This is a genomic window from Rhodanobacter sp. GW835-FHT13D09, assembly GCF_058793995.1.
The window spans coordinates 113,935-171,322 of sequence record NZ_JBXAGL010000006.1; the positions used below are offsets into that span (position 1 = coordinate 113,935).

General features: G+C 69.9%; 48 protein-coding genes (2 of these 48 running past the window's edge). 19 read left to right on the plus strand and 29 right to left on the minus strand.

What is annotated here, in order from left to right; genetic code table 11:
* The 4 genes from tsaC to AC1Q5A_RS10185 form a co-directional block, all read left to right on the plus strand.
* On the plus strand, positions 1-97 hold the 3' portion of the coding sequence (gene tsaC / locus AC1Q5A_RS10170) for an L-threonylcarbamoyladenylate synthase type 1 TsaC (protein WP_492700596.1). It extends 476 nt beyond the left edge of the window; 97 of the gene's 573 nt are visible here — the last part of the coding sequence; the start codon falls outside the window, past its left edge; its stop codon occupies positions 95-97.
* A 137-nt stretch (positions 98-234) separates the two neighbouring features.
* Positions 235-1,608: an AMP-binding protein gene (locus tag AC1Q5A_RS10175; protein ID WP_492700597.1), complete on the plus strand. Its 1,374-nt coding sequence runs from the start codon at positions 235-237 to the stop codon at positions 1,606-1,608.
* Between the two features lie 89 nt (positions 1,609-1,697).
* Entirely contained in the window at positions 1,698-2,981 is a 1,284-nt protein-coding gene (purD, locus tag AC1Q5A_RS10180) for a phosphoribosylamine--glycine ligase (protein ID WP_492700598.1), read from the plus strand.
* A gap of 177 nt (positions 2,982-3,158) precedes the next feature.
* Positions 3,159-4,040 (plus strand): YbaY family lipoprotein, encoded by an 882-nt coding sequence (locus tag AC1Q5A_RS10185; RefSeq protein ID WP_492700599.1) that lies wholly within the window; start codon positions 3,159-3,161, stop codon positions 4,038-4,040.
* 78 nt (positions 4,041-4,118) lie between these two features.
* On the opposite strand, the gene AC1Q5A_RS10190 is transcribed toward AC1Q5A_RS10185, so the two are convergent.
* The 4 genes from AC1Q5A_RS10190 to mnmG all read right to left on the minus strand — a co-directional run bounded on the left by AC1Q5A_RS10190 (position 4,119) and on the right by mnmG (position 11,468).
* Positions 4,119-5,966, minus strand: a complete 1,848-nt coding sequence (locus tag AC1Q5A_RS10190; protein WP_492700600.1) for an autotransporter outer membrane beta-barrel domain-containing protein — start codon at positions 5,964-5,966, stop codon at positions 4,119-4,121.
* Between the two features lie 112 nt (positions 5,967-6,078).
* Positions 6,079-8,406, minus strand: a complete 2,328-nt coding sequence (locus AC1Q5A_RS10195; protein ID WP_492700601.1) for a Tex family protein — start codon at positions 8,404-8,406, stop codon at positions 6,079-6,081.
* Positions 8,407-8,756: 350 nt separating this feature from the next.
* Positions 8,757-9,527: an RDD family protein gene (locus AC1Q5A_RS10200; RefSeq protein ID WP_492700602.1), complete on the minus strand. Its 771-nt coding sequence runs from the start codon at positions 9,525-9,527 to the stop codon at positions 8,757-8,759.
* A 63-nt stretch (positions 9,528-9,590) separates the two neighbouring features.
* On the minus strand, positions 9,591-11,468 hold the full coding sequence (gene mnmG / locus AC1Q5A_RS10205) for a tRNA uridine-5-carboxymethylaminomethyl(34) synthesis enzyme MnmG (RefSeq protein ID WP_492700603.1): 1,878 nt from the start codon (positions 11,466-11,468) through the stop codon (positions 9,591-9,593).
* 600 nt (positions 11,469-12,068) lie between these two features.
* Between mnmG and AC1Q5A_RS10210 the strand changes: the two genes are divergently transcribed.
* A complete protein-coding gene (locus AC1Q5A_RS10210) occupies positions 12,069-12,254 on the plus strand; it encodes a hypothetical protein (RefSeq protein ID WP_492700604.1) in 186 nt (61 codons plus the stop codon).
* A gap of 89 nt (positions 12,255-12,343) precedes the next feature.
* Here the strand turns inward: AC1Q5A_RS10210 and pepN are convergent, their stop codons facing one another.
* Positions 12,344-14,992 carry an aminopeptidase N gene (gene pepN, locus AC1Q5A_RS10215; RefSeq protein ID WP_492700605.1) on the minus strand — a complete coding sequence of 883 codons (2,649 nt, stop codon included), beginning with the start codon at positions 14,990-14,992 and terminating at the stop codon, positions 12,344-12,346.
* Between the two features lie 68 nt (positions 14,993-15,060).
* On the opposite strand from pepN, the gene AC1Q5A_RS10220 reads away from it, so the two are divergent.
* Positions 15,061-16,062 carry an aldose 1-epimerase gene (locus tag AC1Q5A_RS10220; protein WP_492700606.1) on the plus strand — a complete coding sequence of 334 codons (1,002 nt, stop codon included), beginning with the start codon at positions 15,061-15,063 and terminating at the stop codon, positions 16,060-16,062.
* Complete coding sequence (locus AC1Q5A_RS10225) at positions 16,062-17,009, plus strand: pyridoxal-phosphate dependent enzyme (RefSeq protein ID WP_492700607.1); 948 nt, start codon at positions 16,062-16,064, stop codon at positions 17,007-17,009. The genes AC1Q5A_RS10220 and AC1Q5A_RS10225 overlap by 1 nt, the downstream gene beginning before the upstream one ends.
* Positions 17,010-17,022: 13 nt before the next feature.
* Here AC1Q5A_RS10225 and AC1Q5A_RS10230 read toward each other — a convergent pair whose 3' ends face one another.
* On the minus strand, positions 17,023-18,141 hold the full coding sequence (locus tag AC1Q5A_RS10230; RefSeq protein WP_492700608.1) for a sterol desaturase family protein: 1,119 nt from the start codon (positions 18,139-18,141) through the stop codon (positions 17,023-17,025).
* A 68-nt stretch (positions 18,142-18,209) separates the two neighbouring features.
* Positions 18,210-19,091, minus strand: coding sequence for a DMT family transporter (locus tag AC1Q5A_RS10235; protein ID WP_492700609.1), 882 nt, complete (start codon positions 19,089-19,091; stop codon positions 18,210-18,212).
* A 79-nt stretch (positions 19,092-19,170) separates the two neighbouring features.
* On the opposite strand from AC1Q5A_RS10235, the gene AC1Q5A_RS10240 reads away from it, so the two are divergent.
* The 3 genes from AC1Q5A_RS10240 to AC1Q5A_RS10250 all read left to right on the plus strand — a co-directional run bounded on the left by AC1Q5A_RS10240 (position 19,171) and on the right by AC1Q5A_RS10250 (position 21,786).
* A complete protein-coding gene (locus AC1Q5A_RS10240; protein ID WP_492700610.1) occupies positions 19,171-19,749 on the plus strand; it encodes a DNA-3-methyladenine glycosylase I in 579 nt (192 codons plus the stop codon).
* 303 nt (positions 19,750-20,052) lie between these two features.
* Positions 20,053-20,847 (plus strand): hypothetical protein, encoded by a 795-nt coding sequence (locus tag AC1Q5A_RS10245; RefSeq protein WP_492700611.1) that lies wholly within the window; start codon positions 20,053-20,055, stop codon positions 20,845-20,847.
* A gap of 90 nt (positions 20,848-20,937) precedes the next feature.
* Complete coding sequence (locus tag AC1Q5A_RS10250) at positions 20,938-21,786, plus strand: transporter (protein WP_492700612.1); 849 nt, start codon at positions 20,938-20,940, stop codon at positions 21,784-21,786.
* Positions 21,787-22,079: 293 nt separating this feature from the next.
* Here the strand turns inward: AC1Q5A_RS10250 and bioC are convergent, their stop codons facing one another.
* The 5 genes from bioC to bioB form a co-directional block, all read right to left on the minus strand.
* Positions 22,080-22,958, minus strand: a complete 879-nt coding sequence (gene bioC, locus AC1Q5A_RS10255) for a malonyl-ACP O-methyltransferase BioC (protein WP_492700613.1) — start codon at positions 22,956-22,958, stop codon at positions 22,080-22,082.
* Positions 22,955-23,740 (minus strand): pimeloyl-ACP methyl ester esterase BioH, encoded by a 786-nt coding sequence (bioH, locus tag AC1Q5A_RS10260; protein WP_492700614.1) that lies wholly within the window; start codon positions 23,738-23,740, stop codon positions 22,955-22,957. The genes bioC and bioH overlap by 4 nt, the downstream gene beginning before the upstream one ends.
* On the minus strand, positions 23,737-24,480 hold the full coding sequence (locus tag AC1Q5A_RS10265; RefSeq protein WP_492700615.1) for a sulfurtransferase: 744 nt from the start codon (positions 24,478-24,480) through the stop codon (positions 23,737-23,739). Before AC1Q5A_RS10265 ends, bioH begins: the two co-directional genes overlap by 4 nt.
* A 28-nt stretch (positions 24,481-24,508) precedes the next feature.
* Positions 24,509-25,738: an 8-amino-7-oxononanoate synthase gene (bioF, locus tag AC1Q5A_RS10270; RefSeq protein WP_492700616.1), complete on the minus strand. Its 1,230-nt coding sequence runs from the start codon at positions 25,736-25,738 to the stop codon at positions 24,509-24,511.
* Between the two features lie 133 nt (positions 25,739-25,871).
* Positions 25,872-26,915: a biotin synthase BioB gene (gene bioB / locus AC1Q5A_RS10275; RefSeq protein WP_492700617.1), complete on the minus strand. Its 1,044-nt coding sequence runs from the start codon at positions 26,913-26,915 to the stop codon at positions 25,872-25,874.
* Between the two features lie 154 nt (positions 26,916-27,069).
* On the opposite strand from bioB, the gene AC1Q5A_RS10280 reads away from it, so the two are divergent.
* The gene (locus AC1Q5A_RS10280) at positions 27,070-27,276 is read left to right on the plus strand and encodes a hypothetical protein (protein ID WP_114343033.1); all 207 of its coding nucleotides are present in this window, start codon (positions 27,070-27,072) and stop codon (positions 27,274-27,276) included.
* A gap of 13 nt (positions 27,277-27,289) precedes the next feature.
* A complete protein-coding gene (locus AC1Q5A_RS10285) occupies positions 27,290-28,018 on the plus strand; it encodes a ComF family protein (protein WP_492700618.1) in 729 nt (242 codons plus the stop codon).
* Here the strand turns inward: AC1Q5A_RS10285 and AC1Q5A_RS10290 are convergent.
* The 17 genes from AC1Q5A_RS10290 to AC1Q5A_RS10370 form a co-directional block, all read right to left on the minus strand.
* Positions 27,999-29,558, minus strand: coding sequence for a CehA/McbA family metallohydrolase (locus AC1Q5A_RS10290; protein ID WP_492700619.1), 1,560 nt, complete (start codon positions 29,556-29,558; stop codon positions 27,999-28,001). The genes AC1Q5A_RS10285 and AC1Q5A_RS10290 overlap by 20 nt on opposite strands.
* Positions 29,559-29,668: 110 nt before the next feature.
* Positions 29,669-32,182: a TonB-dependent receptor gene (locus AC1Q5A_RS10295; RefSeq protein WP_492700620.1), complete on the minus strand. Its 2,514-nt coding sequence runs from the start codon at positions 32,180-32,182 to the stop codon at positions 29,669-29,671.
* A gap of 288 nt (positions 32,183-32,470) precedes the next feature.
* Positions 32,471-33,364: a 4-hydroxybenzoate octaprenyltransferase gene (gene ubiA / locus AC1Q5A_RS10300; protein ID WP_492700666.1), complete on the minus strand. Its 894-nt coding sequence runs from the start codon at positions 33,362-33,364 to the stop codon at positions 32,471-32,473.
* A gap of 226 nt (positions 33,365-33,590) precedes the next feature.
* Positions 33,591-35,144, minus strand: a complete 1,554-nt coding sequence (ilvA, locus tag AC1Q5A_RS10305; RefSeq protein WP_492700621.1) for a threonine ammonia-lyase, biosynthetic — start codon at positions 35,142-35,144, stop codon at positions 33,591-33,593.
* A complete protein-coding gene (gene ilvN, locus AC1Q5A_RS10310) occupies positions 35,141-35,389 on the minus strand; it encodes an acetolactate synthase small subunit (protein WP_114343040.1) in 249 nt (82 codons plus the stop codon). The genes ilvA and ilvN overlap by 4 nt, the downstream gene beginning before the upstream one ends.
* Before the next feature lie 13 nt (positions 35,390-35,402).
* On the minus strand, positions 35,403-37,259 hold the full coding sequence (gene ilvB, locus AC1Q5A_RS10315) for a biosynthetic-type acetolactate synthase large subunit (protein WP_492700622.1): 1,857 nt from the start codon (positions 37,257-37,259) through the stop codon (positions 35,403-35,405).
* A 213-nt stretch (positions 37,260-37,472) separates the two neighbouring features.
* A complete protein-coding gene (gene ilvC, locus AC1Q5A_RS10320; protein ID WP_492700623.1) occupies positions 37,473-38,483 on the minus strand; it encodes a ketol-acid reductoisomerase in 1,011 nt (336 codons plus the stop codon).
* Positions 38,480-40,186: a dihydroxy-acid dehydratase gene (ilvD, locus tag AC1Q5A_RS10325; RefSeq protein ID WP_492700624.1), complete on the minus strand. Its 1,707-nt coding sequence runs from the start codon at positions 40,184-40,186 to the stop codon at positions 38,480-38,482. The genes ilvC and ilvD overlap by 4 nt, the downstream gene beginning before the upstream one ends.
* A gap of 250 nt (positions 40,187-40,436) precedes the next feature.
* Positions 40,437-41,534, minus strand: coding sequence for a 3-isopropylmalate dehydrogenase (leuB, locus tag AC1Q5A_RS10330; RefSeq protein ID WP_492700625.1), 1,098 nt, complete (start codon positions 41,532-41,534; stop codon positions 40,437-40,439).
* The gene (gene leuD, locus AC1Q5A_RS10335; protein WP_492700626.1) at positions 41,531-42,112 is read right to left on the minus strand and encodes a 3-isopropylmalate dehydratase small subunit; all 582 of its coding nucleotides are present in this window, start codon (positions 42,110-42,112) and stop codon (positions 41,531-41,533) included. Before leuD ends, leuB begins: the two co-directional genes overlap by 4 nt.
* Before the next feature lie 223 nt (positions 42,113-42,335).
* On the minus strand, positions 42,336-43,745 hold the full coding sequence (leuC, locus tag AC1Q5A_RS10340) for a 3-isopropylmalate dehydratase large subunit (RefSeq protein ID WP_492700627.1): 1,410 nt from the start codon (positions 43,743-43,745) through the stop codon (positions 42,336-42,338).
* On the minus strand, positions 43,745-44,746 hold the full coding sequence (locus AC1Q5A_RS10345; RefSeq protein ID WP_492700628.1) for a branched-chain amino acid transaminase: 1,002 nt from the start codon (positions 44,744-44,746) through the stop codon (positions 43,745-43,747). The genes leuC and AC1Q5A_RS10345 overlap by 1 nt, the downstream gene beginning before the upstream one ends.
* Positions 44,743-46,377, minus strand: coding sequence for a 2-isopropylmalate synthase (locus tag AC1Q5A_RS10350; protein WP_492700629.1), 1,635 nt, complete (start codon positions 46,375-46,377; stop codon positions 44,743-44,745). Before AC1Q5A_RS10350 ends, AC1Q5A_RS10345 begins: the two co-directional genes overlap by 4 nt.
* 108 nt (positions 46,378-46,485) lie before the next feature.
* Positions 46,486-46,623, minus strand: coding sequence for a hypothetical protein (locus AC1Q5A_RS10355; protein WP_492700630.1), 138 nt, complete (start codon positions 46,621-46,623; stop codon positions 46,486-46,488).
* A 171-nt stretch (positions 46,624-46,794) separates the two neighbouring features.
* Positions 46,795-48,102, minus strand: coding sequence for a threonine synthase (thrC, locus tag AC1Q5A_RS10360; RefSeq protein WP_492700631.1), 1,308 nt, complete (start codon positions 48,100-48,102; stop codon positions 46,795-46,797).
* A gap of 211 nt (positions 48,103-48,313) precedes the next feature.
* Entirely contained in the window at positions 48,314-49,312 is a 999-nt protein-coding gene (locus AC1Q5A_RS10365) for a homoserine kinase (RefSeq protein WP_492700632.1), read from the minus strand.
* Positions 49,309-50,460 carry a homoserine dehydrogenase family protein gene (locus tag AC1Q5A_RS10370; protein ID WP_492700633.1) on the minus strand — a complete coding sequence of 384 codons (1,152 nt, stop codon included), beginning with the start codon at positions 50,458-50,460 and terminating at the stop codon, positions 49,309-49,311. The genes AC1Q5A_RS10365 and AC1Q5A_RS10370 overlap by 4 nt, the downstream gene beginning before the upstream one ends.
* Before the next feature lie 408 nt (positions 50,461-50,868).
* On the opposite strand from AC1Q5A_RS10370, the gene AC1Q5A_RS10375 reads away from it, so the two are divergent.
* The 7 genes from AC1Q5A_RS10375 to AC1Q5A_RS10405 form a co-directional block, all read left to right on the plus strand.
* Complete coding sequence (locus AC1Q5A_RS10375) at positions 50,869-51,624, plus strand: c-type cytochrome (RefSeq protein ID WP_492700634.1); 756 nt, start codon at positions 50,869-50,871, stop codon at positions 51,622-51,624.
* Positions 51,621-52,907, plus strand: coding sequence for a c-type cytochrome (locus tag AC1Q5A_RS10380; protein WP_492700635.1), 1,287 nt, complete (start codon positions 51,621-51,623; stop codon positions 52,905-52,907). Before AC1Q5A_RS10375 ends, AC1Q5A_RS10380 begins: the two co-directional genes overlap by 4 nt.
* Positions 52,908-53,294: 387 nt before the next feature.
* Positions 53,295-54,536 (plus strand): sugar phosphate isomerase/epimerase family protein, encoded by a 1,242-nt coding sequence (locus AC1Q5A_RS10385; RefSeq protein ID WP_492700636.1) that lies wholly within the window; start codon positions 53,295-53,297, stop codon positions 54,534-54,536.
* 31 nt (positions 54,537-54,567) lie between these two features.
* Positions 54,568-55,050: an S-ribosylhomocysteine lyase gene (locus AC1Q5A_RS10390; protein ID WP_492700637.1), complete on the plus strand. Its 483-nt coding sequence runs from the start codon at positions 54,568-54,570 to the stop codon at positions 55,048-55,050.
* Positions 55,047-56,198 carry a sedoheptulose 7-phosphate cyclase gene (locus tag AC1Q5A_RS10395; RefSeq protein WP_492700638.1) on the plus strand — a complete coding sequence of 384 codons (1,152 nt, stop codon included), beginning with the start codon at positions 55,047-55,049 and terminating at the stop codon, positions 56,196-56,198. The genes AC1Q5A_RS10390 and AC1Q5A_RS10395 overlap by 4 nt, the downstream gene beginning before the upstream one ends.
* Positions 56,176-56,886: a bifunctional 2-polyprenyl-6-hydroxyphenol methylase/3-demethylubiquinol 3-O-methyltransferase UbiG gene (gene ubiG, locus AC1Q5A_RS10400; protein ID WP_492700639.1), complete on the plus strand. Its 711-nt coding sequence runs from the start codon at positions 56,176-56,178 to the stop codon at positions 56,884-56,886. Before AC1Q5A_RS10395 ends, ubiG begins: the two co-directional genes overlap by 23 nt.
* Before the next feature lie 4 nt (positions 56,887-56,890).
* Positions 56,891-57,388, plus strand: the 5' portion of a protein-coding gene (locus AC1Q5A_RS10405) for a UbiA prenyltransferase family protein (RefSeq protein ID WP_492700640.1). Its footprint extends 396 nt past the window's final position; only the first 498 of its 894 coding nucleotides appear in the window; it begins with the start codon at positions 56,891-56,893; its stop codon lies off the right edge, out of view.

Genomic DNA, 57,388 nt, shown 5'->3' on the forward strand with positions numbered 1-57,388 from the left:
TGACGCACTGGATGGCCTGCTGGACGCGCCGCTGGGCGGCCAGGCCAGCCCCACGGTGATCCGCGACGCGCTGTCGGGCGCTATCATCCGCGCCTGAGCGCTTGGGGGGAGCGTGCAGGCTCATATCCCAGCTGAACCGCCGTGGGACGTCAGTGGCAGCCGTTCATGCCGCCGTTCACCGTGCGGCGCGATGCTGCCGGGCGTGACGAACCGCCATATCAGGGAGACCGCAGCTTGGCCATCGTTTACGACACCTACCAGCGCGAGGCACCGTCGCGGCTGCCGTTGCTGGGTGTGGTCGATCCCGCGCGGATCGTGGCCTGGCGCGATGACGGCCCGGTCGACGCCGCGCGCTTCCTGGCGCAGGTGCGCGCGGTGGCTGCCCTGCTACCGACGGCGACCGCCGCGGTGAATCTGTGCGAGGACCGCTACGCGTTTCTGGTTGCGTTCTGCGCCATCGCGCTGCGCGGCCAGACCAACCTGCTGCCGTCGTCCCGAGCACCGCAGGCGGTGGACGAGGTGATGGCGGCGCATCCGGGCTGCTATGCGCTGGGCGAGCAGGCGCTCGAGCCGGCTCCGCGCGGCTACCGGCAGCTGCCGCCGCTGGATACCGCATCGCCGCTCGAACCCGCAGCGGCGTGGCCCGCGATCCCGGCCGACCAGGTGGTGGCGGTCGGCTACACCTCCGGCTCCACCGGTACGCCCAGCGCGAACCCGAAGACCTGGGCCAGCTTCCACGCCAGCAACAGCGGCAACCTGGCGATGCTGCATGCCATTGTCGGAGCGCATTTCGAGGTGGTCGCCACGGTGCCGCCGCAGCACATGTACGGCATGGAGATGTCGGTACTGCTGCCGTTGCTGGGCGGCGTCGGCGTGCATGCCGGGCGGCCGTTCTTTCCGGCCGACGTGGCCGCCGCGCTGGCCGAGGTGCCGGCGCCGCGCGTGCTGGTGACCACGCCGGTGCACCTGCGCGCGCTGGTCGAGTCGGGCATCGCGCTGCCGCCGATCGCCGCGATGCTGTCGGCCACCGCGCCGTTGCCGGTGGAGCTGGCGCAGGCCGCCGAACGGCGGTTCGGCGCACCGTTGCGGGAAGTGTTCGGCTCCACCGAGACCTGCGTGTTCGCCAGCCGCCGCCCCACCGTGGATGAGGACTGGTCGCTGTATGACGGCAGCAGCCTGCATCCGCAGCCGGATGGCACGCTGGTGGAGGCGCCGCAACTGGCCGCGCCGGTCACCCTGGCCGACATCGTCAGCCTGTCCCGCGACGGCCGCCGCTTCCGCCTGCGTGGCCGCCATGCCGACATGCTGGAGATCGCCGGCAAGCGCGCTTCGCTGGGCGACCTCAGCCGGCGCCTGCTGGCGATTCCCGGCGTGCAGGATGGCGTGGTGTTCCAGCTCGATGATGGCGATGCGCTGGGCGTGCATCGGATCGCCGCGCTGGCGGTGGCGCCGGGGCTGGAGGTGCACGCGATCCTCGACGCGCTGCGCCGTGCGATCGACCCGCTGTTCCTGCCCCGTCCGCTGACGCTGGTCGATGCGCTGCCGCGCAACGAAACCGGCAAGCTGCCGCGCGCGGCGCTGCTGGAACTGCTGCACCGGCCCGGCTGACCGCGCAGCTGTTTCGCGGGCACTGCGGTGCAGCCGCTACAATGCGCGCCTGCGCCGCGCGGCGGCGCGCGAATTCCCGGAGTGCAGGCATGAAGGTCTTGGTCATCGGCAACGGCGGGCGCGAGCATGCGCTGGCGTGGAAGCTCAGGCAGTCGTCGCAGGTCGACGAGGTGATCGTGGCCCCTGGCAACGCCGGCACCGCGCGCGAGGCGAAGATGCGCAACGCCGACGTTGCGATGAACGACATCGACGGCCTGCTGCAGCTGGCCCGGCGTGAGAAGGTCGGCCTGACCGTGGTCGGCCCCGAGGTGCCGCTGGTGGCCGGCGTGGTCGACAAGTTCCGCGCTGCCGGCCTGCGCATCTTCGGGCCGCGCGCGATCGCCGCGCAGCTGGAGGGCTCCAAGGCGTTCGCCAAGGATTTCCTGCAGCGGCACAACATCCCCACCGCGCGCTACGCGGTGTTCACCGAGCTGAATCCGGCGCTGGCCTACGTGCGCAAGCATGGCGCGCCGATCGTGATCAAGGCCGATGGCCTCGCCGCCGGCAAGGGCGTGGTGGTCGCGCTGACCCTGGCCGATGCGGAGCAGGCGCTGCACGACATGCTCGGCGCGCACGCGTTCGGCGAGGCCTCGGCGCGGGTGGTGATCGAGGAATTCCTCGATGGCGAGGAAGCCAGCTACATCGTGATGAGCGACGGCAGCCACGCGCTGCCGATGGCCTCCAGCCAGGACCACAAGCGCCGCGACGAGGGCGACCTCGGCCCGAATACCGGCGGCATGGGCGCGTATTCGCCGGCGCCGGTGGTCACGCCGGAAGTCGAGCAGCGCATCCTGAAGGAAGTGATCGAGCCGACCCTGCACGGCATGGCCGCCGAGGGCGCGCCATTCATCGGCTTCCTCTACGCCGGACTGATGATCGACAAATCGGGTGCGCCGAAGGTGATCGAATTCAACGTGCGCTTCGGCGATCCGGAAACCCAGCCGATCATGCTGCGCCTGAAATCGGACCTGGTCGAACTGATTGACGCGGCACTGGACGGCCGGCTGGCGCAGGCCACGGCGCGCTGGGATGCGCGCCCGGCGATCGGCGTGGTCATGGCGGCTGGCGGCTATCCGGGCCGGGTGCGCATGGGCGACGCGATCGACGGCCTCGACGCGCCGATGGAGGCCGAGGTGAAGGTGTTCCACGCCGGTACCAGCCTCGACGAGCAGGGCCGCACGGTCACCGCCGGAGGCCGCGTGCTGACCGTGTGCGCGCTGGGCGGCGATCTCGCCGCGGCGCGCGCGAGCGCCTACGCCGCGATCGGCCGCATCCGCTACGACGGCGCGTTCTGCCGCCGCGACATCGCGCACCTGGCCCTGCGCCGCAGCTGACCCGGCCGCCCCCGGCGGCCTGCCTGCCATACGTCTGCGCATGGAAGGCCATCGGATGGGTTGACTTTTCCGCATTGCCATTTTTGGGCTATGCTTGAGACTTCCCCCGCGTAGATGCCGTGGCGCAGAGCGCCTGAACGGTCTCGTGCTTGTTTTTCACCCAGATTGAGGTTTCCCATGCGCAAGACGTTTTTGTCGCTGATGTCCGTTGCTGCACTGGCGCTGGCTGGTTGCAACAACGCCTCCAACTCGACGCAGCCGGCTGAGTCCAATGCGCCTGCGTCCGCCAACACGGCCGGCGCGGCCGCCCCGGTGCCCAGCCAGGTGAGCGGCACGGTTTCGCTGCGCGCCGGCTCGCCGACGCCTTCGGACAAGGCCACCCTGGTGCTGAACCTGGTCGACGTATCGTCCAACGCCGTGGGCTCCGCCCCGCTGGCCAGCAAGACGGCGCCTGCCGGTACCTTCCCGCAGTCGTTCACGCTGACTTTCAACCCGGCCGAGGTGAAGCCGAACGACCTGTACGTGATCCAGGCGACCTTGACCGACGGCGACCGCAAGTATGCGATGCCGATCCAGGCGCCGGTGCTGGCCAAGGGCAGCAAGAATGACGGCGTGGCGATCGAGCTGGCCGCCGAGCAGACGCCCAGCGAGAAGCTGATGGCCGGGTTCAACGAGGTGAAGGCGCAGCTAGGCGGCATGAAGATCAGCCACGGCACCAAGCTGGAGACCGGCGACTCGCGCGGCTGGCAGCTGTTCCGCCAGGCCGGCGAGGTGAAGTTCATTCGCGAAGAAGTCGACTACGGCGACAAGGGCTATACCAGCACCGACTATGCCTACAAGGACGGCAAGCCGTGGGTGATCGTGCAGGAGACCAAGGCGAGCCGCGACGGCAAGCCGAGCGCGACCGATCGCGCCGGCTGGAGCGAGGACGGCTCGCTGGTGCTGAAGCAGCACCAGGCCGGCAGCGGCGTGCAGGCACTGGATGACGCCACCGCGGCAACCATGAAGAAGCAGGCCATGGAGATCCTCAGCCTGGCCACCGGCGGCAAGAACAAGTAAGCCGTACGGACGTCCAGACGTCCGGGCAATAAAAAGCCGCCGGTCTCCCGGCGGCTTTTTCGTTGCCGGTCGACCGGCTCAGAACATCACCTTGAAGCCCATGTTGAAGCTGTTGTACTTCTGGCTGTTGTCGCTGAAGCGGCCGTTGTAGCCGATCCAGCTGGTGACGCTCGGGGTCAGCTTGGCGGACAGGCCGAGGTCGACCGAACCCCAGTTCCGGTCCGGCGTGAAGCCGGGCATGGCGAACGTGCCGTTCATGCTGTTCAGGCCGGCGCTGACCGTGCGCGGACCGGCCTTGTCGTCATGGTTCCACGCCAGTTCGGCGAACGGCGAAAGCACCGTGTTGCCCACGTTCCAGTCGCCCTGCAGGCGCCAGCCGAGGCTGCCGATCAGCGCGTCGCGCTGTTGCCGCCCGAACCACATCGCGCTGCTGTCGTTGCCGTTCTCGTTGTAGCCGCTGACCTTCACGGTCTGCCACTCGATGGTGGCGAACGGGCCGGTGCGCAGGCCGCTCACGTCGAACCACCAGCCGCCGGTGAGGCCGCCGCCCAGATGCGTGCCGTCGGTCTTGCCGCTCTCGCTGCGCCGGGCCGCGCCGACCTGGATGTGGCGATTGATGTCCTTGAAATTGGACTGGCCGAAATCCGCGTAACCGCCGATGTAGCCGCCGCCGACGTGGTAGGTGAGATAGCCCAGCGCGCTGATGTCCTGCATCGTGTAGCCGCCGCGGCCGCCGGAGAAATCGGCGTTGTTGCGGCCGATGCCGAGCGCGAGTCCGGCCGAGATATTGTCGGTGGCGCGGGCATCCGCGCCGAGGGTGAGGTTGAAGTTGTCGCTGTGGGTCTTCGGCGAGCTGTTGCTGGCGTCGAAGCGCTGCATGCCGTAGTCGATGTTGACGAAGGCGCGGGTCTCGCCGCCGGTGCTGTCCATCAGCATCTGCTTGCGCACCACGCGGCCCTGCACCGCGGTGGACGACAGCGGCGCCTCGCCGAGCATGGAGATCTGCTCGGGCGCGTGGATCGTCGCCAGCACGTACTGGCCGAGCATCGCGTGGGCGGCGGCGGTCGGGTGCACGCCGTCGGCGAACAGGTAGGTCTGGTTGGTGCCCGGCGCATAGGTGTATGGCAGGCCCGAGCCCTGCGGGCCGCATTGCACTGAACTGGAGCCGGCGCCGCAGGCCGGGGCGGTGACGTTGCTGAAACCGTAGGCGGACGGGTTGGCGATCACCTCGTTGAGCAGCGCGTAGGTATTCACCGGGATCACGTTCAGGCCGTTGCTGCTGAGCTGGCCGAGGCCGCTGCTGAGCACGCCGTTGTAGAGCACCGCGAGCTGGCTGGCCCCGGCCTGCGTGGCGGGCCCGCCGGCGGCCGCCGACGGGGTCTTGCCGAGGTCGGGCAGGTTGTAGACCACCACGTACTTCGCGCCGGCGGCCTGCAGGCCGCCAAGCACGCCGAGTTCGGTCTGTGCCGCGTTGACGGCGCCGGCGGCGATCGCGCTCGGGTTGGTCAGCGTGCCGCTCAGGTAGAAGATGTCGTTCGCCCCGCCCCAGACCTGGTACAGGGCGTGGGCGTCGGCCTTGCCGCCGTTCGCGCCCAGGTACATCTGCAGCTGTTGCGGGATGGTCGGTACGGCGGCCACGTTGTTGACGAAGCCGGCGCCGCCCCAGGCGTAGTCGGTGCCACCGGCGGCCGACGGAGCCAGCGTGAAGCCGAGGCCCGCCGCCACGTTTTCCGCCGCGGTGGTGCCGGGATTGGTGGTGAAGCGCAGCGGCGGCTGGATGCCGGGCGCGGAGGCCAGCGAGATGTTGCCGCCGTCGCTGAGGCTGTCGCCGAAGACGATGACGTTGCTGAAATCGGTGGCCGCGGCGGCCGTGCTGAACAGCAGGGCGGTGGCGATGGCGCCAGCCAGATGGCGGGTACGAAGCATGCTGACACTCCTGGACCGGGATGGCCCTGTTAGCTTGATGTTACGTTACGGCATTCCATACGGAACCGCATGCTGCAGTGCACCGCCAGCGCAGGCGAGGCTGCACGGGCCTTCAGCGCTTGATCGCCCGCGTCAGCGCATCGGCGAACGCACTGTTGGCCAGGGTGGGCGCAGGCTTCGGCGCGGTGCCGCCCGGACGCGGGCCGCGACCGTCGCGCGGGCCGCCGCGGGCATCGCTGCCGGCGCCCGGCCGGCTGCCGCGCGCCTGGCCCGGCTCGTCGTCCAGCCGCATGCTGAGGCCGATGCGCTGGCGCGGCAGGTCCACCTCCATCACCTTGACCTTGACGATGTCGCCGGCCTTCACCGCGTCGCGCGGATCCTTCACGAAGGTATGCGACAGCGCCGAGACATGCACCAGGCCGTCCTGGTGCACGCCGATGTCGACGAACGCACCGAACGCGGCGACGTTGGTGACGCGGCCTTCCAGGATCATGCCGGGGCGCAGGTCCCTCACGTCCTCGACGCCTTCGGCGAAGCTGGGCGCCACGAATTCCGGGCGCGGGTCGCGGCCGGGCTTCTCCAGTTCCTTGAGGATGTCGCGTACGGTCGGCACGCCGAACTTGTCGTCGGTGAACTGCTCCGGCTTCAGACCGCGCAGGAAACCGCTGTCGCCGATGATGTGGCGCACCTCGCGGCCGCACTGCGCGATGATCCGTTCGACCACCGGGTAGGCTTCCGGATGCACCGCGCTGGCGTCCAGCGGGTTGTCGCCGTTCGGCACGCGCAGGAAGCCGGCGCACTGCTCGAACGCCTTGTCGCCGAGGCGCGGCACCTTCAGCAGCGCCTTGCGGTTGGCGAACGGGCCGTTGGCATCGCGGTGCTTCACCACGTTCTCGGCGACCGAGGCGGACAGCCCGGCCACGCGCGCGAGCAGCGCGGCCGAAGCGGTGTTGACGTCCACGCCGACCGCGTTGACGCAGTCCTCCACCTTCGCGTCCAGCGCACGCGCCAGCTTGATCTGGTTCACGTCGTGCTGGTATTGGCCCACGCCGATCGCCTTCGGCTCGATCTTCACCAGTTCGGCCAGCGGGTCCTGCAGGCGGCGGGCGATGGAGACGGCACCGCGCAGGCTCACGTCGAGCTGGGGGAATTCCTTCGCGGCGAGTTCGGAGGCGGAATACACCGAGGCGCCGGCCTCGCTCACCACGATCTTCGCCAGCTTCGCCTCGGGCAGCTTCCTGATCAGTTCGCCGGCCAGCTTGTCGGTCTCGCGCGAGCCGGTGCCGTTGCCGATCGCGATCAGGCCCACACCGTGCTGCCGGCACAGCCTGGCCAGCGACACCAGTGATTCGCTCCATTGCCGCCGAGGCTCCAGCGGGTAGATCGTGTCGGTGGCCAGCAGCTTGCCGGTGGCGTCGACCACCGCGACCTTGCAGCCGGTGCGGATGCCGGGGTCCAGTCCCATCACCGTCCTGGCGCCGGCCGGCGCGGCCAGCATCAGGTCCTTCAGGTTGTCACCGAACACGCGGATCGCCTCGTCCTCGGCACCTTCGCGCACGCGGCCGAACAGGTCGAGGGTGAGATGCAGGTGCAGCTTCACGCGCCAGGTCAGGCGCACGGTCTCGCGCAGCCAGGCGTCGGCGGCGCGGCCGCGGTTCTGGATGTCGGCATGCGCGGCGACACGGCCTTCGCCCTCGGCATGGCCTTGCTCGCTGTCCGCGGTGGGCGCGAGTTCGAGCTCGATCACGCCCTCGTTGCGCGCACGCATCAGCGCCAGCAGGCGGTGCGAGGGGATCTTGGCGATCGGCTCGACGTGGTCGAAGTAGTCGCGGAATTTGGCGCCTTCGTTCTGCTTGCCTTCGACCACTTTCGCGCGGATCTGCCCCTGCGCCCACAGCCAGTCGCGCAGCTCGCCGACCAGGTGCGCGTCCTCGGCGATCGACTCCATCAGGATCGCGCGGGCGCCGTCGAGCGCGGCGCGCACGTCGGCGACACCCTTGTCCGCGTCGACGAACGACTCGGCGAACATCTCCGGCGACCGGGTGGGGTCTTCGCGCAGGCCCAATGCGAGCGGTTCCAGCCCGGCCTCGCGGGCGATCTGCGCCTTGGTGCGGCGCTTCGGCTTGTAGGGCAGGTACAGGTCCTCCAGCCGCGCCTTGGTGTCGGCAGCGAGCAGGTCGGCCTTCAGCGCATCGCCGAGCTTGCCCTGTTCCTCGACGTTGGCGAGGATCGCGGCGCGGCGTTCTTCCAGTTCGCGCAGGTAGCGCAGGCGTTCCTCCAGCAGTCGCAGCTGGGTGTCGTCGAGGCCGCCGGTGACCTCCTTGCGGTAGCGTGCGATGAACGGCACGGTGGCGCCGCTGTCGAGCAGGTCGACCGCCGCGCGTACCTGTTCGGTCCTGGCGGCGATGTCGCTGGCAATGCGTTGTTCGATGCTGAGCATGAGTTGGCCACGGTTCCCTGGTTGCCGGCGCTGGCCGGGTCGAACCGTCGATGATAGCAAGCCGTCCGGATGCCTCGGTCAGCCGTGAAGAGCCTCGCTATTCGTTGGGCTCGAAGCGGGTTCCGGCGAGCCCGGATGCCGACCCTCGATATCTTGCGAGTCGGCGCGCGCATTCGTCAGGATCGGCTGGCGTCGCGTGAAACCGAGTGCTGGTTGCGCGGACAGTCTCGCCGGAGTGGCCTCGACCACCATGCCGGCGGTGCGTCCGGCGTGCCGCGGTCTGCGTGACCTGAAGGGGCTGCGGCGCGGGATGGCGGCCGATCCTTCGATGCGGCCGCCGCCCGGTTCACTCAGGCGCGGAAGGTGTTGCTGTTGCCTGACGCTGCCTGGTCCGGCTTGAACCCGCTGGCCCGGCCGTTCAATACAAGGGTGCCGCAGATCATGTCGTGCAGGCCCTGCTTGCGCTGGGTCCAGGCCACCATCAGGAAGCCGACGCCCAGCATGATGGCGCTGAGGAATTTGGCGAAGTAGCGTCCGAGCGCGCGCGGAAAGCTGATCCGGTGCCCTTCCAGGTCGGTGACCCGGATGCCCAGCGCCAGCTTGCCCAGCGTGCCCTGCCAGGCCGAGCTTTCGCACGCGGCGAAATACAGCACGCCGAGCACGAGGATCAGCAGCATCGCCGGCCACATGGCGGAGTAGTAGTGCATGTTCGCCGCCATCATGGCGTCGGCGTTGCCTGCCGCATCGAGAGTGGCCTGCTGCAGCGCTGCCTTGGCGGCGTCGCCGCCGAAGGCTTTCTCGATCAGCAGCTGCGGGATGTACAGCACGACCGCGTCGAGGATGTAGGCGGCCACGCGCCTCCAGAAGCCGGCATAGTCCTCCAGCGCGACGGCGGTGGTCTGCGGCAGCGGGGGGACGGTCGGTGCGGCGTAGGGGTTGGCGGTGGCAGGCGTCGCGGTGACCGCCTCGGGGAACAGCACCGACAGCGGCTGCCAGTCGGCGAGGCCTTCATGCCAGGCCAGGTCGGCCGGGCTCAGCTGGCCGCTGCGCAACCACTGGCGCACGTCGTCTTCCTTGTACGGGCCATGCCGTTCGCCGTCGCGGCCGATCCAGATTTCCATGCGTGCGTTCCCGTGTTGGTCAAGGTGCGCATGATGCCATGGCTGGATTGTCGCGCGGAAAGCTCAGGCGGCGGCGCGGCGCTTCAGGTGCACCAGCAGCAGCGAAATCGCGGCGGGGGTGACGCCGCTGACGCGCGCGGCCTGGCCGATCGTGGCCGGCAGCGTGCGCTTCAGTTTCAGCAGCACTTCGGCGGACAGGCCGCGCACCTTGTCGTAGTCGAAGCCGGCGGGAATCGCCATGTGCTCGTGCCGGCGCTGGCGCTCGATCTCCTCGCGCTGGCGCTCGAGGTAGCCGGCGTACTTCACCTGCACCTCGACCTGTGCGGCGACGTCGTCGCGCGCCACCGGCGGCCCCAGTTCGGGCACGCCGGCGAGCTTCGCGTAATCGAGCTCGGGCCGGCGCAGCAGGTCGATGGCGCTGGTCTCGCGGCTGACCGCAATGCCCAGTTCGCGCTCGACCGCGGCACCGCGGGTGTTCGCCGGAGTCACCCACAACGCGCCCAGGCGTTGCAGTTCGCGCTCGACCGCATCGCGCTTGGCGCGCAGCGCGTCGAAGCGCGACGGCGGTACCACGCCCAGCTCGAAACCCTTTTCGGTCAGGCGCAGGTCGGCGTTGTCCTCGCGCAGGTGCAGCCGGTATTCGGCGCGCGAGGTGAACATGCGGTACGGCTCGATGGTGCCGTTGCTGGTGAGGTCGTCGATCAGCACGCCGAGGTAGGCCTCGTCGCGGCGCGGATACCACGGCGCCTTGCCCTGCACCGCGAGCGCGGCGTTGAGGCCGGCGACCAGGCCCTGCGCGGCGGCCTCCTCGTAGCCGGTGGTGCCGTTGATCTGGCCGGCAAAGTACAGGCCGGGGATCGCCTTCGTCTCCAGCCACGGCTGCAGGCCGCGCGGGTCGAAGTAGTCGTACTCGATCGCATAGCCGGGGCGGGTGATGTGCGCGTTCTCGAAGCCCTTGATCGATTGCACCAACGCCAGCTGCACGTCGTACGGCAACGAAGTGGAGATGCCGTTCGGATAGATCTCGAACGTGTCCAGCCCCTCCGGTTCGATGAAGATCTGGTGCGAGGATTTCTCCGCGAAGCGCACCACCTTGTCCTCGATCGACGGGCAGTAGCGCGGCCCGGTGCCTTCGATCTGGCCGGTGTACAGCGGCGAGCGGTCCAGCGCGCCGCGGATGATCTCGTGGGTGCGCTCGCCGGTGTGGGTGATCCAGCAGCTGACCTGGCGCGGGTGTTCGCCGCGCGTGCCGAGGTAGGAGAACACCGGTGCCGGATCGTCGCCGGGCTGCTCTTCCAGGCCGCTGAAGTCGATGCTGCGCCGGTCGATGCGCGGCGGTGTGCCGGTCTTCAGCCGATCGGCGGCCACCGGCAGCCCGCGCAGTTTCGCGGCCAGCGTGCTGGCCGGCGGATCGCCGGCGCGGCCACCGGCGTACTGCGCCTGGCCGATGTGGATCTTGCCAGCGAGGAAGGTGCCGGCGGTGAGCACTACCGCGTGTGCGCCGAACGTGAGCCCCATCTGGGTGACCACGCCGCACACGCGGCCGCCCTCGATGACCAGGTCGTCCACCGCCTGCTGGAACAGTTCCAGGTTCGGCTGGGTTTCCACCATGCGGCGGATCGCTGCCTTGTACAGCGCGCGATCGGCCTGGCAACGGGTGGCGCGCACGGCCGGGCCTTTCGAGGCGTTCAGCGTGCGCCACTGGATGCCGGCGCGATCGGCCGCGTGCGCCATCGCACCGCCCAGCGCGTCGATCTCCTTCACCAGGTGACCCTTGCCGATGCCGCCGATGGCCGGGTTGCAGCTCATCTGGCCGATCGTCTCGACGTTGTGGCTGAGCAGCAGCGTGCGTGCGCCGGCGCGCGCGGCGGCCAGCGCGGCCTCGGTGCCGGCATGGCCGCCGCCGATCACGATGACGTCGTAGTGGGTCGGGTGGCGCATCGGACTGACCTGGGCAAGCCATAAAAGTGACGAAACAGGACGCTATGGTAGCGCCATCAATGCCTTGCGAGCTGGCCTGGATAGGTGGCACGCTTTCTGCTTGAAAAACGCCAGCACTTTCACGGGCAGACGCTGCGCGACCACGCGCGCCGAGATTGAACGGACAGGGGTTCGATCGCGTACCAGGAAAGGAAGCAAGACGGCACCCCTCGGGGTGCCGTCGCCTTTTGGGCCGTCGCAAAATTCACCAGACGCCACAAAGGCGAAGCCCCGCGGCTTGGCAGCCGCGGGGCTTCGTGCTTGTAGATCTGGCGCCCGGCGGTCTCAGGAACAGGGGGAATCCAGGATGACCGTATTGCCGAGCGCCAGAAACCGGAAATCTGCTGGCGCGCCCTGCGCGATTTGGCGCGGAACGTGGGGGGGATAATCGCCGCGAATGCGTGAACATGGGGTGACTGAAAAGGAATTTTCTGCCCGATCGCGGCAGCTGATGACGTGTTGCGTCAGTCGCGTGATAAAGAGCGCAGATTGACCGTGATGAGCATCACGGATGGCACGTCGGTTGCATCCTTTTCCTCGTCAGCCAAGCGAGGGTTTGCCATGGATACCAGCTTCGATTTCCAACCCGTTTATCCGTATCACGACCTGCTGGTCGAACTCGGTCAGGTCGAGATGGCCCTTGACGGTCTGGGCGGGTGCAACGAGAGCGAGCGCGACGCGCTGCAGCCCGGCCTGGAGTCGCGCATGCAGAGCCTGCTCGACGCGCTCGACCATCTGGCCGTCTGAATCCGGCCGTCTTCCGCCGCATGCGTGGGCCGGGCGCCGCGCGTGCCAGATGGTTCCGCGTGGCGGTCCGATGCCACCACTGCGATCACTCAGTGATTCAGCACGCTGTCGACGATCTCCGCCAGGTTGCGGGAGAGCCCCTGATGCCCGGCCAGTTCCATGATCGCCGCACGCGCAGCCTCGCGCCGCAACGGTTCCAGCCGCTGCCAGCCGTTGAACGCCGTGGCCAGCCGCGCCGCGACCTGCGGGTTCAGCGCATCCAGCTCCACCAGGCGTTCGGCCAGCAGCCGGTAGCCGGCGCCGTCGGTGCGGTGGAAACCGCTCGGGTTGTTGCGCACGAACGCACCCAGCAGCGACTGCACCCGGTTCGGGTTCTTCAGCGTGAACGCGGCGTCGCGTTCCAGCAGTCGCACGCGCTCCAGTGCCGGTTCGCCCGGCAGCTGCGCCTGCACCGCGAACCATTTGTCCAGCGCCAGCGCGTTGCCGGCGTGGCGCTCGCGATAATCACGCAGCGCCGCTGCGCCCTGCGGGGCGTCGCCGCGTAGCAGCACGGCCAGCGCGGCGAGGCGGTCGGTCATGCCGGGCGCCGCGCGGTATTGTGCGGCGGCCAGTTCGCCGGCGCCGGCAGGGTCGAGCAGTGCCAGCAATTCCAGCGCGCGGCGCTTCAGCCGGCGGCGCGCCTGGCTCGATGCATCGAGCTCGGTATTGGTATGCGCGGCCAGCGCGGCATACCGCTGGCGCAAGGCCGCGGCGCCCAGCCGTGCGGCCAGCCGTTGCTGCAGGGTCTGGCGCAAGTGATGGATGCGCTGCGGATCGATCGCGGTCTCGCGCTCGGCCAGTTCGATTTCGCCCGGCGGAGTGAGCAGGTCGGCCAGCAGGGCGTCGTCGATGACGGCGTGGTCGAACAACCGGGCCAGCGCATCGCACCAGGCCTGCACGGCGGTACCGGCGCTGCCGTCGCGCAGGCCCTCGTAGGCGCGCGCGGCCAGCTGCTGGCCGGCTTCCCAGCGGTTGAAGCCGTCGGCGTCGTGGCCCAGCAGCAGGGCCAGCTCGTCCGGCGTGTAGTCGCATTCCAGGATCACCGGCGCGGAGAACCCGCGCAGCAGCGACGGCACCGGCACGGTGGCGACGTTGGCGAAGACGAAGCTCTGCTCGGCACGATCGAGCACCACCACCTGCTCGGTGGCGGGTTTGGACGTCTGGCCGTCCAGATGCAGCGGCAGCATGTCGCCGTGCGGCGTGAACAGCGCCAGCTTGACCGGGATCGGCAGCACGGACTCGGTCGCGGCGACGCCGGCCATGTGCTGGGCCAGCGTCAGCGTGTAGGTGCGGGTGGCCGTGTCGTAGCGGCCATGCGCCTTCAGCCGCGGCGTGCCGGCCTGGGCGTACCAGGCGAGGTAGGGCGTGAGGTCGGTGCCGTTCGCCTCGCCCAGCGCGGCAAGGAAATCCTCGAGCGTGGCGGCGCGGCCGTCGTTGCGCGCGAAGTACCGGTCCATGCCGCGGCGGAAGCCGTCCCGGCCCAGCGCACCGGCCAGCATGCGCACCAGTTCGGCGCCTTTCTCATAGACGGTGGCGGTGTAGAAGTTGTTGATCTCGCTGTACTGCGCCGGGCGCACCGGGTGCGCCAGCGGACCGGCGTCCTCGGGGAACTGCGCGCGGCGCAGCAGGGCGACGTCCTCGATGCGCTTCAGCGGCGCCGAGTTCATGTCGGCCGAGAAGCTCTGCTCGCGGAACACCGTGAGGCCTTCCTTCAGGCTGAGCTGGAACCAGTCGCGGCAGGTGACGCGGTTGCCGCTCCAGTTGTGGAAGTACTCGTGCGCCACCACCGCCTCGACGTGGCGGTACTCCTCGTCGGTGGTCGAGTCCGGCGCGGCCAGCAGGCATTTCGCGTTGAAGATGTTGAGGCCCTTGTTCTCCATCGCGCCCATGTTGAAGTCGTGGGTGGCGACCACGTGGAACACGTCCAGGTCGTAGTTGCGGCCGTAGGCCTGCTCGTCCCAGCGCATCGCGCGCTCCAGCGCGTCCATCGCGTAATGGCAGCGGTCGATCGCGTCGGCCTCGGCCCAGATCTTCAGCTGCACGGCGCGACCTTCGGCGGTGACGTAGTCGCGCTCGATCACTTCCAGATGGCCGGCGACCAGGGCGAACAGGTAGCTCGGCTTCGGGTGCGGGTCGACGAAGCGTGCCCAGTGGCGGCCGCCTTCCAGCTCGCCGGCGCCGCCCGGGTTGCCGCCGGCCAGCAGCACCGGGAAGCGCGTGCGGTCGGCGCGCAGGGTGACCGTGTAGCGGGACAACACGTCGGGCCGGTCGGGGAAGAAGGTGATGTGGCGGAAGCCCTCGGCCTCGCACTGGGTCAGCAGGAAGCCGGTATCGCGCGGACCGGACAGGTACAGGCCTTCCAGCGCGGTGTTCGCCGCCGGGCGCAACCGCACGAGGGTTTCCAGCACGCTGCCGTCGCGGGCACCGTCGACTTCCAGCACGCTGCCGTCGTAGCGGTACGCGCTGGCGGGCAACTGCCTGCCGTCGAGCGCGATCGACAACAGCTGCAGGCCCTCGCCGTCCAGCCGCAACGGCGCGCCCTGCGCAGGGTCGCGGCGCAGCAGCAGGCGTGCCAGCACCTCGCTGGCGTCGATGCCGAGGTCGACATCCAGGTCGACCGTCTCGACCCGCCAGGCGGGCGCGCGGTAGTCGCGGAGACGGATCAGGCCCCGAGCGGCGGGTTGCGACAGTGCGTGCATGGAGACAACACAAAAGAATGGGGACTGGACAGAGTAACATGGGGTGTTTCGGCCGCAGGAGAACCCCCGTGGATGCGACGCGATATGCCGCCGGACATGACCGCCTCGGCGGCCAGGACGTCGTGGTGCTGGCCGAGGCCGACAGCGGCCGGCGCGTGCGCATCGCGCGGCGTGGCGCGGCGCTGCTCAGCTTCGATGCCGGTGTTGCCGGGAACGCGCGCGATCTCGCCGATGGTTACCGCGATGCGGCCGAAGTGGCCGCCCGCCCGGGCTCGCGCTTCGCGATCATGGCGCCGTTCGCCGGACGCATCGCCGATGCGCGCTACCGCTTCGACGGCCAGTCGCAGGATCTGCAGCCCGGCGTGACCGGCGCCGCGCGGGCCAGCCGGCACGGCTTCGTGCGCGATGTGGATTTCGACCTCGTGGCACTGGCTGCGGACGATGGCCGCGCGCAGGCCACCCTGACCACCCGCGCGATCCGTCCGCAGCCCGGCTACCCGCATGCGATCGACCTCGCGGTGACGTTCACCCTGGACGCCGGTGGCCTCACCCTGGAAGCATCCATGCGCAACGTCGGCGACCGCGCGGCGCCGTGCTTCTTCGGCTGGCATCCGTACTTCCGCGTGGCCGACGGCGAGGTCGACGACTGGCAGCTGCAGATCCCCGCGCAGACCCTGATCCGCACCGGCGCCGACCTGATCGCGCTGGCCGGCGCGGAAGCCTACGTGGCGCTGGACGATGCGCCGGCGCTGGATTTCCGCGAGCCGCGGCGGATCGGCGACAGCATCATCGACCAGGGCTACACCGATCTCGACGCCGACGCCGACGGCCGCATCCGCACCCGCCTGCGCGATCCGGCCAGCGGCTTCGCCATCGCGGTGTGGCAGGAGCGCGGCGTGATGCATGCGTTCACCGCCGATACGGTGGGCCGCGATCCGCGCCGCTCGGTGGCGCTGGAGCCGATGGAGTGCATGGCCGACGCGTTCAACCGGCCTGAGTGCGCTGCGGCGATCCGGCTCGAAGCCGGCGCCGAGCGCCGCTTCCTTTGTGGTGTGGAGATCGAACCGTGATGGACGCCTTGCCCGGCTTCGACGACATCCGCGACGCCGCCGCGCGCATCGCGCCCTACGCCAGCGTCACGCCGGTGCTGCGCAGCGCCGCGTTGGACGCGTTGGCTGGCGCCGAGCTGCATTTCAAGTGCGAGCACCTGCAGCGCGGCGGCGCGTTCAAGTTCCGCGGCGCCTGCAACGCGGTGTGGTCGCTCGGCGACGGGCAGGCCGCACGCGGCGTGGTCACCCATTCCTCCGGCAACCACGGCAACGCGCTGGCCTTGGCCGCCACCACCCGCGGCATCGCCGCGCACGTGGTGGTGCCGGAAGGCGCGGTGCGCGCCAAGCTCGAGGCGATCGAGCGCGCCGGCGCGGTGCTGCACCGCTGTGCCCCGACGCAGGCGGCTCGCGAGGCGAAGTGCGCCGAGGTGCAGCGCGCCACCGGTGCGGAACTGGTGCATCCGTATGCCGACACCCGGGTGATGGCCGGCCAGGGCACCATCGCGCTGGAGCTGCTGCAGCAGGCGCCGGGGCTGGACGCGCTGATCACGCCGGTCGGCGGCGGCGGCCTGGCCAGCGGGGTGGCGATTGCCGCGCATGGCATCGATCCGGCACTGGCGCTGTTCGGCGCCGAGCCGCTGGGCGCCGACGACGCGGCGCAATCGTTGGCGCACGGCGCGCGGGTCGCCACGGTGGTGCCCGACACGGTCTGCGATGGCCTGCGCGCGCTGGTCGGCGAGCGCAATCTGGACGCGCTGTGCGCGCACCGCGTCGAGGTGATCACCGTCAGCGACGCCGAAACCGTCGCCGCGATGCAGCTGCTGTGGTCCGAGCTGAAGCAGGTGGTGGAAGTGTCCAGCGCCACCGTGCTGGCGGCGATCCTCCGGCAGCCGCAGCGCTTCGCCGGCAGCCGCGTCGGCGTGGTGCTGACCGGCGGCAACGTGGATCTGCAGGCGTTGCCCTGGTAGGCGCGAGGGCGGATCAGCCCGGCACGGATTCCACCGCCGCGCTGCCGCCGGTCGGCGCGTCCTCGTCGGGAGCGACGGCAGGCATATGGCGCGCGAGGGCATGCAGGTCCAGCTGGCCGACCGGGATCGGCGTGTAGTCCGCGCCGAAGGCCACTTCGCCCGGCCGCCAGCCGGCGGGCTGGCGCACGGCGACCCAGAAGCGCTTCAGCGCGGCCCAGTGCAGCCCGATCAGGCCGTAGTCGTTGTCGGCGTCGACGATCGGGTCGCCCACGCCGGTCGGCCGCGGCGGCTCGCCGTACAGCGCCGTGCCGAACAGCACGTCCCACACCGAGAGCACCTGGCCGTAGTTGCAGTTGTGCAGCGTCGGCCGCTCGGGATCGACCAGCATGTGGTGCAGGCGGTGGAATTTCGGGGCGACGAACACGCGGTCGAACACGCGGCCGAAGCCCAGCCGCACGTTGGTGTGCGAGAAGTTCTGCACCAGTTCGCCGATCAGCATCAGCCACGCGAACTGGTCCGGGTCCACGCCGATCACCAGACCCACCGTGGCCAGGATCATCGACTGGATGAAGCCGTCCACGAGACTGCCGCGGTCGTTGGTCCAGCAGCTCATCTGGCGCGTGCTGTGGTGCATGCTGTGCAGCGCCCACCACCACGGAATCGCATGCTGGGTGCGGTGCATCCAGTAGTACACGAAGTCGTAGATCACGTAGTAGACGGCAAACAGCGCGTAGGGATGCTGGTTGAACCAGGGCACCCAGTGGGTCAGCGCCAGCGCCGAGCCGGTGCCCGGATCGACCGCATCACCGCCGCCGCCGAACAGGTGGCTGAAGGGCATCAGCACCAGGTAGGTGAACAGCGGGAAGATGCCCAGCAGCATCAGCAGCGTGTAGTTGCGGTCGACCCGGGTCAATCGGCGGTCGCTCCAGCGCTCGGCGGGAAACCAGGTCTCCAGCGGGCGGAAGATGAGGCCGATGATGCCCACCTGCAGCGCCGCGATCAGCAGCGCGGCGGCGATGTCGTCGGGGTTGCCGCTCAAGCCGTCCAGGTGCAGCGCTTGCAGCGTCGGCACGACGGCATGCGCACTCAGCCAGCTGACCCAGTGAGCCCACAGTTGGGATAGATCGAACATCGACGTTTCTTCGGTTTCGGCAGCTGTGCATCATATCGCCGTGCGAAAGCCCGCACACTGAATGGCGGTCAGGGGCGCCGCCGCGCGCCCACCCCGCTGACCGCGGCCAGGCCCAGCAGCACGAACACGATGCCGAGCAGTTCCATCGGCGACGGCTGCTCGTGCAGGATCAGCCAGGCCAGCAGCACGCTGACGATCGGCACGCCGAGGCTGGACACGCTGGCCACCGTGGTCGGCAGCCGCTGCAGCACGATCGACCACAGCCACCAGGCCAGGCTGGAGGCCAGCAGCACGCTGTAGGTCAAGCCGCCGACGAAGATCCAGTTCCATTCGATCGGGCGCTCCGGCACCGCCAGTGCGATCAGGCCGAGCGCGATGCCGCCCAGCAGCATCTGCCACGCCGTGAGGCTGAGCACCGATGGCGCATGCCGCTGGAACAACCGCTTGCTGAGCACCGTGCCGGCGGCCCAGACGATACCGCCGGCGATCGCCAGCGTGGTGCTGAGCGCGCCGCCCATGGCGCGCCAGGGTTCGATGATGCACAGCAGCCCGAGCGCGGCCAGCGCCAGCCCCAACCAGTGCCGCGCGGTGGGTCGGTCGCCGAGCAGCAGCCAGGCCAGCAGCACCGCCCAGAACGGCATGGTGTAGGCCAGCAACGCCACGTGGCCGGCGCCGCCGTCGAGCAGCGCCCATTGCTCCAGCCCCTGGAATGCGGTGGTCTGGCACAGGCCGATCAGCAGCGTCGGCAGCAAAGGCGGTGGGCGCAGCGATTGCCGCGACAGCAGCAGCGCGGCGAACAGCACGGCGGCACCGAGCAGGAAGCGTAGTGCGGCGAAGTGGAACGGCCCGGCGTACGCCAGCACCTGTTTCATCACGACCCAGCTGTAGGCCCAGATCAGGATGGTGACGAGCAACGCGGACAGTGCGCCGCGTGATGGCGAGGGAGGCATGGGAAACCGGTACGGAGTGAGGCGACAAGTCTAGCGGCCTGGGTTACGTTGTGCGCCACCCATCGACCCTCCGCCAGCCATGACCGAGACCACCGAGCTTCAGCGCTGCCACTGGGCCGCGGGCAACGATGCGCTGATGCGCGATTACCACGACACCGAGTGGGGCGTGCCGCTGCATGACGACCGCGCGCTGTTCGAGTTCCTCTGCCTCGAGGGCGCCCAGGCCGGCCTGTCCTGGCGCACCGTGCTGGCCAAGCGCGAGAACTACCGCAGGGCCTTCCACCACTTCGAGATCGAGCGCGTTGCCGCGATGACCGACCGCGAACTGGAAAAGCTGCTGCTCGATCCCGGCATCATCCGCAACCGGCTGAAGATCTCGGTGGCGCGCGACAACGCAGTCGCGGCGCGGCAGGTGGTCGCGGAGTTTGGCAGTCTGGACGTCTATCTGTGGTCGTTCGTCGACGGCAGGACGCTGCGCAACCGCTGGCGCAACCGGGCCGAGGTGCCGGCCAGCACCGAGTTGTCCGACCGCATGAGCAGGGCGCTCGGGAAGCGTGGCTTCCGCTTCGTCGGCAGCACCATCTGCTACTCGCTGCTGCAGGCTACCGGTATGGTCAACGACCACCTGACGGGTTGTTTCCGCCACCGGCAGGTGTGATCGAGGCGTGGCCAGGTCGTGCAGGAAATTGCGTGCCGGCCGTTGCACAGCGCGGGAAATGTGAGCCCCTTCACACTAACGCGACATGTTTGAACGCCCGCTGTCACGCGGACAAAACGCGTGCTGAATGGAGTGACGCGTGCACTTGTGAATTTCCTGTCCCGCGATGGAAGCTGCGCAGGTCGAAGCCGGTCGTTCGCCGTGTCCAGTGGGCATCGCAGCGGGAATCGAAGCATCGCAGGGGAACAGCAACGCATCTGGCCATGTCCAGTCATCCTTGACCGCAACACTCGGAGGCACTCAATGAAATCACGTCACCTCATGCTCAAGCTGGTCAGTGCCGCCGTGCTCACTGCGCTGGCCGCCTCGCCGGTGCTGGCGCAGACCACCGGCACCACGACGACTACGACCACGACCACCACGACCACCCATGAATCGGTGACGCTGAGCAACCAGTTCGGCACGTTCGCCGGTTCGACCACGAACTCGCAGGCGCTGGTGCAGGGGCTGCGCAACGGCACCGCGATCACGCTCACCGGGCCGGCTCCCACGACAACGACGACGGGTACTACCACTGGCACCACGACGGGTACCACCACCGGGACTACCACCGGCACCACTGCCACGGTATCGACCACCTTCCAGCCGGCCACCGGCCCGATGGGCTACGGCAACGTGAAGATTGCGCTGTCGCTGGCCGAGGCGACGCTCGCCAAGGCCGGTATCACCGACCCGACCGCCGCCGAGGTGGCTGCCGCACTGAACGGTGGCGCCCTGGTGCTGGCCAACGGCACCAGCATCGACCTGAAGGGTGTGCTGGCCCAGCGCGCCGCCGGCGAGGGCTGGGGCCAGATCGCCAAGACCGACGGTTTCAAGCTCGGCGACGTGATGCGCTCGCCGAAGGCGGTCGGCGCCGCCACCGCGAACGGACATGCGCATGTCCACGTGGAAAAGGTCGAGGTGGCCGAGGCGCACGACGTCGATCGTCCAAGCAAGCCCGAGCACGTGGCCAAGGCCGATCGCCCGGATCGTCCTGATCGTCCGAGCCGGCCGGAGCGCCCCGAGCATCCCGATCACTCCGGCCGCCCGGGCGGTTGAGTCAGGCGTTCAACATCATGTGGCAGTTCCGCAGGCCCGGTATGACGCCGGGCCTGCCTTCATCGTTCTAACAGCAAGGAAACCTTATTCATGCGTAACCCACAACACTGGATGATCGTCGGCGGACTGCTGCTGGTCGGCGCGCCGGCGGCTCATGCCGCCACGTCCGACAGCGGCCAGTTCAGCCTCTCCGCCGGCGCGAACTACAGCAGCGGCAAGTACGGAACCAACACGACCACCGACATCTGGTCGGTGCCGGTCACCGCCGAGTACGACGTCGACCGCTGGACGTTCAAGCTGATCGTGCCGTACATCAACATCAGCGGTGCGGACAACGTGATCCCCGGCGTGGGCAAGGTCAAGAACGGCAATCCGCGAGGCCGCGGTCTTGGTCATCTGATCGGTGGCGTCCTTCCCGGCGGTGGCGGTGGCACCAGCACGACCGCCAGCGGTTCGGCATCGGGTCTCGGTGACGTCACCGCTACGGCCGGCTACGAATTGTTCACCAGCGCCGACCGCACCGCCGGCCTCGATCTCACCGGCAAGGTGAAGTTCGGCACCGCCGACGAGAACAAGGGCCTGGGTACCGGCAAGAACGACTACGGCCTCTCGCTCGACACCTACAAGGTGATGGGCGACTGGACCGCGTTCGGCGGCGTCGGCTGGATGAAGTACACCAGCTCGCAGTACATCCAGCTGAAAAACGGTTTCAACGCGAACGTCGGCATGGGCTACAAGCTCGGCGGCAGCGACGACATCGGCGCCTACTATTACTACCGCGAGCGGATCGCCACCGGCGGCGCACCGCAGAGCGAGGTGACCGGCTACTGGAACCACAAGTTCAACGACAGCCTGCGCCTGCAGGCCTACGTGCTCGGCGGTTTTACCAACGCCAGCCCGGACTACGGCGTGGGTGCGTCGCTGAAGTACAGCTTCTGAAGAAACACCCGATGGCCTCGCCTCGAGTCTGAGGCCTGCCCGAAAGTTTCTCCGGGCCCCGGCTCCGTGCGTTTGCACGGAGCTTTTTTCATTCCGGCGATCGCACATGGGTCCATGGAAACCGGGCCAGGATGCGCCAGTCCGGATTTGACGGACACCTTCGATCGGGGACAACTCCCTGCGGAGCGTTGATGCCCAAGCATCGACGATCCGCCGCTGAGTCAAGGCGGGAAGCGGTCAGGCCGTTCGAGCGCCGGGCCACTGGTTGTGGCTGCGCCGCAGGCGCTGTCGAATCAGCGCCGTCGCGAGCCGCGCAGCTGGTCGATCGAGAAGCTGGCGATCTCGGTGCCGCCGACGCGACGCGGCTGGCCCACCGGCGGACCCCAGGCGTGCGCGCTCACCACTTCCCAGCTGGCCGGGATGCGGCCGTCCACGCGCATCGCCTCGTACGCGGCCAGCATGCGCCGGTAGCGCGCCTTGCCGGTGAGGCCGCGTGAACGCGCGCGGTCGGCGTTGGTGGCGCCGAGGCCCTGCAGTTCTTCCAGCAGCTTGCGCGGCTCGCTGTAGGTGAGGGTGTAGCGGAACACGTCCAGTACCGGGTCGCGCAGGCCGGCGGCGAGCATCGCGTCGCCCACGTCGTGCATGTCGAGGAAGCGGCCCACGTGTGGCTGCTGGTCGGCTTCGGCCCAGGCCGCGCGCAGTTCCTTCAGGGTGTCCGGGCCGAAGCTGGAGAACGCCATGAAGCCGCCGGGCTTGAGCACGCGCATGCACTCGCCGAACAGCGCCGGCAGGTCGTCGACCCACTGGAAGCACAGGCTGGAATACAGCACGTCCACGCTGTGGTCGGCCAGCGGCAGGTGGGTGGCCTCGGCGCACACGCGCATGAAAGGCTTCAGCCAGCTGCTGTGCTGTTTCGCGGCGCGCAGCATCGGCAGCGCCAGGTCGAGCGCGATCACTTCGGCCTTGGGATATTTCTGCTTCAGCAGCGCGGTGCCGCGGCCGGTGCCGGCGCCGACGTCGACCACGCGCAGCGGCGTTTCCAGGTAAAAGCCCAGCCGTTCGAGCAGGGCATCGCCCACCTCGCGCTGCAGCGCGTCGTGCTGTTCGTAGCTGCGTGCGGCGCGGCCGAAGTGACGGCGTACCAGGTGCTGGTCGAGTTGGAAGTCGCTCATCGCACTTGCTCAAATTTTGTGGGGGTCAACAGCGGCTGCAGTGCTTGCGCCACCGCGCCGGCGTGGCCGAAGAACGGCGCGTGGCCGGCCTGCTGGATTTCGGTGTACCGGCCGGCGCACTGGCTGGCCGACCAGGCCATCGCCTGCGGCGGCACCAGCCGGTCGCGGCGGCCGCTGACCCAGGCGCTGGGCACGGCGAGGTCGGGCAGGGCGGCGCGGCGGTCGCTGTTTTCCAGGATGCGGATGCCTTCCTGCAGCACGCGCAGGTCGGGTTCGCCATGCGCGAACACCAGCTGGCGCAGATGGCGCAGTTCGCCGCGCGGGTCGGCGCTGCCCATCGCCTCCAGCGCGAGGAATCGCTCGATGGTGGCGTGGTAGTCGGTTTCCAGGTCGCTGGCCAGCTGATGCACCAGCTGGTCGTCGGCGCCGTGCGGCCAGCCGGCATCGCGCACGAATTTCGGCGTGGCGCACAGCATCGCCAGGCCGCGCACCTGCCGCGGCAGCTCCAGCGCGGCGGTGAGCGCGATGGTGCCGCCCAGCGACCAGCCCAGCCAGATCGCCGGTGGCGTCAGCGTGGCGATCGCGGCGGCACACGCACGCGGCTCCAGTGGCAGACCGCAGTCGCGCGAGCGGCCGTGGCCGGGCAGGTCGACCACGTACATCGTGCACTGCGCTTCCAGCGCCTCGACCAGCGGCGCCAGCACGCCGCCGTGCATGGCCCAGCCGTGCAGCAGCACCAGCGGCACTGGGCCGTGTCCGCGCCGGTCAACGTACAGGCTCACGCGTCGGCGCTCCGTGCGGGCAGCAGCCGTTTGTCCACGGCGCCGCGCCCGTCGAACACGAAGCAGTCGCCCTGCCAGTGCGCGCCGTTGGTTTGTTCGAGGTATGTCAGGATGCCGCCGTCGAGCTGGTAGACGTGCTCCATGCCGAGCCCACACATGTGCAGCGCGGCCTTCTCGCAACGGATGCCGCCGGTGCAGTACGAGACCACCGTCTTGCCTTCGTAGCGCGCGCGGTCGGCGGCGATCGCGGCGGGGAAGCCGGTGAAGCTGGCCAGGCGGTAGTCGACCGCCTGCGCGAACCTGCCGGCATCGGTCTCGTAGTCGTTGCGGGTATCCAGCAGCACCACCTCGCGACCGTCGTCGTCGCGGCCCTGGTTCAGCCAGCGCTGCAGGGTGGGCGCGTCCACCCCCGGCGCGCGGCCGCCTTCGGGGCGGATCGCGGGCAGGCGCATGGTGATGATCTCGCGCTTCAGGCGCACGCGCAGGCGGCCGAACGGCACCGTGGCGGAGAGCGATTCCTTCGGCGCGAGGTCGGTGAAGCGTGGGTCGTCGCGCAGAGTGGCCATGAAGCCGTCGATCTGCGCGCGGCTGCCGGCGAGGAACAGGTTGATGCCTTCCGGCGCCAGCAAAATCGTGCCTTTCAGCGTCAGCGTCTCGCAGCGCGCGAGCAGCCGTTCGCGCAGCGCGGGCAGGTCGTCCAGGCTGATGAACTTGTAGGCGGAGATGTTGACGATCGACATGCGGGGGAATCGGCGGAGCAGGCGGCGATTATACGTGGTCGCCGCCGGGCGCCCGGAGCGCGGTCGGCAGGCCCAGCGTTTCCAGCGCGCCCAGCAGCCGGTCGACGTGGGCTTCCTCGTGCGCCGCCGACAGCGTGATGCGCAGCCGCGCCTGGCCGACGGGCACGGTCGGCGGGCGGATCGCGGTCACCAGCAGGCCTTGCCGTTCCAGCGCTTGCGCAACCGCCAGTGCGGTCTCGGCGCCGCCCAGCAGCAGCGGCTGGATCGCGCTGGGCGAGGCCTCCAGCGGCAGGCCGAGTTCGGCGGCGCCGCGGCGGAAGCGGGCGATCAGCGCGGCGAGTTTGTCGCGCCGCCAGGCTTCCGCCTGCGCCAGTTGCACCGCTTCGAGCGCGGCGGCGGCCAGCGCCGGCGGCATCGCGGTGGTGTAGATGTAAGGGCGCGCGAACTGGATCAACCCCTCGATCAGCGCGGCCGGCCCGGCCACGAACGCGCCGCTGCAGCCGAGCGCCTTGCCCAGCGTGGCCATCAGCAGCGGCACCTCGTGCTGGCCCAGGTTCGCCGCGTCGAGGCTGCCGGCGCCGTGCGCGCCGAGCACGCCGAGGCCGTGCGCATCGTCGACCATCAGGGTGGCGCGCTCGCGTGCGCACAGCTGCGCCAGCTCGCGCAGCGGCGCGACGTCGCCGTCCATGCTGAACACGCCGTCGGTGGCCAGCAGCGCCGCCGCGTCGGGGTTCGCCGCCAGCTGGCGTGCGGCGGCGTCCACGTCGGCGTGCGGATAGCGCTTCAGCTCGGCGCCGCTGAGCTTGGCGCCATCGAGCAGGCAGGCGTGGTTGAGCTTGTCCTGCACGCACAACGCCTGCCCCGGACGCGATCCGGGGTCGCCGCGCGCGAGCAGCGCCTGCAGCGCGCCGAGGTTGGCCATGTAGCCGGTGGAGAACAGCAGCGCTCGCTCGCGCCCGGTCCAGACGGCCAATGCCTCTTCCAGCTCGGCGTGTTCGCGACGGTGGCCGCAGATCAGATGCGCCGAGGTGCTGCCGACGCCTTCCTCGCGCGCCGCCCGGGTGAGCGCGCCGACCAGCTGCGGGTGCTGCGCCAGGCCGAGGTAGTCGTTGCTGCAGAACGACAGCAGGCGCTGGCTGCCGCTCTCCAGCCACGGGCCGTCGGCGTGGTCGATGGTGCGCAGGCGGCGGCGCAGGTTGGCGCGTTCGCGTTCGGCCGTCTGGACGGCCAGTCGTTGCAGGAGGTCGGGACGGGGCATGGGTCAGCGCTCGGCGCGGGGTGAAGAGCACCCCCTCCCAGCCTCCCCCTGCGATGCAGGGGGAGGAGCCAAGCCGGCGTCGTGCGCTCTGCTCCCTCCCCTGCTTGCAGGGGAGGGTTGGGGTGGGGTGCTTTTAAGCCGCCGCACTGCAACCGCAACCGTGGCCGCAGCTGTTGGTTTCGCTGTCGACGATGTTTGCATGCACGGTGCCTGTGTTCTCGATCACCTCCATCGGATGCAGATCGAGCCGGCGGAACAGCGCACGATCGGCTTCCACGTCCGGGTTGCCGGTGGTGAGCAGCTTCTCGCCGTAGAAGATCGAGCCGGCGCCGGCGAAGAAGCACAGCGCCTGCACCGCGTCGTCCATCTGCTGGCGGCCGGCCGAGAGGCGCACGATCGACAGCGGCATCAGGATCCGCGCCACCGCGATCGCGCGCACGAACTCGAACGGATCGAGCGGTTCGGCGTCGCCCAGCGGCGTGCCGGGCACTGGTACCAGCTGGTTGATCGGCACCGACTGCGGGTGTTCGGGCAAGTTGGCCAGCGCCTGCAGCAGGCCGGCGCGCTGCTCGCGCGTCTCGCCCATGCCGACGATGCCGCCGCAGCAGGTTTTCAGGCCGGCGTCGCGCACCTGTTCCAGCGTGACCAGTCGATCCTGGTATTCGCGGGTGTGGATGATCTCGCCGTAGAACTCCGGCGCGGTGTCGATGTTGTGGTTGTAGTAGTCGAGGCCGGCATCCTTCAGCGCCTGCGCGTGGCCGTCGCCGAGCAGGCCCAGGGTGGCGCAGGTTTCCAGGCCAAGGTCCTTCACCGCGCGCACGATCGCGGCGACCTTGGGGATGTCGCGGTCCTTCGGGCCGCGCCAGGCCGCGCCCATGCAGAAGCGGCTGGCGCCGGCGGCCCTGGCGGCACGCGCGCGGTCCAGCACCTCGTCGATTTCCATCAGTTTCTGTGCCGCCACGCCGGTGTCGTAGCGCGCCGCCTGCGGGCAGTAGGCGCAGTCCTCGGGGCAGCCGCCGGTCTTGATCGACAGCAGGGTCGACACCTGCACCGCGTTCGGGTCGTGGTGCCGGCGATGCACCGTGTGCGCGCGATGCAGCAGCTCGTTGAACGGCAGCGCGAACAGCGCGGCCACCTCGGCGCGGCTCCAGTCGTGGCGGATGGCGGTGTCGGCCATGAAACGGGTACTCCATACGGGAAGCGCGAAAGTGTGGAAGCCACCCCGGGGCGTGTCAACTCAATACTTGAGCAAATGGTTGACGGGACACGGGCGCATCCCTGCCGTTACCATCGCCTGCTCGTGGAATCACCTGATCGGGGAGTGCGGCGGGATGAGCGAAGGACAAGGCAGTACCGGCAACGTGCTCGCGGCGATCTGCAGTTTCTTCATCCCGGGGCTGGGCCAGCTGGTGCAGGGGCGGTTGCTGATCGCGATCGTCATGTTCGTGCTGGCGGCAGTGTTGTGGATCGTCCTGCTCGGCTGGCTGATCCATCTGTGGTCGATCCTCGACGCGGCGCTGTACAAGCCGGGTCGCTGAGCCGGAGCCCGGCATGGACGCGCTGGCGACAGTCTGGCGGCGCCTGCAGCGCTTCGTGCTGCCGCCGCGCTGCCTGCTGTGCGGCGGCAATCACGGCGACGGCATCGACCTGTGCGCCGCCTGCGCCAACGAATTGCCGCGCAACCGCAGCTGTTGCGCGCGCTGCGCCCTGCCGCTGGCCACCCCGGCGGCGTGGTGCGGCGAGTGCCAGCGCCGCGCGCCGCCGTGGGATGCGGCGTGGGCGCCGTTCCGCTACGGCTGGCCGCTGGACCGGCTGGAATCGCGTTACAAGTTCCAGGCCGATCTGGCCGCCGGTCGGGTGCTGACCCAGCTGTGGCTCGGCGAGCGGCTGCCGCTCAGGCCGCCGCAGCTGCTGCTGGCCGTGCCGCTGCACCGCAGCCGCCTGCGTCGGCGTGGCTACAACCAGGCACTGGAACTGGCCCGGCCACTGGCGCGCGCGCTCGGCGTGCCGGTGCATCCGGATGCGCTGCAGCGCCAGCGCGCCACCGGCGCGCAGACCGAACTGGACGCGGTGGCCCGCCGCCGCAACGTGCACGGCGCATTCGCCTTGCGCGAGGGCGTGGCGTTGCCCGCGCACGTGGCGATCCTCGACGACGTGATGACCACCGGCGCCACCCTCGCCGAGTGCACCCGCGTGCTGCGCCGCGCCGGCGTGCAGCGGGTGGACGTGTGGGCGCTGGCGCGCGCGCCGTCGCCGCGGGTCAATGGCGCGCGGGATTGAGATAGACCGGGTTGCCGATCAGCAGGGGTTTACCGGCATCGTCGCGGATCTCCGCACGCAGCCAGTGCGTGCGACCGTCGCTGGTCCAGTCGAAGCCGATGCGCTGGTCGGCACCCTCGATGGCGGCGTCGACGGCGGGGGCGAACGGCTTGCCGTCGAGCAGCACGGCCAGTCGTTTCCCGGATACCTGGACGGCATGCACTTCGAAGTGGACCCGCGCGCCCGCGTCGGCGCGCAGGACATCGCCCATCGTGGCGTGCTGCCCGCCGCTCTGCGCGTCGAGTTCCAGCAGCCGGTCGCGGCTGCCTTCCACGTCGACGAACACGTGGCCGGCGCGGATGCCGGCCAGGATCGCCGGCATCGACAGCTCCGCCGCGTGCACCACCGTGGTCGGCAGGCCGACCAGGCTGGAGCCGGGCCTGGCCGCAGCCAGCGAGGCATCGTGGTTGTCGCTGCCGCCGATGCCGGTGAGCCGGTGTCCCTGCGCGAGCTGCCGTTCCCAGAACGGCACGCCGGAGAGCGGCGTACCGGCATCGCCGTCGTTGACGATCTCGATCGCCTGCACCTGGGTCATGTCGACCGCCGGCGTGGCGGTCCAGCCGCAGCCCATGCAGTTCTCGCCGCTGGGTCGGACCGGATGGTTGATCGAGAGCAGGCCCTGCAGCGGAGCGACCCGCCGCAGCAGGGCGTTCCAGTCTTTCACCTGGCGGCCGTCGACGCGGAAGTCCACCGGCGCGGTGCTGCCGAACAGGTTGGCGTGGCCGCTGAAGGTGGTGATCTCGCGGCCGGGGATCAGCAGCAGGCGGTCGAAGTACGGCTGCAGCTCGCGCGTCGGGTTCGCCTGCGACACCGTGTTGTGGTCGGTGATCGCGATGAAGTCCAGGCCCTGCCGTGCCGCCGCCTCGACGGTGAGGAACAGCGGGCAGGGCACGCGCTGGCCGGCCTGGCTGGCACAGCTGGCGTCGCTGTGCGCGTCGTGCATGTGCAGGTCGCCGCGGTACCAGCGCGCCTCGCGGCGCAGTGGCGGGTTCAGCACGGCCGGCACCCATGCGGGGTCGTCCGGCCGGCCGAACCAGATATTCGCGGTGTAGCGGGAGTGGCTGTTGCGGCGGATGTTGGGGATGCCCAGCAGCAGGCTCCAGCGGCCCGGGCGGATCGCGCCGGGCAGGTAGGAGGGCGTGGCGTCGGTGGCGGACACGGTGAATACGTGCTTCGAGCCGCCGCTCCAGCCGCGGAAGCCGTCCTGGCCGTGGAAGCCGTCCGGGCCGAGCAGGCCCAGGTCGATCGTGGTGCGCTCGTCGTCGTGGCCGCTGTAGTCGAACTGCACGGTGATGCGGCTGGTGCCCGCGGGCACCTCGAACGGCAGCATGCGGTAGCTCTGGTTGTCCGCGCCGTCCAGTTCGCCGTGCAGGGTCAGATCGGGCTGCTCGTGCCCGGCCCGGCTGGTGGTGGCCTGCACCACGCCGAGCAGCAGCATCAGGCCGGCCAGCAGCAGGCCGGCGAGCAGGTGGTTCAGGCGATGGCGCAGGTGCGGGCTCATGCTGGACTTCCGGTGGCGGTCGATCTCGGGTGGCGGGTGGGTCCGTGGTGCGCGGCCGTTACCCACGCGCAACTCGGCGGTCGGCCGCCGGGCACGCGCGACACGCCGGGTCAGAAGCGGTACATCACGGCGGCACGGTACGAGCGGCCCAGCAGCGGCCGCGCGATGAACGTGTTCGCCCCGGCGTCCGCGCTCTGCAGTTCGCCGGCGCGCGGGTTGCCCTCGGTCAGACCCAGCGAGTTGGTGAGGTTGTCGGCATACAGGTACACCGAGAACATCGGCGATACGTCATAGCGCGCGCTGGCGCTCCACACGTCGTAGGAGGGCAGCCGTACCGAGTTGGCGGTGTCGACGAAGCGTTCGCCTTCATGCTCGTACGCCAGCTGCAGGCGCAGCTGCCCGTCGAGCAGGTTCACCCCGGGCACCACGCGGTAGCTCAGCTTCGGCACGCGGATCAGCTGGTTGCCGGTGTAGTCGCGCAGGATCGGGCCGGTGCTGCCCTTGTCGGTGTAGCGCAGGCCTTGGTACTGCGGGTCCTGCCAGGTGGCGGTGAGCTGCACGTCGAACCAGCGGGTCGGGAACCAGGTGCCTTCCAGTTCGAGGCCCTTGGTCTTGGTGCTGGCGTAGCCTTGCTGCGCGACCGAGGTGTTGTTGTTCGGGTTGAACACGTAGTTGTTGAAGCCGACGTTGTCGTACTTGGTGTAGAACGCGGTGGCGTACAGGTCGAGCTGGCGCTCGGAATACTTGTAGCCCACCTCGCCCAGCTTCATGGTCTGGATGATGGGTGTGGCGGTGGCGTTGGTGATGTAGCTGCTCAGGTTCGGCAGGCGGAACGTCGAGGTCCAGCGCGCGAACACGCCGGAGCGCCCGGAGAACTGCCAGTTCGCGCCCAGCGTCCAGCCAGGCTTGCTGAAGCTGTGGTCGTACGACACGGTCTGGCCGGTGCCGGTCTGGATCTGCGAGGTGGCCAGCGTGCCGAGGTTCACGGTCTGTTTCCGCTCCACCCAGCCCTTGGTGTTCACGCGCTCCCAGCGCACGCCGCCGTCGATGCGCAGAGCGTCGGTCGCCTGCCATTCGTCGGAGAGGTAGAACGCATGGGTCGCCGAGCTGCCGCTGGCGTTCTCCCACTCGTAGCCGTAGCGGTAGATGCCGTGGTCGGTGAGCGTGCCCAGCGGCCGCCCTGCGGCATCCACCGCGACCAGGTCGAGCAGGCGCGCGTTGTCGCGCACGTCGAGCAGGGCGGTGGAGGAGTAGCGGCTGAAATCCTGGTTGAAGTGCGCGTAGTAGTAACCCAGCGTGATGTCGTGGCTCTGCCCGCCGAAGTCGAACTTGCGCAGCAGCCGGGTATCGTTGACGAACTCCTGCACCGGCATGGTCACGCCGCGCAGGCCGCCGATCACCACCAGGCCGTTGCCGTTCTGGTTCTGGTTGTCGAACACCTGCGCGGGGTTGTCGACGTAGCGCAGCTGCAGGCCGGCGGCACCGGCCGGCTGGAACTGCTTGGCCTGGGCCAGGAACTTGCCCGCACTCATCAGCGAGTTCGGGAACACGCCGTTGCGCTGGGTCCTGGTGTCGTTGTAGCGCATCGACTCGGCCAGCTTCCAGTCCGCGCCAAGGTCATGGTCGAACTTCAGCGTGAGCTGGTCGCGCTTCACGTGCGTGCCCACGCTATTGTCGAAGTTGTACAGGCTGCCGTTGCCCTGCTTCATCAGCACGTGCTCGGTCTCCGGCCCGGCCATGGTGCCGAAGTTGCCGTCGAAGCCGGGCACCGCCTTGATCTTGCCGTTCGGGTAGGTGCGCATCGGGATGCCGAGGTACAGCGCGACCTTGTCGTCCATGTGCTTGACGTCGACGCTGAAGCGGCCGTGCTCAAGATCCTTCGCCAGGTTCAGGCGGATCTGGCCGCCGTCATTGGCATGGAAGCCCGGATCGCGGATGCCGTCGTCGACGCGGTAGAAGCCGCCCACGCCGAGCTTCCAGCCGTTGCCGACCGGCGTGCCGTACCAGAAGTCGGCACGTTGCAGGCCATAGTCGCCCACGGTGTACTTGACCAGGCCGTCCGGCGTATCGCCGACCCGGCGCGGGATGAAGTTGATCGCACCGGCCGGCGCATTCGAATAGAACACCGACGAGGGGCCGCCACGCACCACCTCGATCCGTTCGATCGTCTCGTCGAGGCGGAACGCCTGGTCGGCGTTGAGGTAGCCCAGCGCGGGGTCGTGCTGCACCGGGATGCCGTCCTCCAGCAGGGTGACCGAGCCGAAGCCGTCGACGGGAATGCCGCGCGCGCGGATATTGCCGCTGGCCTCGCCGCCAGACGCCTCGACCCAGAAGCCGGGCACCGATTTCATCGCCTCGGTGACCGAGGTCGGCGCCTGCATGCGCAGGCGATCCTCGTCGATGGTGGTGATCGAGTAGCTGGTCTCGGCCTTGGTCCGCGTCTGCACGCCGGAGCGCGCGGTGACCACCACACTGTCGAGGTTCTTGGCCTTGTCGGTGCTTGCCGTGGCGGTGCCCGGCGGGGTGGCGGCGCTGTCCTGCGCCTGGGCGGAAAGGGCGACGCCGAACGCCAGACTGCCAAGCAGGGCCATGCCGATGGATCGGCTGATGAGGGAAGTACGCAAGTTGAATGCTCCGGGGGATGGGGAGATCGCGGAGCCGTGCGGGGACTGCGTGCGAAACGTTGGCAAGGCCTTCCCGCCGAGGTGGCGGGGCATCGCCGGCAGCTGTCTCGTGCAGAAGCGTCCCTGCCCGTGCATGTACCACTTCCGTCACAGGCTCTGATGGATGCGCAGCCTAGGGACGGCTTGTGACAGTCAGGTGCCCGGTGGCATGACAAGGCTGAAATTTAGACGTCCAAATGGCGCGTTCCGGCAAGCCGGGGGTCAAGGGGGCTGGTGGCCGCGGCCTGTTCAGCGCACCGCCAGCGCCAGCGCGATGCCGATCCAGATCGCCAGCCCCAGCCAGTTGTTGTGGCGAAACGCGGCGAGACAGGCGTCGCGGGCGCGCCCGCGGATCAGCCACAGCTGCCAGCCAAACAGGCCGGTGGCGGTCAGCAGCGCCAGCCAGTACGGCCAGCCCAGCGCGGCGCGCTGACCGACGAACAGCATCGCCAGCAGGAAGGTGCCCATCAGCATGCCGAGGATCGGCAGGTCGGCGTCGCCGAACAGGATCGCGGTGGATTTCGCGCCGGCTCTGAGGTCGTCGTCGCGGTCGACCATCGCGTACTCGGTGTCGTAGGCCACCGACCACAGGATGTTGCCGAGGAACAGCAGCCAGCCCAGCGGCGGCACCGTATGCGTCACCGCGGCGAACGCCATCGGGATCGACCAGCCGAACGCCGCGCCCAGCACCACCTGCGGCAGGTAGGTCCAGCGCTTGGTGAACGGATAGATCGCCGCCAGCGCGGCGCCGGCGAACGACAGCTGGATGGTCAGCGCGTTGGTGAACAGCACCAGCACGAACGCGAACGCGAGCAGCGCGGCGAACACAAGCAGCGCCTCGCGCGGCGTCACCCGGCCGCTGGCGAGCGGGCGACCGGCGGTGCGCGCCACCTGCGGGTCGAGCTTGCGGTCGGCGTAGTCGTTGATCGCGCAACCGGCAGCGCGCATCGCGAACACGCCAAGGGTGAAGATGACCAGCAGTTTCCATGACGGGAAATCGGCGGCGGCCAGCCACAGCGCCCACCAGGTCGGCCACAGCAGCAGCAGCGCGCCGATCGGCCGATCCATCCGGGTCAGCACCAGGTAGTCCAGCGCCTTCTCGCGCTGGCGCGCAGGCAGCTTCTGCAGCAGCCAGCTCAGCACCCGCGTGGCGCGGGTCGAACTGTCGGCCGGGCGGACCGGCCGGGTGGCGGGTCGTGGCCGGCTGGCGGGCGGGGGCGCGGCGCTGCGCCGCTGACGTTTGCGGGAGGAGGGAGCCATTCGCGGAGTTTAGCGTGCCGAACGCGGCAGGATGGCGTCACCGGTCACTTCGCGCCAACGGGGTGCGCTACCGCCCCTCGCCGCGCGGGTCACGGTTGCCTCGCCGCGATCATTCGCGCAGCAACAGCCGGTAAGCCGGGTGCGCGCTCTCGTCCACGTGCGGATAGCCGAGCGTGGCGAGAAAGCGCTGGAACAACGGCTGCTCGGCCGCGGGCACCTGGATGCCGACCAGGATGCGGCCGTGGTCGGCGCCGTGGTTGCGGTAGTGGAACAGGCTGACGTTCCAGTCCGGGTGCAGCCGGCCGAGGAAATCGGTGAGCGCGCCGGGCCGCTCGGGGAACTCGAAGCGGTACAGCCGCTCGTCCCGCGCCAGCGGCGAACGGCCGCCGATCATGTGGCGCAGGTGCAGCTTAGCCAGCTCGTCGTCGGTGAGGTCGAGTACGTCGAACGCCTGCGCGCGGAACGCCGCGGCGAGCGCCTCGCGCTCGTCGCGGCTGGTGATCCGCACGCCCACGAAGATGTGCGCGGAACGGGCGTCGCCGATGCGGTAGTTGAACTCGGTGATGTCGTGCCGGCCCAGCGCGGCGCAGAAGCGGCGGAAGCTGCCGCGCTCCTCCGGGATGGTCACCGCGAACACCGCCTCGCGCTGCTCGCCCACCTCGGCGCGCTCGGCGACGAAGCGCAGCCGGTCGAAATTCATGTTGGCGCCGGAGACGATCGCCACCAGCGCGCCCGCGCCGTCGCCGTGTGCGGCCACGTACTGTTTCAGCCCGGCCAGCGCCAGCGCGCCGGATGGTTCGGCCACGCTGCGGGTGTCCTGGTAGATGTCGCGGATCGCCGCGCAGATCGCATCGGCGTCCACCCGCAGCATCGCGTCAGCGTGCTGCCGGCACAGCGCGAAGGTCAGCGCGCCGACCTGCTTCACCGCGGTGCCGTCGGCGAACAGGCCGACCTCATCCAGCGCGACGCGTTCGCCGGTTTCCAGCGAGCGCGCCATCGCGTCCGAATCCGTCGCCTGCACGCCGATCACCCGCACCTCGGGCCGCAGCGCCTTGATGCACGCGGCCACGCCGGCGAGCAGGCCGCCGCCGCCGACCGGCACGAACACCGCCTCGAGCGGGCCAGGGTGCTGGTGCAGGATTTCCAGCGCGACCGTGCCCTGGCCGGCGATCACCGCCGGGTCGTCGAACGGATGCACGAACACCGCGCCGCGCTCGGCCTGCAGCCGCGCGGCGGCGGCCTGCGCGTCGCTGTAGGAATCGCCGGCCAGCACGACGTCCACCATCGCCCCGCCGAAGCGGCGTACCGCGTCCACCTTCACCTGCGGCGCGGTCACCGGCATCACGATGGTGGCGCGGACGCCCAGCTTCGCCGCGGCCAGCGCCACGCCCTGCGCGTGGTTGCCGGCGGAAGCGGCGACCACGCCGCGCGCGCGTTGCGCCGCGTCCAGCTGCACCATGCGGTTGTACGCGCCGCGCAGCTTGAACGAGAACACCGGCTGCTGGTCCTCGCGCTTCAGCAGCACCGGCCGGCCCAGACGTTCGCCGAGCAGCGGCGCCGCTTCCAGCGCCGATACCTGCGCCACCTCGTAGACCCGCGCGGCGCGGATCCGCGCCAGCAGGTCGTGGTGGTCGTCGTCGACGAGTGGTGCGACGGCGTTCATGCCGCGAGCGCGGGGGCCGGATGCGCCACCTGCAGCACGTCGACCAGCTTGCGCGTCTGCTGCAGGATCTGGCCGAGCGCGGCGTCGTCGCACTGCAGGCTCAGGGTGAGCCGCGAGACGGCGGGGTCGTGCGTGGCCGCCACGGTCAGCGTGTCGATGTTGTAGCCGCGCGCGGCGAACAGGCCGGCCACGCGCACCAGCGCGCCGGCTTCGTTCTGCAACAGGATGGACAGGGTGTGCTGCATGGCATTGCTCTCCCTAGAACATGTTCGACGTGGAGGGTTCGCACGCGGCCGGCGCCGAGCGCGAGGCAATGAAATCACCGGTGATCATCTGCGCGTAGCTGGCGCCGGGACCGACCATCGGGTACACGCCGGCATCCGGGTCGATCATCACTTCCAGGAACGCCGGGCCATCGAAGGCGAGGAAGGCGGCGATGGTCGCCTCCAGTTCCTCGCCGCGTTCCAGCCGCTGCGCCCAGGCGAAGCCGTCGGCCTGCGCGGCGCGCACGAAGTCCTTCTTGTGCAGGCTCTTGTCCGACGAGGCGAAGCGGCCCTTGAAGTACAGCTTCTGCCACTGCCGCACCATGCCGTCGCCGACGTTGTTTAGCACCACGATCTTCAGCGGCAGGCCATAGGTGGTGGCGGTTTCCAGCTCGCCGATGTTCATGCGGATGCTGGCGTCGCCGTCGATGTCGATGACGAGCTTGTCAGGATGTGCGAACTGCGCGCCGATCGCGGCGGGCAGGCCGAAGCCCATCGTGCCCATCGAGCCGGAAGTGAGCCAGTGGCGCGGCGCGCGGAAGTCGAAGTACTGCGCCGCCCACATCTGATGCTGGCCGACGCCGGTGCTGACGATGGCGTTGCCCTGCGTGTGGCGGTTGATCGCCTCGATCACCGCGTGCGGCTGGATCAGCGCGCTGGCGCGGTCGTAGTTCATCGCGTGCACGCGCTTGAGTTCCGCCACGTGCGCATGCCACGCGTCCAGCTTCGGCCGGTGGCCGTGCGCGCGGCCATACGCGACGAGCCGTTCCAGCGCGCGCACCATCGGCCCCACGTGGTGCCAGTCGACCGCCTTCACCTTGCCGATCTCGGCCGGATCGATGTCGATCTGGGCGATGAACTTCGCCCGTGGCGCAAACTTGTCCGGCACTCCGGCGACGCGGTCGTCGAAGCGTGCGCCCAGCGCCAGCACGAAGTCGCAATCCTCCACCGCGTAATTCGCGTACGCGGTGCCGTGCATGCCGAGCAGGTGCAGCGCCAGCGGATCGGTGCTGTCGAAACCGCCCAGGCCCATCAGCGTCGTGGCGACCGGCAGGCCGAACGCGTCGACGAAGGCGCGCAGTGCATCCGCGGCCCCGGCCGCGATCACGCCGCCGCCGGCGTAGATCAGGGGGCGCTGCGCCTGCAGCAGTGCGTTGAAGAAGGCGGCGCAATCGGCGTCGCCCAGTGCCGACTGCTCCACCGCACGCAACCGTGCACGGTAGCCGGGCAGTGCCAGTTCGCCGCTGCCGCGCCAGGTGAGCGCGGCGTTCTGCACGTCCTTGGGCACGTCCACCACCACCGGGCCGGGCCGGCCGCTGCGCGCCAGGGTGAACGCGGTGCGCACGGTCGCTTCCAGCTTCGCGGCGTCGGTGACCAGGAACACGTGCTTGGCGCAGGCGCCCATGATGTTGCTGACCGGCGCTTCCTGGAACGCGTCACTGCCGATCGCCGCGGTGCCGACCTGGCCGCAGATCACCACCAGCGGGACCGAGTCCGCCATCGAGTCGCGCACCGGCGTGACCATGTTGGTGGCGCCGGGGCCGGAGGTGACGATGGCCACGCCGACCTGGCCGGAAGCACGCGCGTAGCCGGCCGCCATGAAGCCGGCGCCCTGTTCGTTGGCCGGCACCACCAGCGGCATCGGTTCGCTGCCGTCGGCGCGCGGATGCTCGGCGTTGTGGCGAAATACCGCGTCGTACACCGGCAGGATCGCGCCACCGGAGTAGCCGAACAGCACGCCGACGCCTTCGTCGGCGAGTACCTGCACGATCACTTCGGCGCCGCTCATGCTCTGCCCGGCCAGCGGATGCCGGTCGGTGGTGGTCTCGGCTTTCAGTGCTTGTGCATTCACCAGAAAAATCCCCAAGGTTCAGTGCCGTGCTCTTCCCTGCAAGACAGTGGAGAAATACGGCAGATGTGCTCCTCCCCCTGCAACGCAGGGGAGGGTTGGGGAGGGGTCGCTCTTGATCTTGATCCTGAAGTCAAAAGCTTTACCCCCTCCCAACCTCCCCCTGCCTTGCCCCAAAGGGACTTCCTTCGGTCGCAGGGGGAGGAGCCATAAGCGTCAGCCAGCCTTCTTCAACGGCGCAGCGGTGGCGGGTACCGGGTTCGGCTGCAGCCACGGCATCCGTGCACGCAGCTTCGCGCCGACCTGCTCGATCGGATGCTCGAGGTCGGCCTGCTTCAGGCGCTTGTAGTTCGGCAGGCCGGCCTGGTACTCGGCGATCCAATTGCGCGCGAAGGTGCCGTCCTGGATGTCGGTGAGCACCTCCTTCATGCGCGCCTTGGTGCCGGCATCGACCACCCGCGGGCCGCTGACGTAGTCGCCGTACTGCGCGGTCTCGGAGACGAACTCCAGCATCTTCGCCAGACCGCCCTCGTAGAACAGGTCGACGATCAGCTTCAGTTCGTGCATCACCTCGTAGTAGGCGATCTCCGGCTGGTAGCCGGCCTCGACCAGGGTTTCGAAGCCCTTGATCACCAGCTCGCTGGCGCCGCCGCACAGCACCGCCTGCTCGCCGAACAGGTCGGTCTCGGTCTCTTCCTTGAAGTCGGTCTGGATGATCATCGCGCGGCCGCCGCCGATGCCGTCGGCGTAGCCCTTCGTCTTCGCCTCGGCCTGGCCGCTGACGTCCTGGTGCACCGCCCAGATGCACGGCACGCCGCGGCCGCGCTCGTACTCGCTGCGCACCAGCGCACCGGGGCCTTTCGGCGCGACCAGGATCACGTCGATGTCGGCGCGCGGCTTGATCTGGCCGAAGTGCACGTTGAAGCCGTGCGCGAACAGCAGCGCGGCGCCCGGCTTGATGTTCGGCTCGATCGCCTCCTTGTACAGCGTCGGCTGCACCATGTCCGGGGTCAGCACGGCGACCAGGTCGGCGCCCTTGACCGCCTCGGCGGGCTCGGCGACGTTGAAGCCGTCGGCCTTGGCCTTGTGCCAGGTCGGGCCGTTCGGGCGCAGGCCAACCACGACGTCGAGGCCGGAGTCGCGCAGGTTGAGCGCATGCGCGCGGCCCTGGCTGCCGTAGCCGAGTACGGCGATGCGGGATGTGGCGAGGGTGTTGTGGCTGCTCATGCGGTGACTCCCTGGTTGGTTTCGGTGTGGATGGGTTGAGAGGTGGAAACGGCGGAGCCGGGATGCGTGGTGGCGCCGTCGGAGGCGGAGCCGACCAGCAGCGCGTACTTGGCCAGTGCGCCGCGGCTGACCTTCGGTGCCGGCGCCTGCCAGAGCGCGCGGCGTGCGGCGAGATCGGCGTCGGTGGCGATCTCGCGGCGGGCCGCGTCGATCACGATGCGGTCGCCTTCGTGCAGCAGCGCGATCGGCCCGCCGCGCGCGGCTTCCGGCGCGACGTGGCCGACCATGAAGCCGTGGGTGGCGCCGCTGAAGCGGCCGTCGGTGATCAGCGCCACGTCGTCGCCGAGGCCACGGCCGATCAGCGCGGCGGTGACGCCGAGCATCTCGCGCATGCCGGGGCCGCCGGCGGGGCCTTCGTTGCGGATCACGATGACATCGCCCTTGGCGATGTCGCCGGCCTGTACCGCGGCGAACGCCTGCTCCTCGCTTTCGTAGACGCGGGCGCGGCCCTCGAAATGGCTGGCGCCCTTGCCGGCGAGCTTGAGGATGCAGCCTTCCGGCGCGAGGTTGCCGTACAGGATCGAGTAGCCGCCGCGCGGCTTCAGCGGCGCACCCACCGGATGCACCACGTCCTGCGCTGCGGCGTGCGGCGCCGCGGCGACCTCCTCGAACAGCGTGCGGCCGGTGACGGTGGGTGCGTCTTCCAGCATGTCGGCTGCGATCAGCTCCTGCGCCACCCGCGCGCTGCCGCCGGCGCCGAACAGCTCGACCGCGGTATAGCGGCCGCCGGGCAGCAGGTCGGCGATCACCGGGGTATGTTCCGAGGCCGGCTGGAAATCCTCCAGCGTCCATTCGACGCCGGCTTCGCGCGCGATCGCCAGCAGGTGCAGCACCGCGTTGGTGGATCCGGCGGTGGCGGCGACCATGCGCGCGGCGTTGCGCATCGAGGTGCGCGTGATCAGCCCGCGCGGCGTGCGGTTCGCGCGCAGGCACTCCATCACCAGTTCGCCGCAACGGAACGCGGCCGCGCCCTTGGCCGGATGGGTGGCGGGGATGTCGTTGTAGCCCAGCGGCGACAGGCCCAGCGTGGTCAGCACCATCGCCATCGTGTTCGCGGTGAACTGGCCGCCGCAGGCGCCCGCGCCGGGGCAGGCGTCGCGTTCCACCGCGGTCAGCTCCTCGTCGTCGATCTTGCCCGCGCCGTGCGCGCCGACCGCCTCGAACACCTGCTGGATGGTGATCGGATGGTTGTCATGGGTGCCGTGCGCGATGGTGCCGCCGTACAGCGCCACCCCGGGGATGTTCAGCCGCGCCAGCGCCATCGCGGCGGCCGGAATGGTCTTGTCGCAGCCGCACAGCACCACCATCGCGTCGAGGCAGTGGCCGTCCACCGCCAGCTCGATCGAGTCGGTGATCACCTCGCGGCTGATCAGCGACGAGCGCATGCCCGGCGTGCCCATCGCGATGCCGTCGGTGACAGCGATGGTGTTGAACTCCACCGGCGTGCCGCCCGCGGCGCGGATGCCGGCGGCGGCCTCGGCCGCCAGCTCGCGCAGGTTGAGGTTGCACGGGCTCACGTTCGACCAGGTATGCACCACGGCCACCAGCGGCTTGGCGATGGCTTCGTCGTCGAGGCCGGTGGCGCGCAGCATGGCGCGGGCCGGCGCGCGGTCGGGGCCGCTCTTGATCAGGTCACTGCGCATCAAAAAATCTCCGAAGGACGGAATGCCTTCTCCCCGCCGGGGAGAAGGCCGGGATGAAAGCCGGGTGCACGCGGCGGAGCCGATCGAAGCACAGGAAAAGAGCGCCCCCTGCGCGCGAGGGAGGTCGACGGGATGGCCAGGGAGTCGGCGCCATCACGGCGTGCAGGGACCATCCGCGTCGCATGCGCGCAGGGGGCAGCAGAAAACGCGGACACCTCCGTGTGGCCGCCTGGGAAACCGGGTGATGGCATCAGCCGCATGCGCGTGCTCCGCAGAAGAACGCGGCGTTGGTGTCGGCGTGCTCGCCGATCGCTGCGAGCACCGCGTCGCGCACCTCGTCGGTGCCGGCCTGGCCGCCGATGTCGCGGCTGTGCGGGCCGTAGCGCAACACCTGCTCCACCGCCGACTCCACCGCGGTCGCTTCGGCCTCCAGGCCCAGCGAATGACGCAGCAGCAGCGCAGCGGAAAGGATCGTGCCGATCGGGTTGGCCACGCCGGTGCCGGCGATGTCCGGCGCCGAACCGTGGATCGGCTCGTACACGCCGCGCCGGCCTTCGCCCAGCGAGGCCGACGGCAGCAGGCCCAGCGAACCGGCCAGTGCGGCGGCTTCGTCGGTGAGGATGTCGCCGAACAGGTTCTCGGTAACCACCACGTCGTAGCTGCTCGGCCGGGCAAGCAGCAGCATCGCCATCGAGTCGACCAGCTGGTGTTCGACCTTGACGTCGGGATAGTCGGCGGCGATGCGTTCCACCGTGCTGCGCCACAGCCGCGAGGTTTCCAGCACGTTTGCCTTGTCCACCGAGGTGAGGTGCTGGCGGCGGCCGCGCGCCAGCTCGAACGCGCGGCGTACCACGCGCTCGATCTCGGCCACGGTGTACCGGCACTCGTCGGTGGCGGCGTCGGCGCTGCGCGTGCGTGCGCCGAAATACATGCCGCCGGTGAGCTCACGCACGAACAGCACGTCGACGTTGCGCAGCCGGTCGTTCTTCAGCGGCGACAGGCTGGCCAGCGCCGGATGCACCTGCAGCGGGCGCAGGTTGGCGTACACGCCCAGCGCGGCGCGCAACGCCAGCAGTCCCTGTTCGGGGCGCACCTTCGCGTTCGGATCGGACCACTTCGGCCCGCCCACGGCGCCCAGCAATACCGCGTCGGCGGCCTGGCAGGCGGCCAGCGTGGCGGCCGGCAGCGGCTCGCCGCTGGCGTCGATCGCGGCACCGCCGATCAGCTGTTCGTCGAAGGTGAACGCGTGCTCGTAGCGCGTGGCCACGGTTTTCAGCACGGCCACCGCGGCAGCGGTGACCTCGGGACCGACGCCATCGCCGGGCAGGGTGACGATATGGGCCTTCATGCCGCTTGCTCCTGTTGTTCGTAATGGGTGATCAACTTCTCGTTTTGCAAGAGGTAGCCGAGCTGGTCGACGCCGTTGAGCAGGCAGTGCCGGGCGAACGGTTCCAGGGCGAACGGGATGTGGCCGCCGTCGGACAGTTCGATGAACTGGCCGCGCACGTCGATCGCCAGCTCGATGCCGGGATGCTTGAGCAGCCAGCGGTGTTCCAGCTCCTCGAGCTGGATCGCCAGCAGGCCGTTCTTCAGCGCGTTGCCGCGGAAGATGTCCGCGATCTCGCTGCACAGCACCGCCTGGATGCCGTAGTCGAGCAGCGCCCACGGCGCGTGTTCGCGCGAGGAGCCGCAGCCGAAGTTGCGCCCGGCGACGAGGATCGAGCAGCTGCGCGCTTCCGGGCGGTTCAGCGGGAAGGCCGGGTTGTCGCTGCCGTCGGCCTGGTAGCGCCAGTCGTGGAAGCACAGCCTGCCCAACCCTTCGCGCGTGGTGGTGGTGAGGAAGCGCGCGGGAATGATGCGGTCGGTGTCGATGTTCTCGTCGGCCAGCACGGCGGTGCGCGAGTGGAGGCGGGTGATGGGTTGCATCAATGAAATTCCTCGCTTCTTGCTTTGGCCTCCTCTCCCCCTTGGGGAGAGGATTGAGGTGAGGGGCGGGTGCTCGCGGAAGGGGCGATGGCGGCTTCTGCTCCTCCCCCTGCGTGCAGGGGGAGGTTGGGAGGGGGTAGCGCTCTTGCCGCAAGAGCGACCCCACCCCAGCCCTCCCCTGCAAGCAGGGGAGGGAGCAAAGCGGAGCGGGTCGTATCCATGCTCATGCCGCCACCTCCACCAGGTACTCGCGCGGGTCGGCGATGCGCCCGGCGATCGCCGAGGCCGCGGCGGTGGCCGGGCTGGCCAGCACGGTGCGCGCGCCCTTGCCCTGGCGGCCTTCGAAGTTGCGGTTGGAGGTGGACACGACCAGCTGGCCCGGCTGCGCCAGGTCGCCGTTCATCGCGATGCACATCGAGCAGCCGGGCACGCGCCACTCGGCGCCGGCGGCGGTGAACACGTGGTGCAGGCCTTCGCGTTCGGCGTCGCGGCGCACCGCCTCGGAGCCGGGCACCACCAGCATGCGCACGCCACTGGCAATGTGCCGGCCGTGCAGCACGCGGGCCGCTTCGCGCAGGTCGGACAGGCGCGAGTTGGTGCAGCTGCCGACGAACACCACGTCCACCGGCGTGCCCTGCATCGGCTGGCCGGGCTTGCTCTGCATGTAGTCGAGCGCGCGGCGCTCCTGCGCATTCGTCGCCGCCGGCACCGGCGCGTCCATCGCGATCGCCATGCCGGGATGGGTGCCGTAGGTGACGGTGGGCTTCACCGCGGCGGCATCGATGCGCACCTCGCGGTCGTAGCGCGCGCCGTCGTCGCTCTTCAGCGTGCGCCACTGCTCCACCGCCGCGTCCCACGCGGCGTCCTGCGGCACGCGCGGGCGACCCTGCAGCCATTCGAACGTGGTCTCGTCCGGCGCGATCAGCCCGGCGCGCGCGCCCGCCTCGATCGACATGTTGCAGACGGTCATGCGCTCGTCCATCGACAGCGCCTCGATCGCCGCGCCGCGGTACTCCAGCACGTGGCCGGTGCCGCCATCGACGCCGATGCTGCCGATGATGTGCAGGATCAGGTCCTTCGCGCCCACGCCAGGCGGCAGCTGGCCGTCGACGTGGATCGCCATGGTCTTCGGCCTGCGCTGCAGCAGGCACTGCGTGGCCATCACGTGGCCGACCTCGGTGGTGCCGATGCCGAACGCCAGCGCGCCGAACGCGCCGTGGGTGGAGGTGTGGCTGTCGCCGCAGACGATGGTCATGCCCGGTTGCGTCGCGCCCAGTTCGGGGCCGATCACGTGCACGATGCCGCGCTCGGCGCTGTCCCAGCCGTGCAGCTCGACGCCGAACTCGCGGCAGTTGCTTTCCAGCTGCGCCACCTGCGCCTGCGCCTCGGCGTTCGCGTAGGGGCGGCTGCCGTCGGCGTTCGCCGGCAAGGTCGGCGTGGAATGGTCCAGCGTGGCCAGCATGCGGTCGGGCCGGCGCAGCTTCAGGCCGCGCTCGCGCAGTTCGCTGAACGCCTGCGGCGAGGTGACCTCGTGCACCAGGTGCAGGTCGACATAGAGGATCGCCGGCGTGTCGGCGGTTTCGGCGGCGACGACGTGCGCGTCCCAGATTTTTTCGAACAAGGTCTTCGCCATCACGCCGAGACCTCCATGGAAGCGGGCTGTTGATGAGAAGTCCGGCCATGGATGGCCGGTTCTTGATCTTCGCGGGCAGGGATGACCGCACCAACAAACTCCAACCAGCCGTGGCGATCCTCGGTACGCCCGTCGAACAGGCCGAAGAACGCCTGCCGCAGCTGTTGCGTGACCGGGCCGGGCGCGCCCTTGCCGATCGCCTTGCGATCGACCGAGCGCACCGGGGTGATCTCGGCGGCGGTGCCGGTCATGAACACCTCGTCGGCCGAGTACAGCGCCTCGCGCGGCAGCTCGCGTTCTTCCACCGCGATGCCGAGGTCGGCGGCCAGCGCGAGCACGCTGTCGCGGGTGATCCCGGCCAGGATGCCGGCGCTGGACGGTGGCGTGAGCAGCTTGCCGCGCTTGACCAGGAAGATGTTCTCGCCGGCGCCTTCGCTGAGCAGGCCGCCGTGGCCCAGCGCGATGCCTTCGTCGTAGCCGTTGCGGCGCGCCTCCAGCCCGATCAGCTGGCTCGAGAGGTAGTTGCCGCCGGCCTTGGCCCAGCTCGGGATGGTGTTCGGCGCGGGGCGGTGCCAAGACGACACGCACACGTCGGCGCCGCGTTCGGCCGCCTCGCCCAGGTACGCGCCCCAGGCCATCGCCATGAGCGCCACCTCGACCGGCGCACCGTCCTTCGCCAGCACGCCCAGCCCGCCGGCGCCGCGGAACACGATCGGCCGCACGTAGGCCGACGGCATCGCGTTGGCGCGGATCAGCTCCAGGCAGGCGGCGTTGATCTCGTCCTCGCTGTAGCCGACGTCGATCTCGTAGACGCGGGCCGACTCGAACAGGCGGCGGGTGTGGTCGGCAAGGCGGAAGTAGGCCGGACCGCGCGGCGTGGCGTAGACGCGCTCGCCCTCGAACACGGAGGAGCCGTAGTGCAGCGCGTGCGTGCTGACGTGGACGTTGGCCTCGGCCCACGGCTTGATGCGGCCGTTGTGCCAGACGAATGGGGTGCTCATGCGGTGGTCTCCTTGTGCGCGTCCGGGCGCGCGGCCATGGAAGGCCGCTTGTTGGTCAGTGGGTTCAAGGTGGATTGGCGTTCGATCCGGTTGACGATGACCAGCGCGGCCAGCGCGGCGGCCTCGACGATGTCGGTGCTGCTGCCGTGGCCGCGCCAGTCGCGCGCGGCGTGGCGCACGCTCAGCTGTGCCTGGCCCTGGGCGTCGGCGCCTTCGCCGAGCGCGTCGATCTGGAAGCTGGTGAGCGCCAGCGGCGTGCCGGTGGCGCGTTCGATCGCGCGCAGCACCGCGTCGACCGGGCCATCGCCGATCGCCGCCTCGCCGACCTCGCGGCCGTCGTCGTGGGCCAGCTTCACCGAGGCCGAGGCGCTGCCGCCCAGGTGCGAGCTGGCGTGCAGCTGCACCAGCTGCCACGGGCCGCCGGCGTGCGGATCGTGGCCCAGCGCCAGCGCTTCCAGGTCTTCGTCGTGCAGCTCGCGGCCGTGGTCGGCCAGCGCCTTGAAGCGGCTGAAGATGTCGTCCAGCGCGGCGTCGTCCGGGGTATGGCCCATGGCCTGCAGGCGCTGGCGCAGCGCGGCGCGGCCGGAATGCTTGCCCATCACCAGGCGGGTTTCGGCGATGCCGACGTCCTGCGGCCGCATGATCTCGTAGGTACCGCGGTGCTTGAGCATGCCGTGCTGGTGGATACCCGATTCGTGGGCGAACGCGTTGGCGCCCACGATCGCCTTGTTGCGCGGCACCGCCTGGCCGGTCAGCTCGGTCAGCAGGCGCGAGGTCGGGTACAGCTGGCGGGTGTCGATGCGGGTATCCACGCCGAAGTGCGGCGCGCGCACCTTCAGCGCCATCACCACCTCCTCCAGCGCGGCATTGCCGGCGCGCTCGCCGATGCCGTTGATGGTGCATTCCACCTGGCGCGCGCCGGCGCTCACCGCGGCCAGGCTGTTCGCCACCGCCATGCCGAGGTCGTCGTGGCAGTGGCTGGAGAACACCACCCGCTCCGCCCCAACGACGTGGCGGCGCAGGTACTCGAACAGCTCGACGATCTCGGTCGGCGTGGTGTAGCCCACCGTGTCCGGCGCGTTGAGCGTGCTGGCGCCGGCGGCGACCGCGGCGCTGAACACTTCGGCAAGGAAGTCGGGTTCGGTGCGCAGCGCGTCCTCGGCGGAAAATTCCACCTCGTGGCACAGCCCGCGGGCGCGCTCGATCGCACGCACCGCAGTCTCCAGCACCTGCGCCTTGCTCATGCCCAGCTTGTGTTCGCGATGCAGCGGGCTGGTCGACAGGAACAGGTGGATGCGCGAATGGCGGGCCGCCTGCAGCGCACGGGCAGCGCTGTCGATGTCGCCGTCCTGGCAGCGTGCCAGCGCGCAGACCGTGGTGGCTTGCAGCGCCCCGGCGATTTGCGCGACTGCAGCAAAATCATCCGGCGAGGCCTGCGGAAAGCCGGCCTCGAGCACGTCCACGCCGAGCGCCTCGAGCTGCTGCGCCATGCGTAGCTTGGCGCGTCGGTCCATCGAGAAACCGGGCGCCTGCTCGCCGTCGCGCAGGGTGGTGTCGAAGATACGCACGCGTCCGGCGACTACGTCGTCGTCGCTGGCGGGGGCGCTCTGCTGGTCGGGGGTTTTCATCATGGCTCCGCTTTGGGCGGCGCCGAAGGCGCAAAAAAACCCCGCATCCGTCACCGGGTGCGGGGTTCTTCGGGTGTTTTCAGGTTTTTCTAGCTACCTGGACACTTGCCCTCAGCCCGCACCTCCGTTGGTAATAAGGAGTACGAGTACAAGGGTAATAATGAGCGCGCCGCGAGCCTGCAGCAGGCCGGCAACCGTCATGAGGCGGTTTCCTTCGGCGATGCGGCGGTGGCTGTTGCGCTGCGACATGGGACCGAACGTAAAGCAGGTCATCGGCGCGTGTCAACAACTTTTTTCAAAAAATTTGAAAATGGCCGTGCGGTGGGCGTTTGGACGTCCAGATGTCCAGACGTTTTTTCGATGCGCATGCGTATGGGATGGTCGGAAGCCACCTGGCGCATGCCTGCGTCTCGGCATGATCTAGGGCATCAGCCAGTCCCGCAGGGCGGTGTCACTGGCCGCCAGCGGTTCGGCGCTGGCGCTGCGCGCCAGCATCGCGGCCAGCGCCGGGGGCAGGTCGAGCGGGTGGCCGAGCAGCGGCTCCACCACGCCCTCGAACTTGGCCGGATGGGCGGTGGCGACCACCGCCCACGGCGCCTCGTCGCCATCCGCGCGCAGGCGATCGAGCAGGTGCATGGCGGTAGCGGTATGCGGGCAGAACACCTCGCCGTGCTCGCGGGCGTGAGTGGCGATGGTGCGACGGATGGTGGCGTCATCCACGCTTTGCGCTTGCAGCAGTTGGCGCAACGCGGATTCATTCGGGAGGGTCCAGCGCAGCCGCTCGAAGTTGCTCGGCGCACCGACGTCCATCGCGTTGGCGAGGGTGGCGACCGCTTCGCGCGGCCGGTAGTCGGCGCCGGCGAAGAACTCGGGCAGGGTGGCGTTCGCGTTGCAGGCCAGCCGTACTTCGCCGACCGGCAAACCCATTTCACGCACCCACAGGCAGGCCAGCGCGTTGCCGAGGTTGCCGGTCGGCACGATGAAGTTCAGCGGCTTGCCGTGTTCGCGCCACCAGCCCAGCGCGGCGTGCGCGTAATAGCTCATCTGCGGCAGCAGGCGGCCGAGGCTGATGCTGTTGGCCGAAGACAGTGGCACATCCGCCTGCAGCTCCGCGTCGTTGAGCGCGGCCTTGACCATGCGCTGGCAGTCGTCGAAGCGGCCGGCCACGCGCAGCGCGGTCACGTTGTCGCCGAAGCAGCCGAGCTGGTGTGCCTGGCGCGGCGAGACCAGGCCGTCCGGATACAGGATCACCACGCGCACATGCGGCTGGCGATGGAACGCGGCGCCCACTGCCGCGCCGGTGTCGCCCGAGGTGGCGACCAGGATCGTCAGCGGCCGTGCGTCGGTGCGCGGCAGCCGGCGCAGGCAGGCAGCGAGGAAGCGCGCGCCGACATCCTTGAAGGCCGAGGTAGGGCCGTGGAACAGCTCCAGCATCGCCGTGTGCGGATGCGCCGGCAGCGTGCGCAGCGGCGTGTCGAAGGTGAGCGCCTCGACGCAGATCGCGGGCAGTTCATCGGCCAGCGCGTCGCCGGCGAAGAACGGCGCCAGCAGGGTAGCGGCGGTGTCGGCCAGCGTGCCGTGCGGACCGAACGCGGCCGGATCGAGTCGCGGCAGGGATGCGGGCACGTACAAGCCGCCGTCCGGTGCCAGCCCGGCGGCGATCGCCTGGCTGATCGGCACGGCCGGGGCGGCGTTTCGGGTGCTGTGGTAGCGAAGCAGTTCGCTCATGTGCCTGACTCGTGTGTAGGGCGGGCATTGCCCGCCGGTTTTTGATGCTTGGTGGCGAGAGCGGCGGGCAGTGCCCGCCCTACAAGAGCGTTCATTTGTCGGCCTCGAGGGTTGCGATCAAACGCGGCAGCAGCCGTAGGGCGGGCATTGCCCGCCGTTTCCGCCATGACCTGCGAGCAGAAGCTGGCGGGCAGTGCCCGCCCTGCGCCGGTCATGGCTGCGGCTCCACGTCGAGGGAGTCGATCAGCGTGGCAGCCGGCCCGTTGATCGGCGACACCCAGGCATCGCTGTCCAGCCCGGCCTCGGCGAACGCGGCCTGCATCGCCACGCCGGCTGCTTCGGCGTCGGCGCGGTTGTCGTACCAGCCGAACACGCTGGGGCCGGCGCCGGAGATGCTGGCGCCCAGCGCGCGGTGGTCGAGCGCGGCCTGCTTCACCCGCGCGAAGTGCGGGATCAGCGGCGCGCGGCGCGGTTCCACCAGAACGTCCTTCAACCCCTCGCGCACCAGCGCCGCGTCGCCGCGCCAGCAGCCGGCCAGCACCAGGGCGAGGTTCGAACTCTGCGCCACGAACTCGCCCAGCGCGTAGTGGCCGGCCAGCGCCGCGCGCGCCCGGCGCGTCTCCAGCACCACGTGCGGATGCACCAGCGCGCAATGCCACGCGGCGGGCACGTCGATGCGCAGCAGGCGGTCGTGGGTGGCCAGCACCAGGCCGCCGAGCAGCATCGAGCCGAGGTTGTCGCCGTGGCGGCTGCCGCTGGCCACCGCCTCGCCGTCCAGCGCGAATGCGTACAGCGCCTCGCGTGGCAGCGGCTCCTCCAGCAGCGCGTTGGCGGCCACCAGCGCGGCCACGCAGGAGGCGGCGGAGCCGCCCATGCCCGAACCCAGCGCGATGCCCTTGTGCAGGGTCAGCTCGAAACCGTACGGCAGGCCGAGCGCCTCGCGCAGCGAGAGCAGCGCGGTGCCGGCGGTGTTCGCGCGCGGGTCGGCGGGCAGTTCGGTGACGCAACCGCGGATCGCGGCGATGCGCACCACCGGCTCGTCGATGCGGCGCACCTCGGCGCGGTCGCCGGCGCCGGCCACGCTGTGGCCGAGCAGGTCGAAGCCGACGCCCACGTTGCCGACACTGGCGGGCGCGAAGGCGCAGGCGACTTGCAAAGGGGTGGCGTGGCGCGGTGGGGCCATGGCGGGTTCCAGCAGAGAGGAATTCATGCGCGCGCCTCCAGCGACTCGGCGATGCGCAGCAGGTCGGTGAACACGCCAGCGGCGGTCACCTCGGGACCGGCGCCGGGGCCTTGCACCGACAGCGGATTATCGCAGTAGCGGCGGGTGCTGAACTGCACGATGTTGTCAGTGAGCCGGGTATGGGCGAACGCGTGGCTGGCCGGCAGCACCTGCAGCCGCACGCTGGCGCGGCCGTGCCGGTCCAACTGCGCCACGTGGCGCAGCACGCCGCCTTCGGCGTGCGCCGCGGCCAGTTTCGCCGCCATCGGCGCATCGAGTTCGTCGAGCCGCTGCATGAAGTCGTCGCGTGACAATGCGGCCAGCGCGGGCGGCACCAGCCCTTCCAGGTCGACGTCTTCCAGCGACAGCGGCCAGCCCGCCTCGCGCGCGAGGATCACCAGCTTGCGCGCGACGTCCAGTCCGGACAGGTCGTCGCGCGGGTCGGGTTCGGTAAAGCCCAGCGCGTGCGCCTCGCGCACCAGCGCGGAGAACGGCTGGCGGCCGTCGTGGCGGTTGCACAGCCAGGCCAGCGTGCCGGAGAACATCCCGTGCACCGCGAACAGCTCGTCGCCGGTGTCGAGCAGGTCGCGCAGCGTCTGCACCACCGGCAGACCGGCGCATACGGTGGCCTCGTAGCGGAAGCGTGCGCCGCTGGCGCAGGCCGCGCGGATCGCCTGCCAGCGCGGCAGCGGGCCGCTGCCGGCCAGCTTGTTCGGCGTCACCACGTGCAGGCCGGCGGCGAGCCAGCGCGGGTAGTGCGCGGCTACTTCGTCGTTCGCGCTGCAGTCGATCAGCAATGCATGGCGGCCGTCGTTACCGCGCACGTGCCCGGCGAACGCGTCCAGGTCGTTCGGCCGCCAGATCTGCGCGCCGCCGTGGCGGGCGTTGAGTTCGGCGTCGTCGCAGTCCAGCCACATCCGCTTGCTGGCGACCACGCCGCAGAGTTTCAGCTCCAGCGCGCTGTCGCGGGCCAGCCGCGGCTGCGCCGCGCGCAGCTGTTCCAGCAGCGCGCTGCCGACCCTGCCGGGGCCGATCACGCCCACTGCCAGCACGCGGCGCCGGGTCGTGCCCATGCGGGTCATCAACGGCGGCGGTAACGGGGGATGCTGGACTTGCTCGGGTGCACAGGTGATCACGGTGGCCTCTCCGGTGGAGGCCCGTTCTCGCTGGCGTGTCGGCATGGGCCGGCCCGCCTCGTCGAGGGCGGGCCGTTGCATGTAGAAAACTACCTACGCACGACGCCCCGCCCGGAACCCGTGGTACCGGTACCGGTGGTAATCGTGGTGGTAATGATGGCGGCGATGGCGCCCACGCGCGTAGGCATGCGCCCGGTGCGAACCGGGGCGAAGTGCATGCGTGCGGGCGTGGAAAACGGCGACATGGGACCGACCTTAAACGGATTGCTGCACTGCGGTCAACAGATACATTTGCAACTTTCGCCGGGGCTGGATACCGCCGGACGGCGTCGCCGCGACCTGCGGCAGGTTGTCGCGACCGGCCGATCCGGGCCCGGGCGGGGCGATGTGCGGGCCTACAATGAGCGAATGAACCGTCTCGTTTTCCTGCGCCGCTGGCTACGCGCGGCCGTCGTGCTGTTCGCGTTCGGCATCTGCGCTGCGGCCCCGGCGGCCGCGCCCCAGGCCGGTGCCGCACCGGTTCCCGATACCATGCAGCAGCGCGTGGCCGCGTGCACCAGCTGCCACGGTGCGCACGGCGAAGGCTCGCCGGACAGCGTGGCGATCCCGCGCCTGGCGGGCAAGCCGGCCGGCTACCTGCTGCAGCAGCTGGAATATTTCCAGAGCGGCCAGCGCCGCCACGCGCCGATGGAATATGTGGTGCGCCAGCTGAGCCCGGTGTACCTGCGCGAGATCGCCGGCTACTTCGCGCAGCAGGACGTGCCCTACCGCAAGCTGCCGGTGCCGGCGGTATCGGCGGAGACCCTGCGGCGTGGCGAGCAGCTGGTGATGCGCGGCGACTCCACCCGCGGCGTACCGTCGTGCGTCAGCTGCCACGGCGCCAGGCTCACCGGCGTGGAGCCGATGATGCCGGGCCTGATGGGTCTGTCGTACGACTATCTCAACACCCAGCTGGTGTCGTGGCGCACGCGCCAGCGCGCGGCCGAAGGGCCGTACTGCATGGGCGTGGTCGCCAACCGCATGCGCGAATCGGACATCACCGCCGTGTCCGCGTGGCTGGCCAGCCACGAGCCGCTGGCCGACATGCATCCGGCACCGGCCAGTGCGCAGACCGAACCGTTGCCGGGCTGGTGTGTGATGGGCAGGAGCGGAGCAGGTCGATGACGTGGTGGCGACGTGGATGGTGGGTGCCGGCACTGCTGGCGGCAGTCGTGCTGGGCTGGCTGTACTTCGGCCGCGCCGGCCTCACGGAGGCGTCGCCGGCGCAACACGAGGCGGATGCCGCCGCGCTGCACGATCCGGCGCTGATCGCGCGGGGCGAATACCTGGCCACGGCCGGCGATTGCGCCGCCTGCCACACCGCGCGCGACGGCCAGCGCTACGCCGGCGGTCGCTCGCTGGGCACGCCGTTCGGCGACGTGCCGGCGCCGAACATCACGCCCGATCCGGAAACCGGCATCGGCCAATGGAGCTTCGACGATTTCTGGCGCGCGCTGCATGAGGGCAAGGGTCGCCAGGGCGAGCTGCTGTACCCGGTGTTCTCCTACACCTCGTTCACCCGGGTGAGCCGTGCCGATGCGCTGGCGATCTTCGCCTACCTCAAGTCGTTGCCGCCGGTGCATCGGCCCGACACGGCGCTGGGGCTGGCGTTTCCCTACAACGTGCGCAGCAGCCTGCTCGCGTGGCGCGCGCTGTACTTCAAGCCCGGCGAGTTCCGGCCCGATCCGGCGAAGTCCGGACCGTGGAACCGCGGCGCCTACCTGGTGCAGGGCCTGGGCCATTGCAACGAATGCCACACCACGCGCGACTCGCTGGGCGGCATCGAGCAGGACCGCCACCTCACCGGCGGCCGGATCCCGCAGCTGGACTGGTATGCGCCCGACCTCAGCACCAGGCCCGGTGGCGGCCTCGACGGCTGGAGCGCGCAGGACATCGTCGACCTGCTGAAGACCGGCCAGTCGGCGAAGGGCACGGCGTTCGGGCCGATGGCCGACGTGGTGCGCAACAGCACCCAGCACCTGAGCGACGCCGACCTGCAGGCGGTGGCCGTCTATCTGCAGTCGCTGCCGCCGCGCGCGCCGGCGACAGCGGCTCCGTTCGTGCAGGCGGCCAGCCACGAGCAGGGCGGCAAGCTCTACGCGCAACGCTGCGCGGACTGCCACGGCAAGGACGGTCGCGGCGTGGCCGGCGTCTACCCGCCGCTGGACGGCAATACCTCGGTGACCGAACCGACCGGTATCAACGCGATCCGCAGCGTGCTGCTCGGCGGCTTCGCCCCGGCCACCGCCGGCAACCCGCAGCCGTATTCGATGCCACCGTTCGCGCAGCAACTGGGCGACGCCGACGTGGCCGCGGTGGTCGGCTATATCCGCCAGTCATGGTCGAACAAGGCCGCTGCGGTGCAACCGGCCGACGTCGGCAAATACCGGAATACGCCGAGCGACTGAGCGGCCGGAGTTTCGGCGCCGACGAGCGTTGCTCCCTCCCCTGCTCGCAGGGGAGGGCCGGGGTGGGGTCCGCTCTTGATCTTTCTCCGATCCCGGCGAGGAACATTGACCCTACGGTGACCGGATTCCAGCGCGCCGGCGCGCTGCTATTGCCGCGCTATTACGGCCGGCCGCCGGCGCACTGCGGCATCCGAACGCAGCCGCCGGCGGGCGCGATTTGACGTGGGTCATGGCGAGCGCGCCGCCGCGCCCGCACACTGCGCGGATACCAACTCGACGTCGGCTGCCCCGCGTGGCGCGACCGGCGCCGTGCGTGCTGCAGCCGCAGGGTTCGGGCCGGCGGCGCACTCGAGTTCCGCCACCGCTCGCTCATCACGGCTCCCGCGCATGATCCAGCTCAGCTACAGCACCTTCGGCCTCACCAACCTGCCGTTCCTGGAGGCGATCGACGCCGTGGCGCGCGCCGGTTACGCGGGGATTGAGCTGTCCTTCCACCGCGACCAGTTCAATCCCTTCAACCTCACCGAGGCCGACCTCGACGCCGTGCAGCGGCGTCTGCAGGCGGCGCGCATCGTGCCGGCCTGCGTGGCCACCGCCTCGCACTTCTTCACCCCGTCGCGGCCGCATGAGCCGTCGCTGCTGACGCTGGACGTGGCCGGGCGCAAGCGCCGCATCGACCTGGTCAAGCGCGGCATCCGCGTGGCGCGCCGGCTGGGCGTGAAGCTGGTTACCTTCGGCAGCGGCTTCCTGCGCGAGGAGCACGTGCGCCAGCCGCAGGTCGATCCGGGCGAGCTGCTGGCGGACAGCATCCGCGAATGCCTGCGCGAGATCCGCGACGACGAGGACATCACGCTGCTGATCGAGCCCGAGCCAGGCATGTATATCGAGACGCTGGAGCAGGGGCTGGCACTGATACGCGCGGTTGGCTCGCCCCGTTTCGCGCTGCACATCGACATCTGCCACGCCTACTGCTCCGAGCCGGACTACCTCGGCGCGCTGGCGCAGGCGGCGCCGTTCGCCCGCTACCTGCACATCTCCGATGCGCGGGCGGGCCACAACCTGAGGATCGTGCGCGACGATGCGGTGCCGGTGCTCGACCTGGAAGCCGCCAGCGCGCTGGTGTACTTCCCCGACACGGCGGACTACCTGCTGCTGGACCGCCGCCACCCGCTGTACTTCGGCGACCGCACGCCCGACCCGGCGCGGCGCCGGCGCATCGACGCCCTGCTGGCGCAGGCCGGCATCGATCAGGCGGCGGGCCTGGTCGACTACGGCAGCCTGTACGCCGGCGCCTCGCCTCTGGACGACGAGATCTTCACCTGGCTGATCTCGGTGCCGGGACTGAGCTTCGACGTGCTCGAACGGGCCTGGCCGATCGTCGCCCACCTGCGCGGCGTGCGCGGTCCGGTGCTGTTCGAACGGATGGTCGCCAACACGCGCACCGGCATCGTGCATTTCCACGAGATTCCCGGTGAGGGCACGCTGGACCTGGCAGGGAGTTTCAGCGCGCTGAACGCGCACGGCTTCGACGGCTTCGGCTCGGTCGAGCTCTATCACCACGTCGATGGCTGGCAGCAGGCGCTCGACCAAAGCTACCGCCACCTGGCCGCCATCGCGCAGCCGGCGTGAGCGCGCCCGGCCGTTCCATCGAGCAACCATCATGATCGACTTCGAGGCACTCGGCTGGCGCAGCGATACCGTCGGCGAACTGGACCACCGCCTGCTCAAGGCGCCCAGCGTCAAGCTGCGCGGTGCTCACGCGGGAGCGGCGGGTGACATCGTCTACAGCATCGACCTGCGCCTGCGCCGGCCGAACGCCGACGCCTGCCTGTCCAGCACCGAGCTGCATTCGATCGAGCACTTCCTGCTCGAAGGCTCCCAGCGCCTGTTGCCGCGGCATTTCATCGGCATCGGCGTGATGGGTTGCCAGACCGGCTTCTACCTCACCCTGCTCGGCGAAGGCCGGCGCACGGTCATCGAGGATGCGCTCGCCGCCATCCTCGAAGGCGTGCTCGCGGCCGACGCGGTGCCGTATGCGCGCATCGACCAGTGCGGCCACTGGCGCCACCACGACCTGGCGCGCGCGCAGGCCGTGGCGCGCGAGGTGCTGGCGCAACGCACCGCATGGCGGGACATCACATGAGCGCGGCGCAGGGCGCACGCTGGCAGGTCAGCGCCACGCGCCGGATTGAGTACGACCTGTGCAACGTGGCCGACGTGTTCGATCCGCAAAGCGACGCGCTGCTGTCGATGGGCCGCGTGCGGGACGGGCGCCGCTTCGTGGTGGTCGACGAATGCGTGCACGCGTATCACGGCGAACGCATCCGCGCCTACTTCGCCCAGCACCGTGTGGATGCCCGCATCATCACCCTGCCGGGCGGCGAAGGCGGCAAGACGCTGGAGGCATGGCTCGCGGTGCTGCGCGAGCTGGACGGTTTCCCGATCCATCGCCGCGACGAGCCGGTGATCGCCATCGGCGGCGGCGTGCTGACCGACGTGGTCGGCTACGCGGCGGCCAGCTACCGCCGCGGCGTGCCGCACATCAAGGTGCCGACCACGCTGATGGGCTACGTCGACGCGGCGGTGGGGATCAAGACCGGGATCAACTTCAACGGCCGCAAGAACCGCCTGGGCAACTTCGAGCCGCCGCGCCGGGTGCTGCTGGACCGCAGCCTGCTGCGCAGCCTGCCGCCGCGGCACCTGCGCAACGGCGTGTGCGAGATCGTCAAGCTGGCGGTGATCCGCGACGCTGCACTGTTCCGCCTGCTGGAGCGGCACGGCGCATCTTCCATGGAGGCATTTTTCCAGGACGCGCACGGCGGCGAGATCCTCGACCGTGCGATCGGCGGCATGCTGGAAGAGCTGGCGCCGAACCTGTACGAGGAGGAGCTGGCGCGCAAGGTCGACTTCGGCCACACCTTCAGCTACGGACTGGAAACCCGCCACGAGGGCCGCCTGCTGCACGGCGAGGCGGTGCTGCTGGACATCCTGGTGTCGACCGCGATCGCCCATCGGCGCGGCCTGCTCGACGCGGCCGCGGCCGGACGCATCTTCGCCCTGGTCGAGCGCCTGCAGCTCGCCCCCGAGCTCGCCCTGCTCGACGCCGAACTGATCTGGCAGTCGCTGCTCGATCGCGTCGAGCACCGCAACGGCCTGCAGCGCGTGCCGTTGCCCGCGGGGATCGGCGGGTGCGTGTTCGTCAACGACATCGCGCGCGCGGAAGTCGAAGCCTCCATCCACACCCTGAACCAGCGGACCACGACCAGCCATGACCGAATCGCCGAATGTTGATGCCGCGGAGATCGCCCACTTCAACCGCATCGCCCAGCTGTGGTGGGACCCGCAGGGCAAGATGGGCCAGCTGCACGCGATCAACGACCTGCGCCTGCGCTTCATCACCGACCGCATCGGCGTGCCCGCACCGCGCATCGTCGACGTGGGCTGCGGCGGCGGCATCCTGGCCGAGGCGCTGGCCAAAAGCGGCGCACGGGTGACCGGCATCGACCTGTCACGGCTGTCGCTGGACATCGCCCGCCAGCATGCCGAACGCGGCGGGCTCGCCATCGATTACCGCGAGCTCGACGCGGAGACCCTCGCGCACGACGAGGCCGGCAGCTTCGACGCGGTCACCTGCATGGAGATGCTCGAGCATGTGCCGCATCCGGAGCAGGTCATCGCCGCCTGCGCCACCCTGCTCAAGCCGGGCGGCGTGGCGTTCTTCTCCACCATCAACCGCACGCTCAAGGCCTTCGCCTTCGCCATCGTGGCCGGCGAGTACATCCTCGGCCTGCTGCCGCGCGGCACCCACAGCTACCGCAAGCTGATCCGACCGGCGGAGCTGCGCGCGTGGGCCGGCGCGGCGGGGCTCGGCTTCGAGGCGGTGGCCAGCCTCATGTACAACCCGCTGACGCGCCGTTTCCGGGTCGCGTCGAACCGCGAAGACATCAACTACATGGCCTGCTTCGCCAGGAAGGGCTGAACCCATGCGGCGCTTTCTCGCCTTGTCGCGCTCCCTCCACGGCGTGCTCGACATCGCCATGCCCGGCTTCGTCGCGTTGCTGTGGCTGGGGCATTTCCCGTCGTGGCAGGTGCTGGCGCTGTCCCTGGCGACCGCGCTGGCTGGCTATACCGCCATCTACGCGTTGAACGACCTGATCGGGGTGAACGACGATAAGGAAAAGGTCGCCGGTGGGATCAAGCCGGGCTACGCGGTGGAGGCTTCCGCCATGCGTTACCCGCTGGCGCAGAACCTGGTCAGCATGAAGGGCGCGCTGGTGTGGTTCGGCTTCTGGTTCGCGCTGGCCGTGCTCGGCACCTGGCTGCTGAACCCGCGGATCCTGCTCATCGTGTTCGTGGCGGCGGCGCTGGAAGTGGTCTACGTCAAGCTGCTCAGGATCACCTGGTGGCGCACTGTGGTCAGCGGCCTGGTCAAGTCGGCCGGCCCGGTCGCCGCCGTGTTCGCGGTCATTCCCGAGCCCTCG

Coding starts and splice junctions, on each gene's coding strand:
- purD (WP_492700598.1), top strand. CDS start 1,698: ATGAAGGTCTTGGTCATCGGCAACGGCGGGCGCGAGCATGCGCTGGCG.
- AC1Q5A_RS10185 (WP_492700599.1), top strand. CDS start 3,159: ATGCGCAAGACGTTTTTGTCGCTGATGTCCGTTGCTGCACTGGCGCTG.
- AC1Q5A_RS10190 (WP_492700600.1), bottom strand. CDS start 5,966: ATGCTTCGTACCCGCCATCTGGCTGGCGCCATCGCCACCGCCCTGCTG.
- AC1Q5A_RS10195 (WP_492700601.1), bottom strand. CDS start 8,406: ATGCTCAGCATCGAACAACGCATTGCCAGCGACATCGCCGCCAGGACC.
- AC1Q5A_RS10200 (WP_492700602.1), bottom strand. CDS start 9,527: ATGGAAATCTGGATCGGCCGCGACGGCGAACGGCATGGCCCGTACAAG.
- mnmG (WP_492700603.1), bottom strand. CDS start 11,468: ATGCGCCACCCGACCCACTACGACGTCATCGTGATCGGCGGCGGCCAT.
- AC1Q5A_RS10210 (WP_492700604.1), top strand. CDS start 12,069: ATGGATACCAGCTTCGATTTCCAACCCGTTTATCCGTATCACGACCTG.
- pepN (WP_492700605.1), bottom strand. CDS start 14,992: ATGCACGCACTGTCGCAACCCGCCGCTCGGGGCCTGATCCGTCTCCGC.
- AC1Q5A_RS10225 (WP_492700607.1), top strand. CDS start 16,062: ATGGACGCCTTGCCCGGCTTCGACGACATCCGCGACGCCGCCGCGCGC.
- AC1Q5A_RS10230 (WP_492700608.1), bottom strand. CDS start 18,141: ATGTTCGATCTATCCCAACTGTGGGCTCACTGGGTCAGCTGGCTGAGT.
- AC1Q5A_RS10235 (WP_492700609.1), bottom strand. CDS start 19,091: ATGCCTCCCTCGCCATCACGCGGCGCACTGTCCGCGTTGCTCGTCACC.
- AC1Q5A_RS10240 (WP_492700610.1), top strand. CDS start 19,171: ATGACCGAGACCACCGAGCTTCAGCGCTGCCACTGGGCCGCGGGCAAC.
- AC1Q5A_RS10245 (WP_492700611.1), top strand. CDS start 20,053: ATGAAATCACGTCACCTCATGCTCAAGCTGGTCAGTGCCGCCGTGCTC.
- AC1Q5A_RS10250 (WP_492700612.1), top strand. CDS start 20,938: ATGCGTAACCCACAACACTGGATGATCGTCGGCGGACTGCTGCTGGTC.
- bioC (WP_492700613.1), bottom strand. CDS start 22,958: ATGAGCGACTTCCAACTCGACCAGCACCTGGTACGCCGTCACTTCGGC.
- AC1Q5A_RS10265 (WP_492700615.1), bottom strand. CDS start 24,480: ATGTCGATCGTCAACATCTCCGCCTACAAGTTCATCAGCCTGGACGAC.
- bioF (WP_492700616.1), bottom strand. CDS start 25,738: ATGCCCCGTCCCGACCTCCTGCAACGACTGGCCGTCCAGACGGCCGAA.
- bioB (WP_492700617.1), bottom strand. CDS start 26,915: ATGGCCGACACCGCCATCCGCCACGACTGGAGCCGCGCCGAGGTGGCC.
- AC1Q5A_RS10280 (WP_114343033.1), top strand. CDS start 27,070: ATGAGCGAAGGACAAGGCAGTACCGGCAACGTGCTCGCGGCGATCTGC.
- AC1Q5A_RS10285 (WP_492700618.1), top strand. CDS start 27,290: ATGGACGCGCTGGCGACAGTCTGGCGGCGCCTGCAGCGCTTCGTGCTG.
- AC1Q5A_RS10290 (WP_492700619.1), bottom strand. CDS start 29,558: ATGAGCCCGCACCTGCGCCATCGCCTGAACCACCTGCTCGCCGGCCTG.
- ilvA (WP_492700621.1), bottom strand. CDS start 35,144: ATGAACGCCGTCGCACCACTCGTCGACGACGACCACCACGACCTGCTG.
- ilvN (WP_114343040.1), bottom strand. CDS start 35,389: ATGCAGCACACCCTGTCCATCCTGTTGCAGAACGAAGCCGGCGCGCTG.
- ilvC (WP_492700623.1), bottom strand. CDS start 38,483: ATGAGCAGCCACAACACCCTCGCCACATCCCGCATCGCCGTACTCGGC.
- ilvD (WP_492700624.1), bottom strand. CDS start 40,186: ATGCGCAGTGACCTGATCAAGAGCGGCCCCGACCGCGCGCCGGCCCGC.
- leuB (WP_492700625.1), bottom strand. CDS start 41,534: ATGAAGGCCCATATCGTCACCCTGCCCGGCGATGGCGTCGGTCCCGAG.
- leuD (WP_492700626.1), bottom strand. CDS start 42,112: ATGCAACCCATCACCCGCCTCCACTCGCGCACCGCCGTGCTGGCCGAC.
- leuC (WP_492700627.1), bottom strand. CDS start 43,745: ATGGCGAAGACCTTGTTCGAAAAAATCTGGGACGCGCACGTCGTCGCC.
- AC1Q5A_RS10345 (WP_492700628.1), bottom strand. CDS start 44,746: ATGAGCACCCCATTCGTCTGGCACAACGGCCGCATCAAGCCGTGGGCC.
- AC1Q5A_RS10350 (WP_492700629.1), bottom strand. CDS start 46,377: ATGATGAAAACCCCCGACCAGCAGAGCGCCCCCGCCAGCGACGACGAC.
- AC1Q5A_RS10355 (WP_492700630.1), bottom strand. CDS start 46,623: ATGTCGCAGCGCAACAGCCACCGCCGCATCGCCGAAGGAAACCGCCTC.
- thrC (WP_492700631.1), bottom strand. CDS start 48,102: ATGAGCGAACTGCTTCGCTACCACAGCACCCGAAACGCCGCCCCGGCC.
- AC1Q5A_RS10365 (WP_492700632.1), bottom strand. CDS start 49,312: ATGAATTCCTCTCTGCTGGAACCCGCCATGGCCCCACCGCGCCACGCC.
- AC1Q5A_RS10375 (WP_492700634.1), top strand. CDS start 50,869: ATGAACCGTCTCGTTTTCCTGCGCCGCTGGCTACGCGCGGCCGTCGTG.
- AC1Q5A_RS10380 (WP_492700635.1), top strand. CDS start 51,621: ATGACGTGGTGGCGACGTGGATGGTGGGTGCCGGCACTGCTGGCGGCA.
- AC1Q5A_RS10385 (WP_492700636.1), top strand. CDS start 53,295: ATGATCCAGCTCAGCTACAGCACCTTCGGCCTCACCAACCTGCCGTTC.
- AC1Q5A_RS10390 (WP_492700637.1), top strand. CDS start 54,568: ATGATCGACTTCGAGGCACTCGGCTGGCGCAGCGATACCGTCGGCGAA.
- AC1Q5A_RS10395 (WP_492700638.1), top strand. CDS start 55,047: ATGAGCGCGGCGCAGGGCGCACGCTGGCAGGTCAGCGCCACGCGCCGG.
- ubiG (WP_492700639.1), top strand. CDS start 56,176: ATGACCGAATCGCCGAATGTTGATGCCGCGGAGATCGCCCACTTCAAC.